Below are 57,671 nucleotides of genomic sequence, written 5' to 3'. Positions count from 1 at the left end.
ATGTCCCGGAACAGCCCTCCGCCCAGCGCCGTGACCTCGGCGAGGACGGCTATGCCGAAGACGTCGAAGTTCTTGCGCACGGCCAGCAGCGCACCGGAGATCGCGAAGACGAAGATGCCGACGACATCCAGGGTGTGCTGGACGGAGGGACTGAAGAGTTGCTCGACCACCCTGACATTCTCACCTGTCAGAGGGTGTGAGCCTTACAAAGCGAGGCTCACAATGCCGGTTTCCCTGTGGTGAACAGCCAGGTCTGGAAGAGATCGTCGAGTTGCTGTCCGCTCACCTTCTCGGCGAGGCGGATGAAGTCGTCAGTGTCGGCGTTGCCGTACCGGTGCAGCTTCGTCCAGGCGGGCAGCAGCTTGAAGAACGCCTTGTCGCCGATCCGTTCCCGCAGGGCCTGGAGGGTCATCGCGCCGCGCTGGTAGACGGCCGAGGCGAACATGGTGTCGCGCTGCGGGTCGGCGACCTTGATCTGCCAGAAGGCGGAGTCGGCGGGGCGCGAGTCGTAGCCGGCCAGGAAGGAGTCGTGCGCGGAGCGGGTGCCCTGGTGCTCCGCCCACAGCCACTGGGCGTAGGTGGCGAAGCCCTCGTTCAGCCAGATGTCCTTCCACTGCGCCACGCTGACCGAGTCGCCGAACCACTGGTGGGCCAGCTCGTGCACGATCGTCGACTCGTTGCGCACGGCCGAGTAGGCGGGCTTGCTCTGCACCTCCAGGGAGAACCCGGCCTGGGGCATGTCGTCGACGATCGCACCCGTCTCCTCGAAGGGGTACGGCCCGAAGACCTGGGACCAGTAGTCCGTGGCGGCGGCGGTGACGGCGTACACGTCGACGCTGTTGCTGTTCTTCAGCACCGGGTCGATGGCGACGTAGATCGGGATGCCGGAGGGCGTCTTCCCCGTCTTCACGTCGAACTTCCCGATGGTGGCGGTCGCGAGGTAGGTCGCCATGGGCCGGTTCTCGCGCCAGTGGGTGTACGTCGAGGCGCCCTTGTCGTACGTCGAGACCAGCCGGCCGTTGGAGACGCCGGTCAGGCCCTTGGGTGCCTTGATACGGATGTCGTACGTGGCCTTGTCGGAGGGGTGGTCGCTGGACGGGAACCAGGTGGAGGCGGCGTTGGGCTCGCAGGCGACGAAGACGCCGTCGTCGGTCTTCATCCAGCCGTAGTTCGAGCCGAAGACGATGGGGCCGCCGAGGGGTTCGGGTACGCCGCCGTAGGTGACGGTGGCGGTGAAGGTCCGGCCCTTGCGCAGGGGGCTGCGCGGGGTGATCCGCAGTTCGTCGCCGTCCCGGGTGAACTGGGCCCGTCTGCCGTTCACTTCGACCCGGGTGACCTCCAGCTTCTGCAGGTCGAGGTCGAAGGAGGAGAGGCTCTGGGTGGCCCGGGCCGTGAGCGTCGTACGGCCGTCGAGGCGATCGGTGCCGGGGTCGTAGGCCACGGACAGGTCGTAGTGGCGGGCGTCGAAGCCGCCGTTGCCGAGCTGCGGGAAGTAGCTGTCGCCGATGCCGTCGGCACCCGGGGTGGGGGCGGAGGCGGCGCCGATGGCGAGAAACGAGGCCGCCGCGGTGGCGACAGCCCCTAAACGTGCCGAACGGGAGAGTGTCATGGTCGTCCCTTCGTGCATGTGCCGGTCAGTAGACGGACACGGACGACTCTGCGCTCTCCCGTTCATGCATGTACATGACTTTACCGAGTTGTCATGTGCTACTTGTCGGTTGACTCCTGAGACTCGTCCTCGGCCGACTCGTCCTCGGCCGACTCGTCCTCGGCCGGCTCGTCTTCCGCCGGCTCGTCGGAGTCGGCCTCGACAGCGGCCTTCTCGGTCGAGGTCTTCGCACCGGGGCCGGTCTTCTCGGCCGGAGCCACGGCGTCGGCAGCCGCCTCGGCGGTCGAGGCCTCCTGGTCGGCCTCGGCGGACCGGGGGGCCGGAACCTTGGCCTCGGCGGCCGGCTTCTCGGCGGGCTCCGCCGAGGCCTCCTTCGCGAGACCGCCGGAGGTCTCCGCCGCGACGGCGGCCGAGGTCTCCGCGGACTCCTCCAGCACCGCGTCCGGAACCAGCTCCGACGCCTGCTTCGCCACCGAGAGCAGCACCGTGTCCTGCGGGGCCTGGTCGGCGAAGTTCTCCGGGTGGTGGCAGGCGACCCGCTGACCGGGCCTCAGCTCCACGAGCTGCGGCTCGGTCGTCTTGCAGACCTGCGTGGCCTTCCAGCAGCGGGTGTGGAAGCGGCAGCCGCTCGGCGGGGCGATCGGGGACGGCACGTCACCCCGGAGCAGGATGCGCTCGCTCTTCGCGCCCCGGCGCTTCGGGTCCGGCACCGGCACCGCCGACATCAGCGCCTTGGTGTACGGGTGCATCGGCGCCTGGTACAGCGAGGCGCGGTCGGCGAGTTCCACGATCTTGCCGAGGTACATCACCGCGATCCGGTCCGAGACGTGCCGGACGACCGAGAGGTCGTGCGCGATGATCACGTAGGTGAGGCCGAGCTCCTGCTGGAGGTCGTCCATCAGGTTCACGACCTGCGCCTGGATCGACACGTCCAGCGCGGACACCGGCTCGTCCGCCACCACCAGCTTCGGCTTCAGGGCGAGCGCGCGGGCGATGCCGATGCGCTGGCGCTGACCGCCGGAGAACTCGTGCGGGTAGCGGTTGTAGTGCTCGGGGCTCAGGCCCACGAGCTCCAGCAGCCGCTGGACCTCCTTCTTCACACCGCCCTCGGGCTCCACGCCCTGGAGCCGGAAGGGCGCCGAGACGATGGAGCCGATGGTGTGACGGGGGTTCAGGGAGCCGTACGGGTCCTGGAAGATCATCTGGATGTCGCGGCGCAGCGGGCGCATCTGCCCGGTGTTCAGCCGCGTGATGTCCTGCCCGCCGAAGGTGATCGTGCCGCCGGTCGGGTCCTGGAGGCGGGTGATGACCCGGCCCATGGTCGACTTGCCGCAGCCCGACTCGCCCACCACGCCCAGGGTCTCGCCCTTGCGCACCTCGAAGTCGATGCCGTCGACGGCCTTCACCGCGCCGACCTGGCGCTGGAGAATGCCCTTCTTGATCGGGAAGTGCTTGGTCAGGCCCTCGACCTTGAGCAGCACCTCGCCGTCGGCGGCGCCGCTCGTCGCCCCGGTCTTCGTCGTCTCACTCACAGCTTCGGCGCAATCTCTTCGGTCCAGATCCGCGTACGGTCCTCCGCCGAGAGGTGGCAGGCGGTGAAGTGCCCGGTGCTCACCTGCTCCAGCTCGGGGCGCACCGTGCGGGTGACGTTCCCCTTGGGGATGTCCGCGTACGGGCAGCGCGGGTGGAAGGCGCAGCCCGAGGGGACGTTGATGAGGCTCGGCGGCTGGCCCTTGACCGGGATGAGCCGGTCGGAGGTCTCGCGGTCGATACGGGGCATCGAGCCGAGCAGACCCCAGGTGTACGGGTGCTGCGGCTGCTCGAAGACCTCGTCGGCCGGGCCGCGCTCCACGCACCGGCCGCCGTACATCACCAGGACGTCGTCGGCGATCTCGGCGACCACGCCGAGGTCGTGGGTGATCATGATGACCGCGGAGCCGAACTCCTTCTGGAGGTCGCGGATCAGGTCGAGGATCTGCGCCTGCACGGTCACGTCGAGGGCGGTGGTCGGTTCGTCCGCGATGAGCAGTTCGGGGTTGTTGACCAGCGCCATGGCGATCATGGCGCGCTGGCGCATACCGCCGGAGAACTCGTGCGGGTAGCCGTCGACACGCTTGGCGGGCTCGGGGATGCCGACCCGGTCGAGCATCTCGATGGCGCGCGTGCGGGCGACCTTCTTGCTGACGTCGTGGTGGACCCGGTACGCCTCGACGATCTGGTCGCCGACCTTGTAGTACGGGTGCATCGCGGACAGCGGGTCCTGGAAGATCATCGCCATCTCACGGCCGCGGAGCTTGCGCACCTCGTCCGGGGAGGCGGAGACCAGTTCCTTGCCGTCCAGCCAGATCTCGCCGGACATCCGCACGTTCTTGCCGCGCGCGCCGAGCCGGTGCAGGCCCATGATGGCCTGTGAGGTGACCGACTTGCCGGAGCCGGACTCGCCGACGACGGCGAGGGTCCGGCCCTTCTCCAGCTTGAAGCTGAGCCCGTCGACGGACTTGACCACACCGTCGTCGGTCGGGAAGTGCACCTTGAGGTCGCGGACCTCGAGGAAGACTTCGGGCGCCTTGCCGGAGGTGGGCTCCCCCACTGCGGCGCCGGTCTTGGAGAGTTCGGTCACGAGAGCCTCACCCGCGGGTCGGCGGCCGCGTAGAGCAGGTCCACCAGGAGATTTGCGATCACGACGAAGAAGGCGGCGAGCAGGGTCACGCCGAGGATGGGGGGCAGGTCGTTGTCGGTGATGCCCTCCACCGCGTACTCACCGATGCCGTGCAGCGAGAACACGGTCTCGGTGATCACCGCGCCGCCGAGCAGCAGACCGAGGTCCATGCCGAAGACGGTGATGATGGGGGTGAGCGCGGCGCGCAGTCCGTGCCGGACGACGACGTTGCGCTCGCGCAGGCCCTTGGCGCGGGCCGTGCGGATGAAGTCCTCGTTCATCGTCTCCAGCATGCCCGAGCGGGTCAGCCGCGCGTAGATGGCGGAGTACAGCAGGGCGAGCGAACACCACGCCGGGAAGAGGGTGTTGGCCCACTGTGCGGGGTTCTCGGTGAGCGGGACGTAGGTGCGGCCGAAGATCGGCCACTGGTAGGTGAAGAGCAGGATCGCCAGGTTGCCCGTGAAGAACATGGGCAGCGAGACACCGGCGAGCGCGACGCCCATGAAGGTGCGGTCGAAGACCGAGCGCGGCTTCAGCGCGGAGATGACGCCGATCACCACACCGGACAGCAGCCACATCACGGCGGCGCCCGCGGCCAGCGACAGGGTCACCGGAAGGCGGTCCACGAGCTTCGGCCAGACGGCCTCGTGGGTCTTGAAGGAGTAGCCGAAGCAGGGCGCGTTGCAGTGCACCGTGCTGGGACCGACGCTGTAGTCGGCGCCGGCCGCGATCCCCTTGATGAAGTGCCAGTACTGGACGTAGACGGGCTGGTCCAGACCGAGGTTGTGCTTGACCGCGGCGATGTCCGCCTTCGACGGGCTCTTGCCGATGTACTGCTGTGCCAGCTGGTCCGCTGTCTGACCGGCCAGTCTCGGCAGCAGGAAGAAGATGGCGAAGGTGACCGCGGAGACGACCAGCAGCAGGATCACTGCCGCTACCGTCCGACGGAGGATGTACGAGATCACGGGGACCGGCGCTGGTGCCCGCGGGCCGCTGAGCCCGCGGGCACCAATGCCTTCACCTGCCTTCCGGGGCTGCTACTTCTTCGTGGTGCCGAGGTTGAGGTAGTCGTACTGACCGCTGAAGGCCGACGTGGAGGTCACGTTGGTCGCGTACGGCGAGCGGTACAGCAGGACCTTGAAGTAGGTCAGCGGGACGATGACCGCCTGGTCCATGGTGGTCTTGTCGATCTCGGCGTACAGCTTGTTGCGGGCCGCCACGTCCGGGTTGGCGATCGCCTGGGCCAGCTTGGCGTCGACGCCCTTGTTCTCGAACTGCGACAGGTTCGTGTTGCCGGACTGGCTGATGGCCTTGCTGTTCAGGATCTGCTGGAGGAAGCCGTAGCCGGACGGCCAGTCGGCACCCCACTGCATCATCATGATGCCGACGTTGTTCTTCTCGGTGAACTTCGGCACGCCCGCGTAGTCGGTGAAGTACTTGCCCTGCGGGAACTGCTTCAGGGTGGCGTTGATGCCGACCTTCTTCAGCGAGCTGATGATCGCCGTGGCCGCGTCGACTTCCTGCTGACGGTCGGAGCGGGCCGTGATGTTGGTCGAGATCGACGTCTTGCCGCAGGCCTTCAGGTGCTCCTTGGCCTTGGCGACGTCGCCCTTGTTGCCGGGCGTCGCGTAGACGTCGGCCTTCTCGTAGCCGGTGATGTCCGGCGGGAGCACGGTGGTGGCGACGTCACCGCGGATCGGGCCGCCCTCGGCGGTCTGCACGGAGACCTTGTCGATGGCGTACTGGACGGCCTTGCGGCACTCGACGTTGTCGAACGGCTTGACCTTGGTGTTGAGCGCCGCGTAGACGAGGCGGCCACCGTAGGCGTTGTCGGTGCTGGCCTTGCCGTCCGCGGAGTTGAGCAGGCTGGCCTGGGTGGAGGCGCCGACACCGATACCGGTGAGCTCCGCCGTGGCGTCGCCGGACTGGACGTCCTTGTCGATCGTCTCGGCGTTGACCTTCAGGTTGACGACGATCTTGTCCGGGTACTGCTTGCGCAGCGGGTCGGTCTTCGCGTCCCAGTTCTTGTTGCGGACCAGGACGACCTGCTTGCCCTCCTGGTAGCTCTGGAACTGGTAGGAGCCGGAGGACACGATGTGCTTGACGTAGTCGACGCCGTCGTCCTTGGCCTGCGGCACCGGAGCCGTCTGCGGGGCCGCGACCAGGTAGTCGAACTCCTGGAAGGAACGGTTCAGGTGGAAGACGATCGTGGTGTCGTCCGGCGTCTCGATCGAGGACAGGCCCTTGGCGCTCTTGTCCTTGTACGGACCCTTGTACTTGTCGCCGTCCTTCATGAACTGCTGGAAGTAGTTCGGGCCGAGCGAGAGCACGTCACGCGCGAAGTTGGACCGCTCGACGGCGTACTTGACGTCCTTCGAGGTGATCGGCGTGCCGTCCTGGTACTTCAGGCCCGAACGCAGCTTGTACGTCCAGGTCTTGCCGCCGTCGCTCGAGACACCCTTGCTCGCGGCGAGGTCCGGGACGAGGGTGTTGCCCTTCTCGCCGGGGCCGGGAGCGAACGTCATCAGCGGGCGCGCCCAGAGCCGGCTGAGGTTGTACATGTACGCGTAGTACGTGTTGCCCGGGTCGAACGAGTCCGGCACGTCCGACATCTCGTAGGTGACCGTGCCACCCTTCTTGGTGGACGCGTTGACGACACCCGTGGTCGCCTTGTTGGCACCGGCCGCCTTCGGTGTGCCGCCGTCCTTGTTGTCATCGGCCTTGCTGCAACCTGCAACGAGCAGGCTGGCGGAGCCGATGGCCGCAATCGCGGCCAGTGCTGACCTTCGCATGATGGTCTGCTTCCCCTCCATGATCGGAAACTTGATGGGCTCTCGGGAGCTGCCTAGCGGCTGCGGGGGTCGAGAGCGTCGCGGAGACCGTCGCCGAGCAGATTGAACGCGAGGACGGTGATGAAGATGGCGAGTCCGGGGACGATCATGTACTGGGGATCGACCTGGTAGTACGTGACGGCTTCCCGGAGCATGCCGCCCCAGGACGCCTGCGGGGGCTGGATGCCGACGCCGAGGAAGCTCAGGGACGCCTCGAAGAGGATGTTGGTCGGGATGAGCAGCGTCGAGTAGACGATGATCGGGCCGACCAGGTTCGGCATCAGCTCGCGGAAGAGGATGTACGGGCCCTTGGCGCCCATGCCGCGGGCGGCGTCCACGAACTCCCGCTCACGCAGGGCGAGGGTCTGGCCTCGCACGATCCGGCCCAGGTAGGGCCAGTTGAAGAAGCCGATGACGAAGATGAGCACGCTCAGGTGGAGCGGCAGTCCGTTGAGGCCGAACGCGCCGCCCTGGAGGGTGGCGGAGATGGCGATGGCGAAGAGCAGGAGGGGGAAGGCGAGGAAGGTGTCCATCAGCCGGCTGATGACCGAGTCGACCCGTCCGCCGTAGAAGCCGGCGACGACACCCATGATGGCGCCGATCACGTTCGACAGGATCGTGGCGCCGAAGGCGACCACCAGCGACACCCAGGAGCCCTCCAGGATGCGGGTGGCGATGTCACGGCCGAACTTCGGGTCGACGCCCAGCGGGTGATCGGCGCTCATGCCGCCCATGCCGCCCTTGGGCAGCGAGGTGTTGGCGTCGATCAGGTCCTGGTGGAAGGCGTTGGGGTCGAGACCGAACATCGCCTGGATCGGGCGCGAGAGGATCGCGACGAGGATCAGCAGGATCACGATGACGCCGCCGACCACGGCGACTCTGTCCTTCTTGAACCGGGTCCAGGCGATCTGCCCCAGGGAACGGCCCTCGATCTGCCCCTTACCGGCACCCGCGAGCACAGCTTCCGGCTGTGCCTCGGCTGCCGCCCCGGTGGTCTCGATCGGTGCGGTCACAGTGACCTGACCCCTCTCGCCGGTGGTGACCGGCCTGCGCCTGCCGCGGATTGCGGCTTTGTCGACTTGCACTCGGACATGCGGCCTTCGACCGCGTGTCCGCGTCGCGAGTCTTCAGCTTCGTCGCGATCACCCGCCAGAGCTGACGGGGAAAGTATGCGCAACCGTGATGCTGTGCGGAGGATTCCGTTATCCGAACAGCGGGTAACAACCCCCGGACGCATGCCAGTTGGTGCAAAAGGGGTATTCCCGGCACTTCGGCGGTTTCGGCGGTGATCTACGCGCGAAGAAGTGCGCCTGGTGTGCGTAAGCCATGTGCGGGCCGTGAAGCCCGATTTGCTCAGTAACCACCCTGCGCCGGCGGGTAACCGTACCCGGCGGCGGGTGCCGTGGGCGGGGCGGGGGCGTGCGCCTCACGGTCGTAGAAGGGGCGGGCGTTGGCCCGCATCCACATGACGACGGGGTCGTACTCGTCGGACATCACGACCGTCGACACCGGCAGCCCGTCCGGGACCGCCCCGACGGACTGCTGCATCATCGCGCGCACCGAGTCCACGGCGGCCGGCGAGGCGTCGTACACGTCCAGACCGATGGCGAGGTACGGCGCCCCGAGCGCGGGCTGCACCCAGGCGCGGCGCAGCGCGCGGACGGCCTGGGTGCGGTGGGCGTTCTGCGCGAGCAGGGCGTAGAACTGCGGGACCTCGACGCCGGGTTCGGACAGGCTCAGCGGGCCGGCGGGCTGGCGGTCCAGGCCGGTGGCGATCCGGCGCAGGTCGAGCCAGGGGATGCCGACGCCGCCGCCCTGGGCGTGCGGGTTGAGCCAGAGGCCGAACTTGTCCGGGTAGAGGGTGCGGGCCACGTCGACCGCGTCGACCACCTCGTACGAGCGGTTCCAGCCGCTGGCCGACAGCTCCTGGGCGGAGGTGACGCAGGGCGCGTAGCCGAAGTCGTCCACCTCCATGTTCCCGTACTGGGCGTCGGGGGAACCGGCCTGGCCGTGCCACAGGAGCATCCAGATCTGGCCGGAGGCGGGGGTCGCGAGCGCCCTGAGGAGTGCCTCGTAGGCGTCGTAACGCCCGGGCGTCACCTGGCGCAGCATGTGCTCGACCTGTCCGGTCGCAGCGGTGCCGCTCGCGCTCACCTGTTACCGCCCCTTCGAGAAGTCGCCCCGCGTCTGGAAACAGCTTAAGCGCCTGCGAGCGCGCGGCTCGGTGTCCGTCGGCGAGTGCGGGTTGTGTGTGGCTTGTCGCTCCGGGCCGTGTGCCGTCACGGCCCCGCGCCCCTCGGGGAGGGCGCTTCAGTTGCCGTGCTGGTAGAAGGGCCGGACGGTCGTCCTCAGCCAGTCGGCCACCGGGTCGTCGGTCACGTCCAGCAGGACCAGGTTGACCGGCCACCGCACCGGGACCGCGCCCAGAGCCCTGCCCAGGGCGTCCAGGGGCAGGGCCCGCAGGTCGCCCTCCCACTGGGAGAGTTCGACGCCTATGAACATGACCGGGTCGTCCGTCTCGATGGCGGCCAGGCAGCGGCGGGCGGTGCGGACGACGCCGGTCAGCTCGAACTCGGCGGAGGCGGCGGCGAGGAAGTCCACCGGGTCCTCCTGCCAGTCGGGTTCGAAGAGGCGGACACGGCCACCGCTCGCGGGCCCGTCGAGCGGGGTACGGCCCGCCCGGCACAGCTCGGCCACGGCCTGCGGCGGGAGCGGGACGCCGACCATGCCGTCCGGGTTGACGACGATGCCGACCTGCGGGGGCAGGCCGCGGGCGAACTCCACGGCCGGGGCGACGGTGTACCCGATGTGGGAACCGACGACCTGGCGGAACTGCTCCTCGGAGCTGAACACCGGCACGTACGCCTGGCCGCCGATCTCCATGGTGGGCAGGTCGAGCGGCCCGCTGCCAGGGCCGCCGCCGTTGGGCAGCGGGACCCACACGTAGCTCCGGCCCAGCACCTCGATGATCCGGCCGCCGGCCGAGGGGATGCCGAACGACGCCGACAGCACCTCCTCCAGCTCGTTGCCGGGCCAACCGCTGTGCGGGTGGGTGTGCGCCTGTGCCGGGAAGTCCGCGGGAAAGTCCGCCGGGAAGTCCATCTGCCTACCGCCTGCTGGGACCAACTGTTGAGGCTGAAAGGCTAGCGGGTACCTGTGCGCGTACAGGCGGGTCTCCTCAGCTCTTCTCAGCGCTCCGCGGCTCTCCGCGGCTCTTCTCAGCTCGCGAAGCCGATCCGGTGCAGTACGTCCGCCGCGTCCCGGTCGAGCAGGACCGCCGAGCCGCAGCCCTGGGGCAGTTCGCCCCGCTCCACCTCGCGCAGCAGCCGGGCGGCCGCCCTGCGGTGGCGCAGGAAGGCGTACCGGGAGACGCCCCGGCCGCGCTCGCGCTGGCCCTCCCGGGCCGTGGCGGGCGGGACGTCGAGGAGCAGCAGGTGCAGCGTGCCGCCCCGGCGGCGGGCCGCGCGGGCCAGCCAGTCGCGCACCCAGGCCTGCGTACCGCAGTCGTGCACGACGACCCCCTCGCCGGAGCGCAGGGCGCGGCGCAGTCCGGCGTAGTGGGCGAGGCGGACCAGGGGGCGGTACACCGCGTACGGCAGGAAGCCGGGCAGGCGGCGCGCCCAGCGGTCGCGGGCGTCCTGGGAGTCGATGCGCGGGCCCTGGACCGCGCGGTGCATCAGCGTCGACTTGCCGCTGCCGGGCAGGCCGGTGACCACCACCAGGTCACGGGGGCCGAAGAGCAGGCCGCGCGGACTGCGCCCCGCGCGGTCCCGCAGATCGCGGACGACCGGTGCCATGGGGGTCCCCCCGCGCGAGCGCAGCCGAGCGTGGGGGAACTCGTCGCACCGCTCGCGGGCCGGGGCCGTCGGCTGCTGGGGCAGGGCGACGGCCGTCGTCGTCGCGTATGCCGTGGTCCTTGTCACCGTGATCGTCCTCCCTGGGGGTTCAGGAAAGGTTCTCCCCTCCGAATGTAAAGAGAAGGTAATGCACGATGTCCAGCGGTTCCGTCCGCTCCGTGCCACAGGCCAGTCACAAAAGACGAGTGGGTCAAGGAGAGGGGGCGGCATGCGATGATGTGCGCGCCAACTGCATACCGGCCGTTTGAATCCGCGCGGGAGAGTCCCCGGCACCGATGGTGCGGGGCGCCGAAGGAGCAAGTCCCTCCCTTGAATCTCTCAGGCCCCGTTACCGCGCGGGCGAGGCACATCTGAAAAGCGGGTCGCTGTGTCAGCGGCCCCACCCAAGGTGCAAGCCATGATCACGCCCTGTGGTCAGGGCGAACCTCTCAGGTTCCGATGACAGATGGGGAGGAACGACCTCGCCTGTCATGCCTTTGGGAGACGACCGACCGATGAGCAGTACCGAACTCCGCCGTACCGCGCTGGATGCCCTGCATCGCTCGCTCGGCGCGACCATGACCGACTTCGCCGGCTGGGACATGCCCCTGCGCTACGGCTCCGAGCGCGACGAGCACCTCGCCGTGCGCACCAGGGCCGGGCTGTTCGACCTCTCCCACATGGGCGAGATCACCGTGACCGGCCCGCAGGCCGCCGAGCTGCTGAACCACGCCCTGGTCGGGAACATCGCCTCGGTCGGTGTCGGGCGCGCCCGCTACACCATGATCTGCCGGGCCGACGGCGGCATCCTGGACGACCTGATCGTCTACCGGCTGGCCGAGGCCACCTACATGGTCGTGGCCAACGCCTCCAACGCCCAGGTGGTCCTCGACGCGCTCGTCGAGCGGTCCGCCGGCTTCGACGCCGAGGTCCGGGACGACCGGGACGCCTACGCCCTGATCGCCGTCCAGGGCCCGGAGTCCCCCGGCATCCTGAAGTCCCTCACCGACGCCGACCTCGACGGCCTGAAGTACTACGCGGGCCTGCCCGGTACCGTCGCCGGCGTCCCGGCGCTCATCGCGCGCACCGGCTACACCGGCGAGGACGGCTTCGAGCTCTTCGTGAAGCCCGAGCACGCCGTCGAGCTGTGGCAGGCACTGAGCAAGGCCGGCGAGGGCGCCGGGCTTGTGCCCTGCGGCCTGTCCTGCCGGGACACGCTCCGCCTGGAGGCGGGCATGCCGCTGTACGGGCACGAGCTCACCACCTCGCTCACCCCCTTCGACGCCGGGCTCGGCCGGGTGGTGAAGTTCGAGAAGGAGGGCGACTTCGTGGGCCGCGAGGCTCTGGCCGAGGCGGCCGCGCGCGCCGAGCAGAACCCGCCGCGCGTCCTGGTCGGCCTGGTCGCCGAGGGCCGCCGGGTCCCGCGCGCCGGGTACGCGGTCGTCGTCGGCGGCACGGTGATCGGCGAGGTCACCTCCGGCGCGCCCTCGCCGACGCTGGGCAAGCCGATCGCCATGGCGTACGTCGACGCGGCACACGCGGCGCCGGGCACGCCGGGTGTCGGCGTGGACATCCGGGGCAGCCACGAACCGTACGAAGTCGTCGCGCTGCCGTTCTACAAGCGGCAGAAGTAGCCGAAGCAGACACTGGGCGCGGGTCCCGGCGTCCGGATGTGACCCCGCACACCTTCCCGCTGAGCACACGCGTTCATTGCGGTCCCTCGCAGTCCCCCCTTCATCAGCGCTCCCGCGCGTACAGGAGAATTCAGGCCATGAGCAACCCCCAGCAGCTGCGCTACAGCAAGGAGCACGAGTGGCTGTCGGCCGCCGAGGACGGCGTCTCGACGGTCGGCATCACCGAGTTCGCGGCCAACGCGCTCGGCGATGTCGTCTACGCCCAGCTCCCCGACGTCGGCTCCACCGTGACCGCGGGTGAGACCTGCGGCGAGCTGGAGTCGACCAAGTCGGTGTCCGACCTGTACTCGCCGGTCACCGGCGAGGTCACCGAGACCAACGAGGACGTCGTCAACGACCCGTCGCTGGTGAACTCCGCCCCCTTCGAGGGTGGCTGGCTGTTCAAGGTCCGTATCACGGAGGAGCCGGCCGACCTGCTCTCCGCCGACGAGTACGTCGCCCACACCGCCGGCTGAGGAGTCGTAGCCGAATGTCCGTCCTGAACACGTCCCTGCACGAGCTCGACCCGGAGATCGCCGCCGCGGTCGACGCCGAGCTCGAGCGCCAGCAGTCCACCCTCGAGATGATCGCCTCGGAGAACTTCGCGCCGCTCGCGGTGATGGAGGCGCAGGGCTCGGTCCTCACCAACAAGTACGCCGAGGGCTACCCGGGCCGCCGCTACTACGGCGGCTGCGAGCACGTCGACGTCGCCGAGCAGATCGCCATCGACCGGATCAAGGAGCTGTTCGGCGCGGAGTACGCCAACGTGCAGCCCCACTCCGGTGCCTCCGCCAACCAGGCCGCCCTGTTCGCGCTGGCCCAGCCCGGCGACACCATCCTCGGCCTGGACCTGGCCCACGGCGGCCACCTGACCCACGGCATGCGGCTGAACTTCTCCGGCAAGCAGTTCGACGTGGTCGCCTACCACGTCGACGACTCCGGCCTGGTCGACATGGCCGAGGTCGAGCGGCTGGCCAAGGAGCACCGGCCGAAGGTGATCATCGCGGGCTGGTCGGCGTACCCGCGGCAGCTGGACTTCGCCGAGTTCCGCCGGATCGCCGACGAGGCCGGGTCGTACCTGTGGGTCGACATGGCGCACTTCGCGGGCCTGGTCGCCGCCGGTCTCCACCCGAACCCGGTCCCGTACGCGGACGTGGTCACCTCCACCACCCACAAGACCCTCGGCGGCCCGCGCGGCGGCATCATCCTGGCGAAGAAGGAGTTCGCGAAGAAGCTGAACTCCTCCGTCTTCCCGGGCTTCCAGGGCGGCCCGCTGGAGCACGTGATCGCGGCCAAGGCGGTCTCCTTCAAGGTCGCGGCGAGCGAGGACTTCAAGGAGCGCCAGCGTCGTACGGTGGAGGGTGCGCGCATCCTCGCCGAGCGGCTGACGGCGGCGGACGCCCGTGAGGCCGGGGTGAACGTCCTCTCCGGCGGTACGGACGTCCACCTGGTCCTCGTCGACCTGCGCGAGTCCGAGCTGGACGGGCAGCAGGCCGAGGACCGCCTCCACGAGGTCGGCATCACGGTCAACCGCAACGCCGTCCCGAACGACCCGCGCCCGCCGATGGTCACCTCGGGTCTGCGGATCGGTACGCCGGCCCTGGCGACCCGCGGCTTCACGGCCGAGGACTTCGCCGAGGTCGCGGACGTGATCGCCCAGACGCTGAAGGCGCCTTCTCCCTTTGGGGCGGCCGACGCCAAGGCGCTGAAGGCCCGGGTCGAGGCGCTTGCCGACAAGCACCCGCTTTACCCCGGTCTGAACAAGTAGTTCCCTGGTGGGGGCACCCGACGGCGTGTGCCCCCGCCCTTTTCCAAGGAGTTCCCGTGGCCATCTCGGTCTTCGACCTGTTCTCGATCGGCATCGGCCCGTCGAGCTCCCACACCGTCGGCCCGATGCGCGCGGCCCGTCTGTTCGCCCTGCGCCTGCGCAACGAGGGGCTGCTGGAGTCCGTCGCGTCCATACGCTCCGAGCTGTACGGCTCCCTCGGCGCGACCGGCCACGGCCACGGCACCCCGAAGGCGGTGCTGCTCGGCCTGGAGGGCGCCTCGCCGCGCACGGTGGATGTCGAGACGGCCGATGAGCGGGTGGAGGACATCAAGCGGTCGGGCCGGCTGAACCTCCTCGGCGAGCACGACATCGCGTTCTCCTTCGACGACGACCTCGTCCTGCACCGCCGCAAGGCCCTCCCCTACCACGCCAACGGCATGACCCTGTGGGCGTACGACGCGCAGGGCGCCGAAGTGCTGGCCAAGACGTACTACTCGGTCGGCGGCGGTTTCGTGGTCGACGAGGACGCGGTCGGCGCGGACCGCATCAAGCTCGACGACACGGTGCTGAAGTACCCCTTCCGCACCGGCGACGAGCTGCTCCGCCTGACGAGCGAGACCGGCCTGTCGATCTCCGCCCTGATGCTGGAGAACGAGCGCGCCTGGCGCACCGAGGAGGAGATCCGCGAGGGCCTGCTCGACATCTGGCGGGTGATGCAGGCCTGTGTGGCGCGCGGCATGTCCCGCGAGGGCATCCTGCCGGGCGGCCTGAGGGTACGGCGCCGGGCCGCCGTCTCCGCCCGGCAACTGCGCGCCGAGGGCGAACCGCTGGCCCGCGCGATGGAGTGGATCACGCTCTACGCGATGGCCGTGAACGAGGAGAACGCGGCCGGGGGCCGGGTGGTCACCGCCCCGACGAACGGAGCGGCCGGCATCATCCCGGCCGTCCTGCACTACTACGTCAACTTCGTCCCCGGTGCCGACGAGGAGGGCGTGGTCCGCTTCCTGCTCGCCGCGGGCGCCATCGGCATGCTCTTCAAGGAGAACGCCTCGATCTCCGGCGCCGAGGTCGGCTGCCAGGGCGAGGTCGGCTCCGCCTGCTCCATGGCGGCCGGCGCCCTCGCCGAGGTCCTCGGCGGCAGCCCCGAGCAGGTGGAGAACGCCGCCGAGATCGGCATGGAGCACAACCTCGGCCTGACCTGCGACCCCGTAGGCGGCCTGGTGCAGATCCCGTGCATCGAGCGCAACGGCATGGCCGCGGTCAAGGCGGTCACGGCCGCCCGCATGGCGATGCGCGGCGACGGCTCCCACAAGGTGTCCCTGGACAAGGTCATCAAGACCATGAAGGACACCGGCGCCGACATGTCCGTCAAGTACAAGGAGACGGCCCGGGGCGGGCTGGCGGTGAACATCATCGAGTGCTGAAGGCTCATCGCCGAGGTCTCAGTGCCGCGGGCAGGGGAAGGTGTGCGGTGGGGTTCCCCAGGTTGCCGGGTTCTGGCGGTTGGGGAGGATGCCGCAGCTGAGCAAGGTGACGGCCGTGCCGGTCGGTTGCGTGATCTCGCGGATGAACATCGCTTTGTCGGGCGGGAACTTGTTCTGGCCGTCCAGCCGGAGCACGCCGGACGCTCCGGGGTACTGGGACACGCCGTGGGCGGTCAGCCAGAGGTAGATGTCGTCGGAGGTGACGTTGCCGTTGCGGGAGGTGGGGATCAGGTTCTCGACGACCTTGGTGACGATGCCGACGGTGTCGAAGCCGCCGGCGGCGTCGGCGTCGGCGCCGCGGTGGCCGAAGACCGTGGCGAAGTCGCGGGTGAACTGGGCGTAGGGGTCCCGGGGGTCCTGTGTGGGCGCGTTCGCCGTTTCGTAGAAGATCGTCATGTACGGGTACGCCTGCGCCGTCCCCACCGGATCGACCTGGAAGCCGATGGGGGCGCTCTCGGCGATCAGCGGGATGGTGCCGTGCGACGGCTGGCACTGGCCGCCGGCCCGCTGCATGGCGTTGAGGAAGCTCGGCAGGACTCCTGAGCGGCCCAGGTAGACGATGACGCCGTGGGCGTCCGTGACCTTGTCGCACACCGCTGTCGCGATGTCCTCCGGTGTCCTCGTCCCCGGCTTCTCGCTGAATTCGACTTCGTCGGTCTTTCCGTACTTGTGGTAGGCGTCGGCGAACAGGTTCCGCAGGTCCGTGCTGAAGTAGGTGTCGGTCGAGTCGTACACCACCACGGGGTGCGGTCTGTCGCTGGCGAGGTCCCGGACCGTCGGTGCGTTGTGGATGAAGTCGGCCAGGACCGAGGCGACCCGCGCGTTGGGCGTGGTGACCTGGAAGTAGCGCGGCGGGGAGCCGGGGCCGACCATGTTGCTGCCGGTCACCCCGTTGGCGATCACCGGGATCCCCTTCTCGTCGAGCTCCCGGGCCGCCCGCAGGGACTCGGGGCGGCTCTGGGTGATCCCGAGGACCGCGACGATGTGCTCCTCCGCCTTGCGGCGGATGATCATCTGGGTGACGTCCGGGCCCTTGCCGATGCTCGAGCCGTACGCGAAGTACTGGCCGGTGTTGGCGATCAGCAGGCGGATCGGCATCTTGTTCTGGCGGTTCTCGCTGTTCAGCTTGTGCTGTTGGGCGATGACGCCGCGCAGGATCTGCAGACCGATCGGCGGGTCGTCGTACACGCCGGTCTGGAGGCTCAGGGGCGCGAGGAAGACGAGTGTCCTGAACCTGCCGCCGGTGATCTTCGCGTTCTCCTTCGCGACCTGCTGTTCCAGCTCCTTGAGCTCCTTCCCGCGCTCTCCCGGGACCGCCAGGTCGCACTGCTTTCCGTCGGTCACGCCGACGCGCTCACCGGTCGAGACCGTCACGCAGGAGGGCGGCGGCGCGTGCGGGCGCGGTGGAGCCGTCCAGAGGAAGTGCTGGGCCACGAGGGCACCGGCGGTGGCGGTGGCCAGGAACGGCAGCGCGGTCGGGCGGAGCCAGTCGACGGACTTGTCCCTGCGGACGGTGACGCACGGGTGGTTGGTCAGCCAGGTCTCCGCCATGCGTTCCTCGTCGTCCTCGGCGTGCAGCGTGATCAGGCGCACGGGTTCCTCGCTGCCCTCGGTGAGGACGGTGAAGACCTGGTCGGCGATGCCGTTCGGACGGTTCATGTCGGCGTCGAGCGGGACGGCGTACTCCGGCGGCTGTCCCGTGCAGGCGGCGAGGATGAGCAGGGGCTGGGTCGGCTGGTCACGGGCGAGTTCCTCGAACGTGCCGAGCAGGGTGCGGCCGGGCCCGTTCACGTCGTGGATCTCGGGGATCATGACGACGACGGCCCACCGGCGCCGGGCCCACAGGTGGCTCAGGCGCGACCTCCACCGGGTGGCCCTGCGCAGGTCGGTGAGCAGCGCGCGCAGCAGGATCCGGCGCACTCGCGGGTCGTCCCGGTCCAGTTGGCCGTCTTGGCAGAACGAGAGCGCGGCGTCCAGGAAGCAGGCCGTGCCGAGTTCTTCGGCGACCCAGCGCAGGCCCCAGTGCCGCAGATGGAACCGGTAGCAGAACCGGGGGAAGCCGACGGTCAACGCCGCTACGAAGCTCTGGAGCCAGCCGGTCAGGAAGTGCTGCCCGAAGGAGCGCGCGAACCTGTCGCCGGCCGCGAGCACCGCCCGCCGGCCCAGCAGCTCGGTGTGCAGTGTGTCGAGGATCGGCTGCTGCTGGGCCCGGACGTCTCCGACGCCGCTCTGCTGGTCCAGCACGGCCCGGCAGGTGTGGAAGTGCGGCAGGCCGAGGTGCCCCGACGGCATGGTCAGCTGGAGCTGCTGCGCCACGCCGTCCATCGCCTCGACGAACCCGCCCCCGCGCCTGCCGTTGGTGACGACGGCGTGCGGCACCCGGCTGTGCTGGTTCCCGTCCCCGTGCGTGAGCCGGTGCCGGTACTCCTGGACCAGATGGGTCGCCGCCGCCGCGTCGCCGCCCTGCCTGGCCAGCACCAGGGCCGGTACCCGGCTCGCCTTGGACCTGCGGGCCACGAAGGCATCGATCTGGCCTATCAGCCGATCGGACCACTTGGGATACGGCACGCGTCGCCTCCATGACGAGAAGGAGAGAAAGGGCAGAGGCGTAACGTGCCAGAGAAGGTGACCGCAACATCCTGGTATTGCGACTAATGGCGCCTGATAGGTGATTCTTGCCGCTCTCGGACCGGATCACGGCGGGACCTGCCCTCCTCAGGGCCCGTCGTCGAGTCGGCGCAGGTCCTCCTCGTCCCACTTCCGGGTGTCGCGGGGCTCGGTGTAGGGCTCCTTGTCCGGAGGCAGGCCGCCGGTGATCGCCCGCTGCCGGACCGTCTCGGCGTCGAACTCCAGGCCGAGCAGGATGGCGAGATTGCTGATCCACAGCCAGACCAGGAAGATGATGACGCCGGCCATGGTGCCGTAGGTCTTGTTGTACGAGCCGAAGTTCGCGACGTAGAACGCGAACCCGGCGGAGGCGGCCATCCAGATCAGCAGGGCGAGGAAGCTGCCCGGGGTGATCCAGCGGAAGCCCTTCACCTTGGCGTTCGGGGCCGCCCAGTACAGGATCGCGATCATGATGGTGACCAGGAGCACCAGGACGGGCCACTTGGCGATCGACCACACCGTCAGCGCGGTGTCGCCGATCCCGAGGGCCTTGCCGGCGTGGCGGGCCAGCCCTCCGCTGAAGACCACGATCAGCGCACTGGCCACCGCGAGCACCATCAGCACGACCGTCAGTCCGACGCGCACCGGAAGGATCTTCCAGATCGGCCGGCCCTCGGGCATGTCGTAGACCCGGTTGGCCGTGCGGATGAACGCCCCGACGTACCCGGACGCCGACCACACCGCCAGCAGGATGCCGACGACGGCCACGATCGAGCCGGTGCCGGAGTTGTTCTGCAGCTGCTCGACGGCGCGGGTGATGATGTCCCGGGCCGAGCCGGGAGTGAGCTGCCTGAGGTTGGCCAGCACCTTGTCGGTGACCGACCTGCCGGTGATCCCCAGCAGGGACACGAGCACCAGCAGGGCGGGGAAGAGCGAGAGGACGCCGTAGTAGGTGAGCGCCGCGGCCCGGTCGGTCAGCTCGTCGTCCTGGAATTCCCGCAGGCTTCCTTTGAGCACCGCCTTCCACGCGTGCCGCGGCAGTTTCGTCGGCGCGTCCGGCGCGCGCCGCTCGACCTCGGGGCCGGGCCCCGCCTCCTCGGGCGAGGGGACCTCGTCGCTGCCGTGGGGATCATTCCGCCCCGGAAGACGCAGCTTCATGCCCTTCCGGGTACCCCCTCAGTCCTTCTTGGCCCACTCCACGAGCGCGGCCTTGCTCGCGAAGGCGGCCACGTCCTTGTCGTGGGGTGCGCTGGTGTACTGGTGGAACCGCCACTTGGCCTTGATCCGGGGCTTGCCCGCGGTGACGTAGTCGGCGATCCACAGACCGTCACCGGCGTACGAGGTCATGTCCACGTTCAGCCAGTAGTTCCGGTTGGCGTAGAGCAGGACCCGGTTGCGTGGCCGCAGCTCCTTCAGCTTCCGGATGAAGCGGTCCTTCTCCGTGTTGCTCGCGTGCGTTCCCTCGCTGGTCGTCTCCCAGTCGACGGCGAGGATGTCGCCCGCCTTCTCGGGGGTGTGCCTGAGGAAGTACTCGGCCTGGGCGGTGAGGTCGCCGGGCCACAGGAAGTGGTAGAAGCCGACGACCAGACCGGCGTCCCGGGCGTGCTTCGTCTGGGCGGAGAGCCTCGGGTTGACGTACGAACGGCCCTCCGTCGCCTTGACGAAGACGAAGGAGAGGCCGCTGGTGTCGTACGAGGAGGACTGGTACGCGCTCACGTCGATGCCGTGCAACATGGGGGGACTCCTGAAGTGCCAGTGGGGTGACACGAGTTGACTGGGTTATGCCCCACCCTGGCACGCTCGATCCGGCGCCACCCCCCGAATTGCCGGATGTGCCCGGTCAGCTGCGGGCCGTCACCGACCCGAGCACCGATGCCGACTTCGCCGACCAGTCCGAGGTGATGATGCTGGCGTGGTCCGCCGCCAGCAGGGACAGCCGGGCCGCGACCTCGGCGTCCGTCGGGGCGGTCGAGGAGATGGCCGGGGACACGTTGTAGGCGTCCGTCATGATCAGGATGTAGTGGTTCGCGGAGTAGAAGGACGTGGCGTAGCCGTTGTTGACGTAGGACGCCGCGTCACCGTCGAAGAACACGAACCACGGCTGGATCGAGGCGTCGTAGCGGCTGGTGCGCGGATCGCCGCCCGCCGCGCCGAGGACCGCGGGGAAGGCCTGGGCGGCGGAGATGTTCCCGGCCGCGTACAGGTCCCGCAGATGGTCGCCGTACTCCTGGTCCGTCCAGTAGTGGTCGAAGGGGTTGGACTCCTCGACCGTGCCGGGGATGAGCTCGAAGAGGAACTTGCCCTTGAGGGCGTCCCGGTTGGGCCAGGCGTTCGCCTTGGCCGCCGCGTCCAGGGTGGAGTACGTGGAGCCCAGCAGGTCGGAGGGCTTGTACACGCTGCTGCCCAGCTTCGCGGCGACCAGCGAGTCGAACTCGTCGGGGCCGAGACCCGCGTCGTTGTTGAAGCCGGCCTTCATCTCGACCTTGAAGACGATCGGCGCGTGGTCGGGGTGGAGCTGGTTCCAGGCGGCGATGTTGTCCAGGCAGCTGCCGAGGTCCTGGTTGCGCTGCTTGCTGTACAGGTCGCTCGGGGTGCTGGCGTATTCGCAGTTGTTGTCGTTGCCCAGCGGGTTGCTGTGGCTGACCCGCCAGCGGTGGTTCACGCTGTCGGCGTAGACGTCGAGTTCGAGCAGCGAGGCTCCCGAGTCCAGCGCCTGGGCGAAATAGGTGTACTTGGACTTGTCGTACGCGTTGTGCGTACCGATCGCGGTCGTCTCGGACAACTTCCCCGAGGCCGCATGGGCGTCGCCGGGTCCCATCAGCACCATCGCGGCCGCACCGAGCAGCGCCGCCAGCCGTCTGACCGTACGCACGTGAAATCTCCTTCGTCGTCACGGAGTTGGCGGCAGCGTAAGGGCAAGCGGTTACTGTTCGGTAGCCCCTGGAGGAACAGGAGGCACGCCGGTGCCGTGCGACCGGCGTGGCCGAGCTCGTCGGCCGGGAAGGTTTCACCCGGAAGCGGCGGGGCCACACCACCTGGTGGTCCTGCTGCACGGCTGGGTGAAGGTGGTCGCCCAGTCGCACGCCGGCTACCGCGCCCTGCTCGCGCTGCGCGGCCCCGGTGAACTCGGCCAGGGTGTACTGGCCCCATGACATCACCGCACGCGGGCTGCCGGTCTTCACCCTGTTGGGCGGCGCCTGACTGGAGGGTGTCGCCGGCGGGCGGGGGTGCCGGCACGGCTGGCCATAGCCGATGTGTTCGCCGATGTTTCCGGCACAACGTCACACGGACGCGTACGATCTCGCGCCGACAGAGCGGAAACCGCCAAGCGAAAACTGTCGTTCCGTCATAATTTGTGCCCCAAGTGGTAGTTCACTGTCAGTGGCACTGGCACTGGCACGGTCAATGGCAATGGCAATGCGCGGACAGACGGTGGAGGGGGCACGGGTGCGCCGGTTCCGAGTCCCGCCGCAACTGTTGCTGGGCTTCGTGCTCGGCCTGGTCGTCGTGGTGTCCGCCCGCGCCTGCGGCGGCCCGGACGGCCCGGCAGGCGCCTCGGCGGCGGCTCCGGCCGCTTCGGCGGGCGGTGGCTCGGCCGTGACGCGCGCGGGCGCCGCCCCGGCGGGCCTGCCCGCCCTGTGGCCCGCGCCGCGGAGTGTGCGCCGCGACGCCGGTTCCGTGCGGATCGGCCGCGGCGTGGCGGTGCGCTCCGACGCCGGTACCGACACCGCCACGCTGGACGCCGTCACCCGGGTGCTGCGCGCGGGCGGCGCCCGTCAGGTCCGCCTCGGGGACGCGCCCAGGTCCGGGGAGCTGCTGGTCACGGTGTCGACGGGCGGTACGCCGAAGGAGCTGTCGGCGCTGGGCGCCGACGGGCCCGGCGAGCTGACCTCCGGCGGATACGTCCTCGCCGTCGGCACCGACCACGGCCGGCCCCGCGCCGTCCTCGCCGGGGCGGACGCGGCCGGCGCCTTCCACGCCGCCCAGACCCTCGCCCAACTGGTCCGCCCGGTCGGCTCGGCGGCGGCCCGCACCGAGCTGCCCGCCCTCCGCGTCCGCGACTGGCCCGCCACCCCGGCCCGCGGGATCGTCGAGGGCTTCTACGGCAAGCCCTGGACCCAGCGGGAGCGCCTGGAGCAGCTGGACTTCGCCGCCCGCTTCAAGCTGGACACCTACGTCTACACCCCCAAGGACGATCCCTACCTGCGCGCCCGCTGGCGCGAGCGCTACCCCGAGGCGCGGCTGGCCGAGCTGCGCACCCTGGCCCGGCGGGCGGAGGCCGACCACGTCTCCTTCGTGTACGCCCTCTCCCCCGGCCAGTCGGTCTGCTACTCCTCCGCCACGGACACCGCCGCGCTGACCGGCAAGTTCCGGCAGCTGTGGGACGCGGGGGTGCGGGCCTTCGCCGTGCCGCTGGACGACATCGACATCGACCGCTGGAACTGCGCACGCGACGCGACCGTGTACGGCAGCGGGCGGGGCGCGGTCGGCCGGGCGCAGGCGGACCTGCTGAACCGGGTGCGGCGCGAGTTCCTCGAGGCCCGTCCGGGTGCCGCCCCGCTGCTCACGGTGCCCACCGAGTACGACGGGTCGGCCGCCGGTCCGTACAAGTCCGCGCTGGCGGACCGGCTGGACCGGGGCGTCTCGGTGATGTGGACCGGGCCGCGGATCGTCTCCCCGCGCATCCGCGCCGACCAGGCCCGCGAGGCCGGGCAGCGGTACGGGCACGCGGTGCTGGTGTGGGACAACTACCCGGTCAACGACTACACCGCGCAGCACCTGCTGCTGGGCCCGTACACCGGTCGTGACGCGGGGCTGCCCGGAGCGGTCGCGGGCCTCTTGGCCAACCCGATGCCCCAGGCCGCCGCCTCCGACCCGGCGCTGTTCTCGATGGCCGCGTACGCCTGGAACCCCACGGCGTACCGCCCCGCCGACGCGCTCGACGCGGGCCTGGCCGTGCTGGCCGGCGGAGACGGGCGGGCCCTCACGGCGCTGCGCGCCTTCGCCGACGTCAACCGGGCCTCACGGCTGGACCCCGGGCAGGCACCGCGACTGGCGGCGCTGACGGCGGCGTACTGGCGGGGCGGCGGCAAGGCCGAGCGGGCCCTGCGTGAGCGGCTCACCGTCCTCGCCTCGGCCCCGGACACGGTCCCGGCCGCGCTGCGCGCCCCGGCCGCCCCCTGGCTGGCCTCCGCCCGGGACTGGGCCCGGGCCGCCCTCGCAGCGCTGGACGTCCGCGACGGCAAGGGCTCCCGGGACCGGGTGCTGTCCCTGCGGACGGCGGCCCGCTCCCACCCGGTCGTGGACTGGCAGGGCCGGGCCCGTCCGGTGGAGGTGGGAGCCGGGGTGCTGGACGCGTTCGTGGCCCGGGTGGTGGGTCGGTAGGTCCGGGCCGGGTCGGCGCAGTCCTACCCCCGGAAGTCCGCCGGGCGCTCCTCGGACGCCTCCGCGAGGGCCTTCCGCACGCCGTCCGCACCTTCCCGCAGGCCGTACACCGGGGTGCCGGGCTGCTGGCGCCAGGACTCGTCGAGGCCGCCCGTGTCGACGGTGTCGAAGCCGAGTTCGTCGATCAGCGCGCGGACCTTCGCCTTGGCCGCCGCGTCGTCGCCGGCCACCGGCAGGGCCATGCGGTCGGGGGCACCGGCCGGGCGCGGGCGGTCGAGGATGTCCTGGGCGTAGGTGCCGTTGAAGGCCTTGATCACGGGGTGCTCGATCTGGCGTTCGGTCCAGCGGCTCTCGGTGAGGCCCTCGTCCTCGATCGCCGCGATACGGCCGTCCCGCTGCTGCGGGTAGTAGTTGCCGGTGTCGATCACGGCCACGCCCTCGGCCGCCCCGTCGAGCAGGCCCTTCGGCAGGGCCGGGACCGCCTTCAGGGGAACCGTGACGACCACGACCTCCGCGCCGTGTGCCGCCTCCTCGGCCGGTACGGGGGTCGCGCCCGTCTCCTCGGCCAGTTCGGTGAGCGTGTGCGGACCGCGCGAGTTGGCGACGGAGACGTCGTGGCCGAGGGCGGTGAGCCGCCGGGTGAGGTTGCCGCCGATGTTGCCCGCGCCGATGATGCCGATCTTCATGACAGGCCCTTCCGGGTTGATGCATGCGCATGCGCTTGTCGTGCGGCGACAACCCCGGGGGCGCGCGGGCTATTCCACGGGTTACGGCAACCGTGGGATCAGTACCGCGTCCACGGAGAGGGCGGTCCGGTAGCCGAAAGGGGGGCGCCCGGCCGGGCGCCCCCCTCTGGCTCGTGTCACTTGCTCAGGTAGGCCCAGAACTCGTCGAAGGACAGGACCTTGTCGCCGTTGAGGTCACGGGTCCTGATGACGGCCTCGGCCACCGTGTCGGTGACGTTCCAGTCGCCTCCCTGGGCGAGGGCGGACTTGAACTCGGCTGCGGTGATGAAACCGTCACCGTCCGCATCGATCCGCTGGAACTGCTTGCGTGCTTCCTCGATGTCCGCCACCGATCCGCCCCTTTTGTCGCGTTGCTTCGGTCTTGCTGTCGTACTGACGCAGGTCAGACTAACGGCCCGGCCAGGCCTTCAGCGCGGCGACCACCCAGGCGAACTCCTCCCGGTACTTCGGGGGCTCCGTCTGCCCCTTGATGACAGCCGCCAACTCCCGGTAACGGGCGACCTCGTTGCCCAGATCGATGCGGCGCAGGACGGCCGCCCGGTCGGTGTCCGCGCCCAGCAGCTCGGCCAGCACGGCGTCCGCCCCCGGGGCGCCGGGCGCCACGCCCCGCGCACGCGCGTCGCCGACCAGCTCGATCAGCCGCTCGAAGAACCGCACCGAGGAGCCGGCCGGAGCGTCGGGTCCGCGGTCGGCGGCGTTGTACTCGATCATCCTGCGCATCGCGGCCCGGAAGTCCGGATTCTGCAGCAGTTCCGCCAGCTCCACCCAGGCGTCGACCTGCGCGGGGCCGGGATCGTCCGGCAGGCTCACGCCGAGGCTCCGCGTCCGCTCCCGGATCCACGGGTCCGCCGTGTCGAGCCCATGGAAGATCTCGTCCACGAACTCGTCCACGATCCGCTGCCGCTCGGCCGCCGACAGCCGCGCCAGTCTGTTCATCAGGGTCGTCTCCTCCGCGCTCGATCCGCGTCGCGCCACCGTGGACAGCACCGCCCGGGTCACCTTCAAAGACCGGATCTGCGCGTCCAGGGCTGCCACGTGCGCCGCCGCCACCTCCGCGACCGTCGTCTCGCCGGCCAGTACCTGGCGCACATGGCCGAGGCCGAGGCCGAGCTCGCGCAACGTGCGGATCAGTTCCAGGCGGGCGACGGACCCGGCGTCGTACAGCCGGTATCCGCCCGAGGAGCGGGCCACCGGGGGCAGGGCGCCCTCGTCGGACCAGTAGCGGATGGTCCGCACGGTGAGGCCGGTGGCCCGGGCCAGTTCGCCGATGGTGAAGAGGGGGGTGCGGTCCGCGGGGGTGCCGTCTGCGCTCACACCGGCGAGTGTGGACCTTCCAGCGGGTGGAGACTCAAGCGGTCCCGGCGTGCGCTAGCGGAAGATGCCGGTGTGGCCGAGCGAGTAGCGGCCCGGCTGCGGGTAGACGGCCAGGCCGTGCGGCCCGCTGCCGACCGGGATGCGGGCCAGCAGGCTGCCGGTGCCGGTGTCGATGGCGTACACCTCGGAGTCGTAACGGCCGGACAGCCACAGGACCTTGCCGTCCGCGGAGACCCCGCCCATGTCGGGGCTGCCACCGCCGGGCAGGTGCCACTTCTTCGTCAGCCGGTCCTGGGTGAAGTCGAAGACGGAGATGGTGCCCTCGCCCCGGTTGGAGATGTACATCTCGCGGGAGTCGCGGCTGACGTACAGCCCGTGGGCGCCCTTGCCGGTGGCGAGGAAGCCGGGCTTGGCGAAGGTGTCGCCGTCCAGGATCCACACGCCGTCCGCCATCATGTCGGCCACGTAGAACCGCTTGCCGTCGGGCGAGATCTTGACGTCCTGCGGCATGGCGCCGGCGAGCGGCAGTTTCTGCTTGCCGATCACCGCCATCCGCTCGGTGTCGACCTTGAGCAGGTCGCCGCTGAACTCGCAGGAGACGATGAAGTACCGGCCGTCGGGGGAGAAGTCGGCGTGGTTGACGCCGGCGCAGGCGACCGGGACGGTCTTCACCTTCTTCATGGTGTGCGCGTCGCGGAAGACCAGTTCGCGGTCGAGGGAGGCCATCACGATGGCGTATCTGCCGTTCGGCGTGAAGTACAGGTTGTAGGGGTCGTGGACGTCGACCCGTTTGCCCGCCTGCCCCGTCCGGGGGTCGATGGGGGTGAGGGTGTTGCCCTTGTCGTCGTTGACCCAGAGCGTCTTCAGGTCCCAGGAGGGCACCACGTGCTGGGGCTGCCGGCCCACCGGGATGGTGTCGACGACCCGGTAGGTCTTCGGGTCGATCACGGAGACGGTGTCGGAGTTGGTGTTGGGCACGTAGACCCGGGACGGGAAGTCCCGCACCACCGGCGAGAGCCGGCCCGGACGGTCGGCGGCGTACACGTCGGCCGGGTCGAGCACGGGAGGCATCCCGGGCAGCGCGTCGGCCTGCGCCTTCTGCACGGACGGCCGGACGGGCGCCGTGCTGCCGGGGATCTCTTCCTTGTGTTGCCCGGTTCCGCCGCCGCACGCGGACAGCAGCGTCAGGGCGGCGAGGGCGCAACCGGCGGCCAGGGCGCGGGCGGCATGGGTGGGATGCATCAGCTCAGCAGCTCCGTGGTGGTGACCGCGCGCAGCCCGCGGTGGACGAGTTCTTGGAGTACGGCGGGGAGGGCGACGACCGTGTCGGGATAACCGAAGTGCAGGCTCACCACGGAGCCCGCGCGGACCTGGTCCAGGACCGTGCGGGTGATGGCGGGGGCGCCGGGCCGGGTGTAGTCCAGCGAGTCGACGTCGTACGACAGCACGTGCGGGTAGCCGGCCTCCTGGGCCAGCCGGGTGACCAGCGCGGAGGCGGTGGGCGCGCGCGAGGGCCGGAACCAGGTGCCGATCGATCCGGTGAGCCGCCTCAGGCGGTCCGCGCACGCGGTGATCTCGGCGCGGGCACCGGCCTCTGACATGGCGTTGACCGCGAGGTGGCGCTGGGTGTGGTTGCCCAGGTCATGGCCGCCGTCCAGGATCCGGCGGGCCAGGTCGGGGTGCTCGTCGAGCCAGTTGCCGACGGCGAGGACGGTGATCCGGGCGCCCTGCCGTTCGGCCTCGGTGAGCAGGCGGCGGGCGAGGCCGGGCTCGCCCTGGCCGTGGAAGGTGAGGGCGACGGCGGCGTCCGTGCGCGGGCCGTGGGTGATCTGGACGGGGTGCCGGGGGAACGCGCGCGGGGACGGGGCCGGCCGGGGCGTGGCCGCCGAACGACCGGAAGCACGCGGCCGCGTGGCGGACGCGGCGGGGTGTGCGGGGCCGCCGGACTCCCCGCAGCCGACGGCGAGCCCGCCCCCGGCGACGAGCCCGGCGCCCGCCCGGAGCACCCCGCGTCGGTTGGTGGTGGTCACCCGCACCATTTAAGGGGCGCATGGTAAGAAATGGGCACATTGGCCCGATCGAGGGACGTTTTCGGGTCGCGGTGACGCTACGCAGCCCGTCCGGCGCTTGCGGGGCACCCGGAACCGGCCGGACCTAGCGGTCGGCGACCCGCATCTCGAACCAGGTCGTCTTGCCGCGCGGCAGCAGGTCAACGCCCCAGCGGTCGGACAGTTTCTCGACCAGGAACAGGCCCCGCCCGCTGATGTCCATCTCCTGAACCGGCATCAGACAGGGCAGCCCCCGGGAGGGGTCGCGGACCTCGACGCGGAGCCAGCCGCGGCGGCGGCGCATGCGGAGGCCGAAGACGCGGGCGCCGGTGTGCCGTACGGCGTTGCCCACGAGTTCGGAGACGAGCAGGACGACGTCCTCCGCCGTCTTCGGGCCGAGCGCCCACTGGCGCAGGACGACGACCTGGGCGAGCCGGCGGGCGGTGGCCGCCGACTCGGGGCGGGACGGGAGCGGAACCTCGGCCTCCGTCGGATTGCCGAACAACTCGATTGCTTTGAGCGCCCGTTCGTCCTCGACCGCAGGCGACCAGCGCGCCGCGGTCGCACGGCCCTGTCCCCGCGGCTGTTCGATGCCCTCCAGCCCCGCCATGCCCCCATCATGGCCGTCCGGGGCACCCTCCGGGGCCGTTCCGGAGGAATACGCCCCCCGTGCGCTCCCGTCACACAGGAGGCGGTCGGCATATGCCGGGGGCATTACGGAGCCGCCGCCGTCCGGGCCGACCTGCGGCGACGACCCGCTCCCGGGCAAGGGCCGGGAACCCCCGACGAGACAGGCTTAAGGCTGCTTTAAGGTTCCTGCAAACCGCCCCATCGGGGGACCCGGAGTAACGGGAAGTGGCGCGCGGCCCAGAGACTCAGAGGCTCAGAGGAACTTCGCCTTGCCCGGCCCCTCCTCCACGAAGCTGCGCATGCCCCGCTCGCGGTCCTCCGTGGCGAACAGCCCCGCGAACCAGTTCCGCTCGACGGCGAGCCCGGTCTCAAGGTCGGTCTCGACGCCGGTGTCGATCGACTCCTTCGCCGCGCGCAGCGCGATGGCCGGGCCCTGCGCCAGCTTCGCGGCCCAGGCGTGCGCCTCGGCGTACACCTCGGCGGCCGGGACCACCCGGTCCACCAGACCGATCGTCAGCGCCTCGTCGGCCTTCACCATGCGGCCGGTGAAGATCAGGTCCTTGGCCTTGGAGGGGCCGACCAGCCGGGGCAGCCGCTGGGTGCCGCCCGCGCCCGGGATCAGACCGAGCAGGATCTCCGGCTGGCCGAGCTTGGCGTTGTCGGCGGCGATGCGGTAGTCGGCGCACAGGGCCAGTTCGCAGCCACCGCCCAGCGCGTATCCGGTGACGGCCGCGACCACCGGCTTGGGAATGCGGGCCACGGCGGTGAAGGAGTCCTGGAGGGCGCGGGCGCGCAGGACCATCGCGGTGTGGTCCATGGCCTGTATCTCCTTGATGTCCGCGCCCGCCGCGAACACCTTCTCGCCTCCGTAGATCACCACGGCGCGCACGTCGTCGCGGCGCGTGGCCTCCTCGGCGAGCTCCTTGAGCCGGTCCTGCGTGGCGACGTCCAGGGCGTTCATGGGCGGGCGGTCGAGACGCAGGGTCCCCACGCCTTCGGCGACTTCGAGATTCACGGTCATGGGCAGCAGGTTAACGGGGGCTAACGGCGTCCGGGCCGGTGCGGTCGCTCACACTCTGCCGGGGGTCTGGGGGTCGCCCCCCAGGCAGACACAGCACGGGGGCTAACGGCGTCCGGGCCGGTGCGGTCGCTCACACTCTGCCGGGGGTCTGGGGGTCGCCCCCCAGGCAGACACAGCACGGGGGCCAACGACGCCCGGGCCGGTGCGGTCGCTCACACTCTGCCGGGGGTCTGGGGGTCGCCCCCCAGGCAGACACAGCACGGGGGCTAACGGCGTCCGGGTCGGTGCGGTCGCTCAGACCACGCGAGCGGGCCCGGTGCTGTTCGTCACAGCGCCGGGCCCGTGCGTCGGTCAGTGGGGGCTCATGCCTTCCACTTGTCCCACGACATGTTCCAGCCGTTGAGCCCGTTGTCCGGGTCCACGGTGCGGTCGTTGGAGTGCTTGACGACCACCACGTCGCCGAGCATCGAGTGGTTGAAGAACCAGGCCGCCGGAACGCCGCTGTCGTAGCCGCCCTTGACGTCGCGCAGGCCCACGCAGCCGTGGCTGGCGTTGTAGTTGCCGAAGGCGCCGCCGCCCCAGTAGTTACCGTGGATGAAGGTGCCGGAGTTGGTCAGGCGGATGGCGTGCGGGACGTCCTTGATGTCGTACTCGCCGCCGTAGCCGACCGTTTCGCCGTTCATGCGGGTCACGGTGAGCTTCTCGCTCATGACCATCTGGCCGTTCCAGGTGTCGTAGCCGGGCTTGCCGGTGGTGACCGGGATGGTCTTGACGACCTTGCCGTCCTGGGTGACCTTCATCGTGTGCTTCTTGGCGTCCACGACGGAGACCTGGTTGCGGCCTATCGTGAACTTCACCGTCTTGGACTGCTTGCCGTAGACGCCGTCGCGGCCCTCGACACCGTCGAGGTTCAGCTTGACGGTGACCTTGGTGCCGGCCTTCCAGTAGTTCTCGGGCCGGAAGTCCAGACGGTCGTTGCCGAACCAGTGGCCCTCGACGTCGACGGCCGGCTCGGTCTTTATCTGGACGGCCTTCTTCACGTCTCCGGGGTTGGTGATGCCCCGGGTGAAGCGTATGGAGAACGGCATGCCGACGCCGACCGTGGACCCGTCCTCGGGGGTGAAGTAGCCGACGAAGGTGTTCTTCGGGGTCAGCGTGGTGAAGCTGGAGTCCTCGGCCGCCTCCCTGCCCTCGGAGTCCTTGGCCACCGCGTGCACCTTGTACCTGGTCGCGGCGGCCAGGTGGGTGGAGGGCTTCCAGCCGGTGCCGTCACCGGTGATGGCGCCCGTGATGGTGGTGCCCTTGTCGTCCTTGACCTCGACCTCGGTCAGCTTGCCCTTCCCGGCGCTGACCTTGAGGGCGCCGCTGGTGTCCACCTCGGTGGCACCGGACTTGGGCAGGATGGTCACCACGGCTTCGGACTGCTTGCTCTGCCCGGAGGAGTCCTTGCCCTTCCCGCCACCGGAGCCGGACCCCGACCCCGAGTCCGAGTCGCCCCCACCGCACGCGGTGACGGACATCAGCAGGACGCCGGCTATGAGCACCGGCCACTTCCTCCGGCCCCGCCGGCCCCCCACCGACGCCCCCGATATCGGCCGCACGTTCAAGTCGTTCTCCCCTCCCCGGGCCTGGCCAGACCCGCACGCCGCACCAATTGCGGGCCTTGGGGCGCCCAAGCCGGCGGCGAGGTGCCGACCGTGCTCAGCCCTTCGGGCCTCCGCGCGCTCGGCACCTCTCCCCCGGCGCGCCCCTGCGGCCCGCGTCGCGCGCCCCACGCACGCATCGGCGCATATTAACCGCCAGGTTTTGGGGATCGTGTCAGCCGAAGGTCACCGTTTCGTAGCAACATCAACTGAGCGGGACACCAACCGAACGGAACGTCAACCGAACGGGACGACAACCGAACGGGACGTCAGTCGACCGCGCCGCCCGCCTTCCACTCCTTCCACCCCATGTTCCACCCTCCGAGACCATTGTCGGGAGCGACCTTTTTGTCATTGCTGTGCACGACTTCGACGACGTCCCCGACCAGGCTGCGGTCGAAGAACCAGCCCGCGGGCGTGTCCGAACCGCCGCCCTTGACGTCCCGCAGACCCACGCAGCCGTGGCTGACGTTGACGTTCCCGAAGGAGTCCGGGGCCCAGTAGTTGCCGTGCAGGAAGGTGCCGGAGTCGGTGAGCCGCATGGCGTGCGGGACGTCGGGGATGTCGTACTCGCCGCCGAAGCCGACCGTGCGGCTGTTCATACGGGTGACGTCGAGCATCTCCATCACCACCATCTTCCCGTTGTAGGTGGTGTGCTCGGGGGCGCCGGCCGTGATGGGCACGGTGGCGAGCAGTGCGCCGTCCCTGCGTACCTCCATGGTGTGCTCGGCCGCGTCCACCACGGAGACCTGGCTGCGGCCGACGGTGAAGTCGACCGTCTTGTACTGCAGCCCGTACACCCCCCGCGCCCCCTCCACATCGCGCAGCCGCAGCCCGACGGTGACCCGGGTGCCGGGCTTCCAGTAGTGCTCGGGGCGGAAGTCCAGGCGGTCCTTGCCGAACCAGTGCGGGCGGATCTCCACGGGGGGCTGGGCGGTGACGTGGACGGCCCGCTCGACGGCGGCCCGGTTCTCGATCTCCCGGTTGAAGGCCAGGGAGACGATCATCCCGGTGCCGACCGTGGCGCGGTTCTCGGGGGTGACGTATCCGATGAACCGCTCGTCGGGGACGTACGTCGTGAAGGTGGTGTGCCGGGCCGAGCGGTGCCCGTCGCCGTCCAGTGCCACCGCGTCGACGGTGTACCTGGCGGCGAGCGCCAGCTTCGGCTCGTCCGGCTCCCAGGTCGTGCCGTCGGCCGTCAGATGGCCGGGCACCGGGGTCTCCTGGGCGTCCTGGGAGCGGCGTACGGTCACCGACTCCAGGCGCCCGTCGGGTACCCGTACCCGCAGCCGCTGGTCCGGGCGGACGTCCTTGCTGCCGTCGTCCGGGAAGACGCCGATGGTGTCCTTGGGGGCCGGGGGTTTGCCGAGAACCCGGTCGATCCCGATGTCGTCCGGGATGTCCGGGCCGCAGCCGGTGGCTCCGGCCAGCAGTCCGGCCCATGTCATTACCGCGGCCAACGCGACGCCCGCGCGCCGTGTGCGTCCTTGTGCATGCCTCACGGGGGGCTCAACGATCGTGACCGCCCTTGGGAAACGTGAGTGCGACGCTAGGGCTGGGCAGAACAGTGGGGAGGACGACGCGACGGGGCACACGGCGGGACCCCGCGTGCCCGTTTCCACGTCGTTCCACGAGCCGCAGGAGGCTGACCCGTGACCAGCTCGGCCGAGCAGCAGGTAGTGGCGGAACAGCGCACCGCAGTGGTGAACGGCACCCGGCGCGCCGCGCCGCCCACCGTGCCGGTCTGGCCGGGCGCGCCGACTCCGCTGGGCGCGCGCTTCCGGGTCGGTCCGGACGGCGTGGCCGGCACCAACTTCGCGCTGTGGGCGGCCGGTGCGGAGGCGGTCCAGCTGTGCCTGTTCGACGAGGGCGGACGGGAGACGCGCGTCCGCCTGACCGAACTGACGCACGAGATCTGGCACGGTTTCGTGCCCGGCGTGATGCCCGGGCAGCGGTACGGCTACCGGGTGGACGGCCGCTGGGACCCGTGGATCGGCGCCCGCTGGAACCCGGCGAAGCTGCTCCTCGACCCGTACGCGCGTGCGGTGGACGGCGAGTTCACTCTGCCGGCGGAGGTGTACGGGCACGTACGGGACTGGCCGGAGCAGCATGTCGCGGACACCGTGCGCGACGACCGGGACTCGGCGCCGCACGTCCCGAAGGGCGTCGTGGTGTACGACGACGAGGACTGGGCCGACGACCGCCGCCCCAAGACCCCGTGGGCGGACTCGGTCATCTACGAGCTGCACGTACGCGGCTTCACCAAGCTGCACCCCGGCATACCGGAGGAGCTGCGCGGCACGTACGCCGGTCTGGCGCACCCCGCCGCGATCGAGCACCTGGTGAAGCTGGGCGTCACCGCCGTCGAGCTGCTGCCCGTCCACCAGTTCGCGCACGAGGACCACCTGCTGCGCCGCGGCCTCAAGAACTACTGGGGCTACAACTCCATCGGCTACTTCGCCCCGCACGCGGCCTACGCGGCCTCCGGTACGACGGGCCAGCAGGTCGGCGAGTTCAAGCGCATGGTCCGGGCGCTGCACGCGGCCGGCATCGAGGTCATCCTCGACGTGGTCTACAACCACACGGCCGAGGCGGGCGAGCTGGGTCCCACGCTCTCCCTCAAGGGCATCGACAACCGCGGCTACTACCGCCTCCAGGACGACGCCCGCCGCTACGCCGACTACACGGGCTGCGGCAACACCCTGCACGTCGTCCAGCCCCAGGTCCTCCGTCTGATCACCGACTCCCTGCGCTACTGGGTGACGGAGATGGGCGTGGACGGCTTCCGCTTCGACCTCGCCGCCGCGCTGGCCCGCTCCATGCACGACGTCGACATGCTCTCCCCGTTCCTCGCCGTGATCTCCCAGGACCCGGTGCTGCGCCGGGTGAAGCTGATCGCCGAGCCGTGGGACATCGGCTCCGGCGGCTACCAGGTGGGCGCCTTCCCCCCGCTGTGGACGGAGTGGAACGACCGCTACCGCGACGCCGTCCGCGACTACTGGCGCGGCGCCCTGCCCGACGTACGCGACCTCGGCTACCGCCTGTCGGGCTCCAGCGACCTGTACGCCTGGGGCGGCCGGCGCCCCTACGCCTCCGTCAACTTCATCACCGCGCACGACGGTTTCACCCTCCGCGACCTCGTGTCCTACGAGCGCAAGCACAACGAGGCGAACGGCGAGGGCAACCGGGACGGCTCGAACGACAACCGCGCCTGGAACTGCGGGGCGGAGGGGGACACGGACGACGAGGGCATACGGGCCCTGCGCCGCCGCCAGCTGCGGAACCTGCTGACCACCCTCCTGCTCTCCACCGGGGTCCCCATGCTGGTGGCGGGCGACGAACTGGGCCGCACCCAGGGCGGCAGCAACAACGCCTACTGCCAGGACAACGAGATCAGCTGGCTCGACTGGTCCCTCCTGGACGACCCCGCCTGGCGCCCTCTGTTCGATCTGGCCTCCCGGCTGATCGCCCTGCGCCACCGCCATCCGGTGCTGCGCCGCCGCGCCTTCTTCTCCGGCAGTTCCCAGTCGGCGGACGGCCTGCGGGACCTGGCCTGGTTCACCTCCCGGGGCACGGAGATGACGGAGGGCGACTGGTACGCGCCCGCAGCCACCCTCGCCATGTACCTCTCCGGACGGGACATACCCGGCCGGGACGAGCGGGGCCTCCCGGTCCTCGACGACAGCTTCCTCGCCGTCCTCCACGCGGGCGACGCCCCCGCCCCCTTCGTCCTGCCCGGCCCGCCGTGGGCGGCGCGGTACGAGGTGGTCGTCGACACCTCACTGGACGACCAGGGCGAGGCCCCGACGGTGGTGCACGAGGCGGGTGCGGAGATCACGGTGCCGGGACGGGCGGTGCTGTTGCTGAGGGTGGCGGGCTGAGGGGGCGTCAGCGCCTGTCGGGGGGAGGCCGGCCGAGGATTCCCCGGTCGTAGGCCGTCGCCACCGCCGCCGCCCGGTCGTTGACGCCGAGTTTGGCGTACAGGTGGGTGAGGTGGGTCTTGACCGTCGCCTCGCTGATGAACAGCTCGCGGGCGATCTCACGGTTCGACGTGCCCTTGGCGACCAGGGCCAGCACTTCGCGTTCGCGCGCGGAGAGCGGCTCGTTGCCGGGAGTCCCGGGGGAACGGACCGCGGAGACCAGGCGGGTGGCGACGGCCGGGGACAGCACCGTACGGCCCTCGGCGGCGGCCCGTACGGCGGTGAACAGCTCGTCGCGCGGGGCGTCCTTGAGCAGATAGCCGGTGGCGCCGGCCTCGATCGCGGGCAGGGTGTCGGAGTCGGTGTCGTACGTGGTCAGCACGAGGACCTTGGCACGGGCGCCGCGCCGGGCCAGTTCGCGGATGGCGTCCACGCCGCCGCCGCCCGGCATGCGCAGGTCCATCAGGATCACGTCCGGGTCGAGGGCGGCGGCCCGCTCCAGCGCCTCGCCGCCGCTCGCGGCCTCGCCCAGGACGGTGAAACCGGGCGCTGACTCGAACATGCCGCGCAGACCGTCGCGTACGACGGGGTGGTCGTCGACGATCAGCAGGGAGATCGTCTTCTCGTACGGCGTGTCACTTGTCATGGCGGACCAACGGTACGCGAGCCGACAGCGCCGTGCCGTGTCCCGGATCGGACTCCACGGTCAGCGTGCCCGCGATGCGTTCGGCTCGGGCTCGCATGCCGTCGAGGCCGAACCCGCCGGCCCGGGTGCGTTCCGGGAGGGCGAGGGGGTCGAAGCCGGTGCCGTCGTCGCGGATGTCGAGGATCACCTCGTCGCCCAGGTAGGAGAGGGTGACGCCGACGCGGGAGGCGCGGGCGTGGCGGGCGGCGTTCGACAGTGCTTCCTGGACGATCCGCAGGAGGGTCGCCGCGACCTCCTCGTGGAGCTGTTCCGCGGTGCCGGTGACGGTGAACTCGGCGGAGACGCACGCGCGTTCGCCCCATTCGGCGACCGTCTTCTTCAGGGCCTCGGGCAGCCCGTCGTGCTCCAGCGCCACCGGCGCCAGGTTGTGCACGGAGCGGCGGGCCTCGCCGAGGCTGTGCCGGGCCAGGTCGGAGGCGCGCTGGAGGTGGGTGCGGGCGATGTGGAGGTCCGGCGCGTTCGCGACGACCTGGAGCTGGGCGATGATGCCGGTCAGGCCCTGGGCGAGCGTGTCGTGGATCTCGGCGGCCAGGCGCCGGCGTTCGTCGGCGACCCCGGCTTCCCGTGCCTGGACGAGGAGTTGGGCGTGCAGGGCGGCGTTCTCGTCGAGGGCCTGCTGCAACGCCGTGTTGGTGCGGCCCAGTTCGGCGATGGTGTCGGCCTGGATGCGGGCCTGGTCCTGCTCCTGCTGGTTGAACCGGGTGAACACGCTGACCAGGACCATGTTGAAGCCGAGGATGAGGAAGAAGCCGGCCCAGCGGGTCGGCCCGTGCGGCGGCATGCCGCCCACCTCGCTGCCGGCCATGGTGATCGCGGTCAGGAAGAGACCGGGCATCACCAGGCGACGGGGCAGTTCCCGGCCGGCGGTGTAGTAGCCCGTCACCGCGTAGAGGGCGAAGAACGGGTTGAGCCAGGTGAGTACGAACCCGAGGGCCCAGCGCAGGAAGTAGAGGCACGTACCGGTCCGGCTCGGGCCCGGCCGCCTCCGCTTCACCCTGCCCCACCACACCTGGAGCGCGGCACCCGCGGCGACGAGTACCGCCGAGGCGATGATCGCCGAGCGGCCCATGCCGACCAGGCGGGCGGAGAGGGCCGCCGCGACGACACCGGCGGCCAGCAGCGCGTACGGCCCCCGACGGTCGAAGGAGGCCCTGGGCTCCGGTGGCGCGGGCTTCGTCATGGTCCCAGTGTCCGGCACGCTCCGCTCATTCCCAGCGGAACCAGCGAGCCGCCGCGGCCGTCGACAGCCCTGTCCACAGAGCGAGTACGCCCAGGTGCCCCCAGCCGGGCCAGTCTCCGGCGGCCGCCTCGTTCAGGGCGCGGGCAGCGGCCCCGAACGGCGTCAGCTGAACCACGCGCGCCATCGTGTGCGGCATCTCCTGCACCGGCAGCCACAGGCCCGCGCAGAACATCATCGGGAAGAACACCGCCGAGCCGATCGCACCGGCGATCTTCGTGGTGCGGGACACCGCGGAGACGACGGAGCCGAGGGCGAGGGCCGCCCCGGTCGCGAGGAACAGCGCCAGCAGGTATCCGGCCGGCTGTCCGGGCAGCTCGACGTCGAAGGCGAGCCGGCCGACGGCGAGCGCGAGCAGCGCCGAGCCCAGCGCCACCGTGCCCTGCACGGCCATCTGCGCGGTCAGCAGCGCGGAGGGCCGTACGGGAGTGAGCCGCATCCGGCGCAGCACGCCCCGTTCCCGGTGGCCGGTCAGGGCCTGGGGCAGCGACTGCACCCCGGACATGATCAGGGCGATCAGTACGGCGATGGGCACGTAGGCGTCGACCGGCCGGAGCCCGCCCAGGGACTTGTCGGCCTCCCGGAACGACGGGATCGAGCCGAGGATCACCAGCAGCAGCGTCGGGAACAGGGCGATCCAGAAAACGGCGCCGGGCTCGCGGCGGAACAGCCGGAACTCGGTGCGCAGGACGGCGGTGTTCATGCCGCGGCCTCCTTCGTCAGGTCGAGGAACGCGTCGTCGAGCGTGGCGTCGACGACACGGAGCTGATGGGCGGTGATGCGGTGGCGGGCAAGGAGGGTGATGACGGCGTTGACGGTCTCGTCCGTGCCGGACAGCGTGATCCGGCCGTCCTTGCGGGCGACGGAGGCGAGCGCGGGCAGGGCGTTCAGCTCGCCGTCGTCCAGGGGGGCGGACGGGGTGAAGCTGATGACGGTGGCGCCCGCCGAGCGCCGGATGAGGCCGGCCGGGGTGTCCAGGGCGGACACCCGTCCCTTGTCGATCACGGCGATGCGGTCGCAGAGGCGCTGGGCCTCCTCCATGAAGTGGGTGACCAGAAGGACGGTGACGCCGCCGGCCCGCACGTCCTCGATGAGCTGCCAGGTGTCCCGGCGGGCGCGCGGGTCCAGGCCGGTCGTCAGCTCGTCGAGGACGACGATCCGGGGATCGCCGATCAACGCCAACGCGATGAACAGGCGCTGCTTCTGACCGCCGGACAGCTTGGCGAACCGTGTACCGAGCTTCGAGGCCAGCCCGAGCCGCTCGGCGAGCGGCGCCCAGTCCAGCGGGCCCGGGTAGAAGGAGGCGTACAGCTCCAGCGCCTCGCGGACGGTGAGCTTGGGCTGGAGCTCGCTCTGCTGGAGCTGGGCGCCGAGCAGGCGGGACACGCGCGCGTGGTCGGCGACGGGGTCGAGGCCGGTGACCCGGACCCGGCCCCCGTCCGGGACGCGCAGGCCCTCGACGCACTCGACGGTGGTGGTCTTGCCGGCGCCGTTCGGGCCGAGGATCCCGAAGATCTCGCCCTCCTCGACGGTGAAGGACACTCCGTCGACGACGGGCCGGCCGCCGTAGGACTTGCGCAGGTCGCTGACTTCGATGACGGATGGCATGCGTCGAGCGTCCCGGGAGAGGGCACCCGACCGCATCGGCCGTCGCGCTCGACCCCGCATCAGCCGATCGGTTGATGCGACGGTACGACCCCCATCGTGACGGCGTGATCGTGACGGCGTGACGGTACGACCCACCGAACACGCAGGTAGTAGGACCATCGGACGACGCCGGCCCGGCCAAAACTCGGTGGGCGTTGTCAGTGGCGGTCCGTAGGCTCGCGGTGATGCCCTCGACACGTACAACCACCGCCCAAGACCGCTCCGCCGTCCGTGTTCTCCTGCGCCTGTGGCCGTACGTGCGGCCCGCGCGGGCACGGTGGTCCGCCGCCGCGTTCGTCGCGATCGTGGCCTCCTGTACGGGGCTGGTGATCCCGCTCGTCCTGAAGTGGCTGGTGGACGGGCCGGTGGCCGACCGGGACCCGCAGGGGGTGTGGCTGGGCGCGCTGTACCTGCTGCTGCTCGGCTTCGCGGAGGCGTTGCTGTTCGGGCTGCGGCGATGGCTGGTGGCGCGGCCGTTGTCGCACGTGGAGGCGGAGTTGCGGGCGGGGCTGTACCGGCATCTGCAGCGGCTGCCGGTGGCCTTCCACGACCGCTGGGCCTCCGGCCAGCTGCTCTCGCGGGCCACCACCGATCTGATGCTGGTGCGCCAGTTCCTGGCCTTCCCGCTGACCTTCCTGCTGGTCAACTCGGTGACGATCCTCGTCGGCGTGATCATCATGCTGATGCAGGACTGGATGCTGGGACTGGTGATCCTGGGCCCGGCCCTGCCCGTGATGGTGGGCTGCTTCGTCTTCGAACGGCGGTACGCCCACGTGGCGCGGCGCGCCCAGGACCAGGTCGGCGATCTGACGACGGTCGTGGAGGAGAGCGTCCTCGGGATCCGGATCATCAAGGGCTTCGGGCGGCACCGCAGCCAGGCGCGGGTGTTCCGGGAGCTGTCGGGCACGCTGCGCGGGACGGAGCTGCGCAAGGCCCGGCTGCTGGCGACGATCCTGAGTGTGATCGTCACCCTTCCGGAGCTGGCGATCGGGGTGACGCTGGTGTGGGGGGCCGTACGGGTGGCGGACGGTCAGCTGTCGGCGGGGACGCTGGTGGCGTTCCTGTCGACGGCTCTCGCACTGCGCTGGCCCGTGGACTCGATCGGCTTCCTGCTGGCGATGAGCCAGGAGGCGGCGACCGCCACGGAACGGTACTTCGAGGTGCTGGACGCGGAGCCGGAGTCCGAGGACGCCGACGTCGCCGTGCCGGCAGCCGACGCGGCCGACGCGGCCGACGGCATCCGCTTCCACGACGTCCGCTTCCGCTACCCCGACGCCCCGCCCGGCTCCCCGCCGGTCCTGGACCGCATCGACCTGCACATCCGCCCCGGCGAGTCCATGGCCCTGGTCGGAGCGACCGGCAGCGGGAAGACCACCCTCACCGCGCTGATCCCCCGGCTGCACGAGGTCACCTCCGGCCGGATCACGCTGGACGGCGCGGACATCACCGCGATGTCCCGCGACCGGCTGCGCTCCCAGGTCGCCGTCGCCTTCGAGGAACCCACGCTGTTCTCGGCGAGTGTCGGCGACAACGTTCTCATGGGCGCGGGCGACGAGGCCGGGGCCCCGGGGCTGGAGCGGGCGCTCGCCGTCGCCCAGGCCGAGTTCGCGCACGCGCTGCCGCAGGGCACCGGCACCCAGGTCGGCGAGCAGGGCCTGAGCCTGTCCGGCGGGCAGCGCCAGCGGCTGGCGCTGGCCCGGGCCGTGGTCGGCGAGCCCCGGTTCCTGGTCCTCGACGACCCGCTGTCCGCGCTCGACGTGCACACCGAGGCCGCCGTGGAGGCCGCGCTGCGCCGGGTCCTCGCCGACACCACCGCGCTGATCGTGGCCCACCGCCCCTCCACGGTGCTGCTCGCCGACCGGGTCGCCCTGCTCTCGGGCGGCCGTATCACCGCCGTCGGCACCCACCAGGAACTCCTGCGTTCCAACGCCGAGTACGCCCACCTGATGTCCGGAGCGGAGCCCGGGGAAAAGTCCAGGGAAAGACCCGTGGAAACGTCCGGGGAAGAGTCCGGGGAAATGTCCGGGGAAATGTCCGGGGAAGAGTCCGGGGAAGAGGAGGACGAACGATGACCGCCGCCCCCACCAAGTCGGCCCCCGCCCCCGACAAGGAGGAGGAGCTCCCCGGACCGGCCTCCGCCGACGACCTCTTCGACCGCGACGTCCTGCCCACCCCGCCCGGTGCCACGGCCGCCCTGCTGCGGTCGCTGCTCGCCCCGATGCGGGCCCGGGTGGCGGTCACCACGCTGTTGCTGCTGCTCCAGCAGGCGGCGGTGCAGGCCGGCCCGCTGCTGGTGGCGTACGCCCTGGACAGGGCCGTACCGGCGCTGCGTGAGCACGGCGACCACGGACCGCTGATCGCGGTGGGCGCCGGCTATCTGCTGTGCGCGCTGGTCTCCGGGATGCTCCAGTTCGCGTTCATCGAGGCCTCCGCCCGGGTCAACCAGGACGCGCTGCTGGATCTGCGCGGCCGTATCTTCCGGCACGCGCAGGCGCTGAGCGTCGACTTCCACGAGCGGTACACCTCCGGGCGGCTCATCTCCCGTTCCACCACGGACGTCGAGTCGCTGCGGGAGCTGCTCAGCGAGGGCCTCCAGGAACTCGTCACGGTCGTCCTGTCCTTCGTGTACATCGCGGCGCTGCTGCTCTGGCTGGACCTGGGCCTGGGCGCGGTCGCGGTGGCCTCCTTCGTGCCGCTGTACCTGCTGATCCGGCTGTACCAGCGGCGCGCCGGGCGGGTGTACCGGGCCCGGTCCACGGCGATCGCGGCGGTGATCGTGAAGTTCGTGGAGACGATGAACGGCATCCGGCCGGTGCGCGCGTTCCGCCGCGAGGCCGTCAACGACGCCGGCTTCCGCGTACTGAACCGGCGGCACGAGCGGACCAACGGCGACGCCCTGCTGGAGATGGCCCGCTATGTGGTCGGCTCCCGGCTGGTGGCCAACACGGCCGTCGCGGGGATCGTACTGTGGGGCGCCTACCGGGTGGCCTCCGGCTCGCTGGCGCTGGGCGTGCTGGCGGCGGCGGTGCTGTATCTGCGGCGGCTGTACGACCCCATCGACCGCCTCGGCATGTTCCTGAACTCCTACCAGTCCGCGGCGGCCTCCCTGGAGAAGATCGCGGGGCTGCTCGCGCAGACGCCGTCCGTGCCGGAGCCCTCGCAGCCCCGGGAACTTCCGGTCCTCGAGGGTGAACACCCCGGCCGCGAGGTCGTCTTCGACGGCGTCCGGTTCGCGTACCGCACCGGCGGTGAGGTACTGCCCCGCTTCGGTCTGACGATCCCCGCCGGGCAGACGGTCGCGGTCGTCGGCTCCACCGGCGCGGGCAAGTCGACGCTGGCCAAACTGCTGGCCCGGTTCTACGACCCCAGCGACGGCCGGGTCCTGCTGGACGGCGTGGACCTGCGCGAGCTGGCCGTGCCCGAACTGCGGCGCGGGGTGGTCATGGTGACGCAGGAGGCGTTCCTGTTCTCCGGCACGGTCGCCGAGAACATCGCCGTCGGGCGGCCGGACGCGACCCGGGAGGAGATCGAGCGGGCGGCGAAGGCGATCGGCGCGCACGAGTTCATCAGCGCGCTGCCCGACGGGTACGACACGGACGTCCGCAAGCGGGGTGGGCGCATTTCGGCCGGGCAGCGCCAACTGGTTGCGTTCGCACGTGCGTTGCTCGCCGATCCGGCGGTACTGATCCTGGACGAGGCGACCAGCTCGCTGGACGTCCCGGGTGAACGGGCGGTGCAGCGCGCCATGTCGACGGTGCTCAGGGGCCGTACGGCGGTGGTGATCGCGCACCGGCTGTCCACGGTGGAGATCGCCGACCGGGTACTGGTCATGGAGCACGGCCGGATCGTCGAGGACGGCGAGCCTGCCGAACTGATCGCGGGCACGGGCAGGTTCGCGGACCTGCACCGGGCGTGGCGGGACAGCCTGGCGTAGCGGAGCCCTGAGTACGGAGCCGAGAGGACGGGGGACGGATGATCGACGCCTACGAGGATCCCGGGGCGCCCGACCGTCGTGGCGGCTGGTGGTACCTGTGGTGGCTGGTGCGCTGCCAGCCCGGCCGTTCGCTCGCCGGGGCGCTGCTGGGCAGCGTCTGGATGGTGCTGCTGGCCGCGGCGCCGTATCTGATGTCCCGGGCGATCGACGACGGGCTGGTGCCGGGCGATCTGGGCGCGCTCGCCCGGTGGACGGTGGTGCTGTTCGTGGTCGGGGCGTTCAACGCCTGGCTGAGCATCATGCGGCACCGGACGATGACGCGGGTGCGGATGGACGCCAACTTCCGGACGGTCAAGGTCGTCGTGGGGCACGCGGTCCGGCTCGGGGCCGCGCTGCCCCGCCGGGCCGGGGCCGGGGAGGTCGTCACGATCGGCGTGGGGGACGTGCAGACGATCTCGCAGGCGCTGACCTTCGTCGGGCCCGGTGTGGGTGCGGTGGTCGTGTACGCGGTGGTCGCCGGGCTGCTGCTGTCGGTGTCGGCGGTGCTCGCCGCGGTGGTGCTGCTCGGCGTTCCGCTGATCGTGCTGGTCGCGGGTCCGCTGACGGTGCGGTTGCAGCACAGGGAGACCGAGTACCGGGAACGGCAGGGCGTCCTGACCGCGCGGATCGGCGATCTCGCGGGCGGGCTGCGGGTCCTCAACGGGCTGGGCGGAAAGGGGCTGTTCGCGGACGGGTTCCGGCGGGACTCCGAGCGGCTGCGGGAGCAGGGCTACCGGGTGGGTGCGGTGGCCAGCTGGGTGCAGGCGCTGGGCGTGGGGCTGCCGACCCTGTTCCTGGCCGTGGTGACCTGGCTCGCGGCCCGGCTGGCCGCGCAGGGCGAGATCACCATCGGCGAGCTGGTGTCGGTGTACGGCTACGCCGCCGTCCTGGTGGGGCCGGTGGCGTTCTTCCTGGAGATGGGCTACCAGCTCAGCCGGGGCGTGGTGGCCGCGCGCCGGGTGGTGGGGCTGCTGCGGCTGGAGCCGGAGCCGGACGACGGCACGCTGGCCCCGCCCGCGGAACCCGCCCCGCTGCACGACCCGGAGTCGGGGGTGCGGATACCGCCCGGGCGGCTGACGGCGCTGGTCGGCGCGCGGCCCGCCGAAACGGCCGCCGTGGTGGACCGCCTGGGCCGGTACGTCCCGTCGGACGTCACCTGGGGCGGGATACGGCTGGACGAGGTGCCGCTGGCGGAGGTGCGGGCGCGGATCCTGGTCGCGGACAACGAGGCCGACCTGTTCGCGGGGCCGCTCGGGTCGGTGGTCTCCGGGCGCCTGGAGCACGACGAGGCGACCGTCGCCCGGGCGGTGCGCGCGGCGGCGGCCGAGGACATCGTGCAGGGCCTGCCGGACGGGCTGGACTCGGCGGTGGCGGCGCAGGGCCGCAGCCTCTCGGGCGGGCAGCGGCAGCGGGTCCGGCTGGTCCGGGCGCTGCTCGCCGATCCCGAGGTGCTGCTCGCCGTGGAGCCGACCTCGGCGCTGGACGCCCATACGGAGGCCATGGTCGCCCACCGTGTGCGGGAGGCGCGGCAGGGCCGTACGACGGTGGTGACCACGACCTCCCCGCTGGTGCTGGACCGCGCGGACACCGTGCACTACCTGGTCGACGGAAAGGTGTCGGCCACCGGCACCCACCGCCGGCTGCTGGAGGAGGAACCCGGTTACCGGGCGCTGGTGGCCCGGGACGCGGACGTCGAGGAGGCAGTACGGTGACGGCTGGTCAACTGCCTGTCGCGGGACGTGTGGAGGTCCGCCGGGCGGCCGGGCGGCTGGTGCGGGCCGACGGGCGGGCCTTCGCCGCCGTGCTGGCGCTGAACGGGCTGGCGGCCGGGGCGGGCCTGGCCGGGCCGTGGCTGCTCGGGCGGATCGTGGACGAGGTGCGGGCCGGTCGCGGGGCCGGGGCGGTGGACCGGCTGGCGCTGTGGATCCTGGTGGGTTCGCTGGCCCAGATGCTGCTGGCGCGCTCGGCGCGGTACGTCGGGCACCGGTTCGGCGAGCGCACGCTGGCCCGGGTCCGCGAGGAGTTCGTCGACCGGGCGCTGGCACTGCCCGCGTCGGAGGTGGAGCGGGCCGGCACCGGTGACCTGACCGCGCGGGGCACCGCGGACGTGGGCGTGGTCGGGACCACGCTGCGGGACGTGGGACCGGAGCTGCTGGTCTGCACGGTGCAGGCGCTGTTCACGCTCGGCGCGGTGTTCGTCCTGGACCCGCTGCTCGGGCTGTTCGGGGTGCTCGGGCTGACGCCGATCTGGTTCGCGCTGCGCTGGTATCTGCGCCGGGCCCGGGACGGATACCTCGCCGAGGGCGCGGCCACCTCCGAGGTCGCGGAGATCCTCGCGGCGACCGCGTCGGGGGCGCGGACCGTGGAGGCGTTCCGGCTTCAGGAGCAGCGGATCGCGGCGAGCCGGGACGCGCTGGACGCCTCCCGGCGGACCCGGCTGTACACGCTGTTCCTGCGGTCCGTGTTCTTCCCGGCGGTCGAGGTCTCGTACACCGTGCCGGTGGCGGGCGTACTGCTGGTCGGCGGTGTGCTGCACGCCCACGGCATGGTGGGGGTGGGCGCGGTGGTGGCTGCCGCGCTGTATCTGCGGCAGTTCACGGAACCGCTGGACCAGATCCTCATGCGGGTGGAGCAACTCCAGAGCAGCAGCGCCTCGTTCGCCCGGGTGGAGGGGCTGGCGCAGGCTCCCCGGACGGCGGCGGAGGGCGCCAGCCGGGAGCCGGCGGACGACCGGATCGACGTGCGGGCGGTGCGGTACGCGTACGAGCGCGGCGGCGAGGTGCTGCGCGGGGTGGACCTGACGGTGCGGCCCGGGGAGCGGCTGGCGGTGGTCGGTCCGTCCGGTGCGGGCAAGACGACGCTGAGCAGGCTGCTCGCGGGCGTCGACGCGCCGGGTTCGGGCACGGTGACGGTGGGCGGGGTGCCGGTCGCCGGGCTGGAGCCGGAGCGGCTGCGCCGCCAGGTAGTCCTGGTCACCCAGGAGCACCATGTCTTCCTCGGCACGGTCCGGGAGAACCTGCTCATCGCCGAACCGGCCGCGACCGACGACGAGTTGTGGTCGGCGCTTGCCGCGGTCGGCGCCGACGGCTGGGTGCGTGAGCTGCCGGACGGCCTGGACACCCGCCTGGGTGCGGGCGACCGCGTCACGGACGGTTCGCAGGCGCAGCAGCTCGCGCTGGCCCGGGTGGTGCTGGCCGACCCGCACACGCTGATCCTGGACGAGGCCACCGCCCTGCTGGATCCGGCCACCGCCCGGCACGCCGAGCGCGCTCTGGCCGCCGTACTCCAGGACCGTACGGTCATCGCCATCGCGCACCGCCTGCACACCGCGCACGACGCCGACCGGGTGGCGGTGATGGAGGACGGCCGCCTCACCGAACTCGGTACGCACGAGGAACTGGTGACGGCCGACGGGGCGTACGCGGCGCTGTGGCGCACGTGGCACGGGGGACAGGCGTAAAGAGTCCATATATCGAACGTGAATATCCGGACAACGAACCGATTCCGGCCAAATTCCTGACGCGCTCCTGACAGATGCGCGGCACCGCTGCCACCCTTCCCACAGTCGCTTCACAGCAACCCCACAGTGTCACCGCTGTGATCTCCCCTGGCCGCGTGACCCGCGGCCACGCAGAAGGAGTCCGTGTTGAGAAGCAATACCTCGCGCAGACGCACCTCCCACACCCCCTTCACCCCCTCCCACTCCCGGACCGCCGCGCGCCGTACCGCCGCCGTCGCCCTCGCCGGCGTCACCGCGCTGATCGCTGCGGCCGTGCAGTCCGGCGCCGCCAGTGCCGTCCCGGCCAAGTCCGCCTCGGGCAAGGCGAATTCGGCCCACGCGGCGGTCAGGCTCAGCCCCTCGCAGCGTGCCGAGCTGCTCCGTGACGCCAGTTCCGCCCAGGCCGGCACGGCCCGGGCGATAGGCCTCGGCGCCAAGGAGAAGCTGATCGTCAAGGACGTCGTCAAGGACGGCGACGGCACGCTCCACACCCGCTACGAGCGCACCTACGCCGGCCTGCCCGTCCTCGGCGGCGACCTCGTCGTCGAGACCGCGAAGTCCGGCGCCACCAGGTCCGTCGTCAAGGCGACGAACGCCACGCTCAAGGTCGCCGGGCTCACCCCGGCCGTGAGCGCCACGAGCGCCGAGAAGCAGGCCGTCCAGCGCGCCAAGGCCCTCGGCGCCGTCAAACCCGCCGCCAGCACCGCCCCGCGCAAGGTGATCTGGGCGGCGAGCGGCAAGCCCGTCCTCGCCTACGAGACGGTCGTCGGCGGCCTCCAGGACGACGGCACCCCGAACCAGCTGCACGTCATCACCGACGCGAGCACCGGCAAGAAGCTCTACGAGTACCAGGGCATCGAGACCGGCGTGGGCAACACCCAGTACAGCGGCCAGGTCACGCTGACCACCACCCAGTCGGGCTCGAACTACACCCTCACCGACGGGGCGCGCGGCGGCCACAAGACGTACAACCTCAACCACGGCAGTTCCGGCACCGGCACGCTGTTCTCCCAGACCAGCGACACCTGGGGCAACGGCACCACGTCGAACGCCGCCACCGCGGGCGCGGACGCGCACTACGGCGCCGCGCTCACCTGGGACTTCTACAAGAACACCTTCGGCCGCAACGGCATCAAGAACAACGGCGTCGGCGCCTACTCCCGCGTCCACTACGGCAACTCGTACGTGAACGCGTTCTGGGACGACAGCTGCTTCTGCATGACCTACGGCGACGGGTCGGGCAACAACGACCCGCTGACGGCCATCGACGTGGCCGGCCACGAGATGAGCCACGGCGTCACCTCCGCCACCGCCGACCTGGTCTACAGCGGCGAGTCCGGCGGCCTGAACGAGGCGACCTCCGACATCTTCGCCGCCGGTGTGGAGTTCTACGCGAACAACTCCTCGGACCCCGGTGACTACCTCGTCGGCGAGAAGATCGACATCAACGGCGACGGCACCCCGCTGCGCTACATGGACAAGCCCAGCAAGGACGGCTCGTCCAAGGACAGCTGGTACTCGGGCCTCGGCAACAACGACGTCCACTACTCCTCCGGCCCCGCCAACCACTTCTTCTACCTGCTGAGCGAGGGCAGCGGCGCCAAGGTCATCAACGGCGTCAGCTACAACTCACCCACGGCGGACGGACTTCCGGTCACCGGCATCGGCCGGGACAAGGCGCTGCAGATCTGGTACCGGGCGCTGAGCACCAAGTTCACCTCCACCACCAACTACGCGAGCGCCCGCACCGGCACCCTCGCGGCGGCCGGTGAGCTGTACGGCACCACGAGCACCGAGTACAAGGCGGTGCAGGACGCCTGGGCGGCCATCGCGGTCGGCTCGCGCTCGGGTGGCGGCGGCGGGGGCGGGGGCACCTCGTACGAGAACTCCACACCGGTGTCGATTCCGGACAACGGGCCCGCGGTCACCTCGAACATCACCGTCTCGGGCAGGAGCGGAAACGCGCCAAGCAACCTTCAGGTGACGGTGGATATCAGCCACACCTGGCGGGGTGACCTGGTGGTCGATCTGGTCGGCCCGTCGGGCACCTCGTACCGCCTGAAGAACTTCAGCTCCTCCGACTCGGCGGACAACGTGAACGCCACGTTCACAGTGAACGCCGCTTCCGAATCGGCCAATGGGACTTGGAAGTTGAAGGTCCAGGACCAGGCCGCGCAGGACGTCGGAACGATCAACAGCTGGAAGCTGACCTTCCCGTAAGCCCAGCACAGGGCACCACGCGCAGGGCGCCGTCCGGGAGGTTCGACTCCCCCGGGCGGCGCCCGTTTACATGGCCGCAACAGTGGGCTGACAGCCGCATTTCAGCCAACATCACTTCAGGGTCATGACATGTACGCGCCCCTGGTGTCACTCTTCCTTCACCCGCCGCACAGCACAGCTACTTCACAACGCCACACTCCGGCAGTATCCCCACGCTGCCCGGACTCCCCCACGAGAAGGAGCTTTAGTGAGCCCCCTCTACGCGCGTCACAAGCGCACCACTCTGGCCATCGCCACCGCCGTCGCGGCCGGAGCCCTGCTCTCCACCGGGTTGACCACCAGCGCCTCCGCGCAGACCCCGACCGGGTCCGCCGCCAAGTCCCTGGCCGCAGCCCCGACTTCGCTGTCCGCCGCCGCCAGAACCAGCCTGGTCCAGAAGGCACAGGCCGGCGCCGGCAAGACGGCGCAGAACATAGGCCTCGGCGCCAAGGAGAAGCTGGTCGTCAAGGACGTCGTCAAGGACGCCGACGGCACGCTGCACACCCGCTACGAGCGCACCTACGCGGGCCTGCCCGTCCTCGGCGGCGACCTGGTCGTCCACACCTCCAAGGCGGGCAAGACCGAGGGCGTCACCAAGGCGACGAAGTCGGCCATCAAGGTGGCCTCGCTCAAGCCGCAGATCGCCGCCTCCAAGGCCGAGAAGCAGGCGCTGACCGCCGCCAAGACCCTCGGCTCCGCCAAGACCTCGGCCGACGGCGCGCGCAAGGTGATCTGGGCCGGCTCCGGCAAGCCCGTGCTCGCCTACGAGACGGTCGTCGGCGGCCTCCAGGACGACGGCACCCCGAACAAGCTGCACGTCATCACCGACGCGGCCACGGGCAAGAAGCTCTTCGAGTACCAGGGCATCGAGAACGCGACCGGCACCGGCAAGACGCTGTACTCGGGCACCGTCAGCCTCACCACCTCGCTGTCGGGCTCGACGTACTCGCTGACCGACGCCTCGCGCGGCGGCCACAAGACGTACAACCTGAAGCACGGCACCAGCTCGGGCACCGGCACGCTGTTCACCAACACCACCAACACGTGGGGCACCGGCACCGCCTCCAGCTCCTCCACCGACGTGACGGCGGCGGCCGACGCCGCCTACGGCGCGCAGGAGACCTGGGACTTCTACAAGTCCACCTTCGGCCGCAGCGGCATCAAGAACGACGGTGTCGGCGCCTACTCCCGCGTCCACTACGGCAGCTCGTACGTCAACGCGTTCTGGGACGACGACTGCTTCTGCATGACCTACGGCGACGGCGAGAGCAACCTCGACCCGCTGACCTCGCTGGACGTGGCCGGCCACGAGATGAGCCACGGCGTCACCGCCAACACCGCGGGCCTGAACTACTCGGGCGAGTCCGGCGGCCTGAACGAGGCCACCTCGGACATCTTCGGCACGGGCGTGGAGTTCTACGCGAACAACTCCTCCGACGTCGGCGACTACCTCATCGGCGAGAAGATCGACATCAACGGCGACGGCACCCCGCTGCGCTACATGGACAAGCCCAGCAAGGACGGCGGCTCGGCGGACAACTGGTCCTCCAGCGTCGGCAACAAGGACGTGCACTACTCGTCCGGCGTCGCGAACCACTTCTTCTACCTCCTCTCGGAGGGCAGCGGCGCGAAGACGATCAACGGGGTCTCGTACAACTCCCCGACGTACAACGGCTCCACGGTCACCGGCATCGGCCGCGCCAAGGCGCTGCAGATCTGGTACAAGGCGCTGACGACGTACATGACGTCGACGACGAACTACAAGGCCGCCCGCACGGCGACCCTGAGCGCGGCGTCCGCCCTGTACGGCTCCACCAGCACCGAGTACAAGACGGTGGCAGCGGCCTGGTCGGCGGTCAACGTCAGCTGAAACTGGCTGATTTGACGATGACGGCCCCCGGGACGAACTCGCTCCCGGGGGCCGCCTTACGCTTGGGTCCCATGTCTTCGGCGTCCTTCACCTACGAGCCGGTCGGCGCGACCCGCGAGGACCTCTCCGCCTGCCCGCCCGGCTTCCACCCCCTCCACGTGCGCACGCGCATAGGCGAGGGCGAGCCGGTCTTCCGCCGCGCCGCCGAGGCGGTCCTCACCTGGGAGATGCACCGCGCGATAGGCGTAGGCCTAGACGCCACCGCCGACCGCGCGGCCCCCGACGTGGACGTCACGGTCACCCTGGCCGGGGTGATAAGGGCCCCCTGCCGCATCGTCTGGACCGTCGAGGACCCCCGCCGCGCGGGCTGGGCCTACGGCACGCTGCCCGGTCACCCGGAGTGCGGCGAGGAAGCCTTCGTGGTCGACCGCACGGGGGACGGCACGGTGTGGCTGACGGTGGCGGCCTTCAGCCGCGCGGCGAAGTGGTACGCGCGGGCGGGCGGGGCGGCTACGCGGGGCTTGCAGCACGCGTACGCCCGCCGCTGCGGGGCGGCCTTGCGGAGGCTGTGCGCGGACCCGTCGGACAACTGACCGGCGCTACGCGGGCGTGCGACTGGCAGACATGTATCACCGGCACTCAAGAAAACCGCAGGTCACATCTCTCGGCCGTTGAGACATTTCTACCAGTCGCCGCGCCCTGAACCAGTACGCCCCAGCACACGCGGCGGTCAGGAGGTAGCCCGCAGAGGCCACCCGGACCTGACCGGCGCACCGGAGACACACCGCTCACCGCCCACCTCGAACCACAGCAACTTCCCCGCACCCCGCCGCCCGAGCAGATCATCGCCGAACGGCCAGCCGCCCCAGGCCGTAGCGAGCTCCTGCACCAGCCGCAGCCCCCGCCCACTGTCGGCGCCGACCGGGACGGCCGGGACCCGGTCCTCAGGCTGCCGGCCGAAGGGAGCGGGGATGTACGGATGGCTGTCCCACACCCCGACCCGCAACCGCCCCTCCCCCAGCCCGGTGAGCCGCAGCGAGGCGGGCCCCGCGGTGTGCAGGTAGGCGTTGGTGACCAGCTCCGAGGTCAACAACTCGACCACGTCGACGACGTCACGCATGCCATGCCCGCCCAGAACCGCCCGCACGGTCATACGTGCGACCCGTGCGGCGCGGGGGTCATGCGGCAGGCGAAGGGCGTACACCCAGGTGTCGGGCACTCGTGTGAGGGAGAGGAGCCCTGTACTGCGGCCTGGAAGGAGACGCCGTGCCGCCCACCAACAGCCCCACACTCCGACAGCGGAGGCTGGGCGCAGAGCTGCGCAAACTCCGGGAACGCGCAGGCCTCACCACCGTCGGCGCCGCCGACCTGCTCGGCGTCAACCAGGCGCGCATCAGCATGATCGAAACAGGCCGCACGCCGATCAGCGCCGACCGACTCCGCGGCATGGCTGGCGCTTATGACTGCTCGGACGACCGCCTCATCGACGCGCTCGCCGCCATGACAGGCCGAAGGGTTCGCGGCTGGTGGGAGGAGTACCGCGACCACGTGCCCGTGACGTTGGTGGACTTGGCCGAACTGGAGCACCACGCCACCGCGCTACGCGTAGCCCTCGTGATCCACATCCCGGCGCTGCTCCAGACCACGGATCACGCCCGCGCCCTGTTCCAGGAAGTGGTGCCGCCGATGCGGCAGTACGAGATCGAGCACCGGCTCACACACCGCATGAAGCGGCAAGCCATCCTGCACCGGGACGAGCCACCCCCATACACGGCGATCATCCATGAAACAGCGCTCCGCATGGCCTTCGGCGGCCCGGCCGTCGCCCGCGGCCAGCTCAAGCACCTGATCGACATGAGCGAACTGCCCCACGTCACGGTACGCGTGATCCCCTTCGGCACGGACCACTTCCCGACCACCGGCCAGTCCTTCGACTACGTCGAGGGCCCGGTCCCCCAACTCGACACGGTCCAACTGGACTCCGCGCACGGCGCCTGCGAGTTCCTGGACGCGGAGGCCCAGCTGACCAAGTACCGAGCCGTGCTGGATCACATGGAGAAGTGCGCGCTGAGCGCTGACAAGTCACGAGACTTGATTCACAACCTCATCCGGGACACTTGAGAGGAAGCACCACCGTGCAAGCCGAGCATTGGCAAAAGTCCTCGTTCAGCGGCGACAGCTCGAACTGCATCTACGTCGCCGCCGCCCCTACCGGGACCATCCACCTTCGCGAAAGCGAAGAGCCGGATATCATCCTCACCACGACACAGAACCGCCTGAGGACCCTCATACGCCACCTGAAGGACACATCGGATCCTTCGCCTACTCTGATAAAGGCTGACTGACCAGTAGCATTCCACCCCGACGAGCAGATCGCGCTCGCCCGCTGACAAGGGGCCGGGCCCGTCAGAGGGAAGCGACGGGCCCGGCCAGGCTTGCACTAGTGTCCTGAGTCGTTAATTCGTGTGCAGTACGCGGCGAGGGTGTCGAGGATGTCGTCGGCGGTCTTCGTCCAGGCGAACGGCTTGGGGTTCTTGTTCCACTCGTTGATCCAGCCGCGGATGTCCCGTTCCAGTTCGACGACGCTGCGGTGTGCCGAGCGGCGGAGTTTGCGGGAGGTCAGCTCGGCGAACCAGCGCTCGACGAGGTTGAGCCAGGACGCCGAGGTAGGGGTGAAGTGGAGATGGAAGCGGGGGTGCCGGAGCAGCCACTTCTTGACCGGCTCGGTCTTGTGGGTGGCGTAGTTGTCCAGGACCAGGTGGAGTTCGAGGTCCTTGGGGACGGCGGCGTCGATGACCTTCAGGAAGCGGAGGAACTCCTGGTGGCGGTGGCGGCGGTAGTGCTGGGCTATGACGGATCCGGAGGCGATGTCCAGGGCGGCGAACAGGCTGGTCGTGCCGTGCCGGACGTAGTCGTGGGTCATCTTCGCCGGTGTGGCCGGCGTCATCGGCAGCACTGGCTGGGTCCGGTCCAGGGCCTTTATCTGCGACTTCTCGTCCACCGCCAGCACCAGGGCGTTCTCCGGCGGGGAAAGGTAGATGCCCACGACGTCGCGGACCTTGGTCACGAACTGCGGGTCGGTCGACAGCTTCCAGGTCTCCACGATGTGCGGTTTGAGGCCGAACGCCCGCCAGATCCGCGAGACAGCCGACTGCGACATGCCCGCCGCCCCGGCCATCGAACATGTCGACCAGTGCGAATCACCCGTTGGCGGCGCCTCGCCGAGCGTCCTGGCGACCAGGGCTTCGACCTGCTCGTCCGTGATCTTCCGCGGGGCTCCCGAACGCGGCCGGTCCACCAGGCCCTCCAGGCGGTCCGCGGCGAACCGGGCCCGCCACTTGCGCACCGTCTCCCGCGAGACCCCCAGGTCATCCGCGACCTGCGCGTTCGGCAGGCCCTCCGCGCACGCCAGCACGATCCTCGACCGCAGCACCAGCGCCTGCGAGGCGGTCTGCTTGCGCAACCAGCCTCGCAGCACCCGGCGTTCGTGATCGGACAACTCCAGCGGCAACGGCTTCGGACCAGGCACCGCCCTACCCCACAACCGCAAGCGAACTAACGACTCAGGACACAAGGGGAAAAGGGAACGCCAAAGGGCGGGCGAACAATCGCCCGCCCCCAGGCCCCACGGGACCCTCGATCAGCGCAGCAGCACCCCCGCCCCCTCCACCCCCTCCTCCGAAGGCACCGCCACCAACCCCAACTCCGCACCGGAGGCGAGGAGTCGGTGGGCGGGAAGGACCCGGACCGTGTAGCCGTAGGGGCCGGTGCGGTCGAGGGAGAGGGGGCCCTCGTAGAGCCAGCGGGCGTCCGCGTCCTGGCCGCCCGCCGCCTTCAGCGCGATCGTGTCGGCATCCGTGATGCGGTCCTCCGAGTCGACGCGGCCGGAGACGACCTGGACCTCCACGTCGTCGGGCGAGAGGTCGCCGAGGCCTACGCGGACGCGGAGGCCGAGGGTGGTGCCCAGTTCGGCGGTGGCCGTGGTGGTCGTCGTCTCGACGTGGTCGACGGTCACGCCGTGCCAGGCGGTGCGCACCCGGGCCTTCCATGCGGCCAGTTCCTCCGCCGCGGACGGGGTGAGGGCGCGGCCCGCCTGCGCGGCCGGGGTGTAGAGGCGTTCCACGTACTCGCGGACCATGCGGCCGGCCAGCACCTTGGGGCCGAGCAGGGTCAGGGTCTGGCGGACCATCTCGATCCAGCGGTCGGGGAGACCGGACTGGCCGCGTTCGTAGAAGCGGGGGGTCACGCGTTGTTCGAGGAGGTCGTAGAGGGCCGCGGCCTCGATGTCGTCCCGGCGGCCGGGGTCGGGGTCGGTGCCGTCCGCCGTGGGGATGGCCCAGCCGAAGTCGGGCTTGAACCACTCGTCCCACCAGCCGTCGAGGACGGAGAGGTTGAGGCAGCCGTTGAGGGCCGCCTTCATGCCGGACGTGCCGCAGGCCTCCAGGGGGCGCAGGGGGTTGTTCAGCCAGATGTCGCAGCCCGGGTAGAGCTTCTGCGCCATCCCCATGCCGTAGTCGGGGAGGAAGACGATGCGGTGGCGGACGCGCGGGTCGTCGGTGAAGCGGACCAGTTCCTGGACCAGGCGCTTGCCGCCGTCGTCCGCGGGGTGGGCTTTGCCCGCCACCACGATCTGGATCGGGCGCTGCGGGTGGAGGAGCAGTTCCATCAGGCGGTCGCGGTCGCGGAGCATGAGGGTGAGGCGTTTGTAGGACGGGACCCGGCGGGCGAAGCCGATGGTCAGGACGTCGGGGTCGAGGACGCCGTCGATCCAGCCGAGTTCCGCCGTGCCCGCGCCGCGCTGCCGCCACGAGGCCCGCAGCCGCTCCCGCACCTCCGCCACCAGCTGCTCGCGCAGGGTGCGCCGCAGCTCCCAGATGTCCTGGTCCGCGATGCCCGCGACCGCGTCCCAGCGGTCGGTGCCGTCGACGGTGAGCGCGTCCTCGGTGCGCTGGGCGCCGACCTGGCGGGCCCCGAGCCGGAAGACCTCGGGGGCGACCCAGGTCGGGGCGTGCACCCCGTTGGTCACGGAGGTGATCGGCACCTCCTCGGGGTCGAATCCCGGCCATAGTCCGGCGAACATCTCCCGGCTGACCTGGCCGTGCAGCAACGACACGCCGTTGGCGCGCTGGGCCAGGCGCAGACCCATCACGGCCATGTTGAACAGGTTGGGCTCCCCGCCCGGGTAGGTCTCCATGCCCAGCCGCAGGATCCGCTCGACGTCCATGCGGGGCAGCTCGGCGTCGGGGCCGAAGTGGCGGGCGACCAGCTCCCGGTCGAAACGGTCGATGCCGGCCGGGACGGGGGTGTGGGTGGTGAAGACGGTGCCCGACCGGACCGCTTCCAGCCCGGCGTCGAAGTCCAGGCCCTGGTCGCGGAGTTCGGCGATGCGTTCCAGGCCCAGGAAGCCGGCGTGCCCCTCGTTGGTGTGGAAGACCTCGGGCTCGGGGTGGCCGGTGAGCCTGCAGTACGTCCGTACCGCCCGCACCCCGCCTATGCCGAGCAGCATCTCCTGGAGCAGCCTGTGCTCGCTGCCGCCGCCGTACAGCCGGTCGGTGACGCCGCGTTCGCCATGGTCGTTCTCCTCGACGTCGGAGTCGAGCATCAGCAGCGGCACCCGGCCGACCCGGGCCAGCCAGATCCGGGCGCGCAGCCGCTTTCCGCCGGGCAGCGCGAGGGAGACCTGGGCGGGGGTGCCGTCGGGCTCGTCGAGCAGGGTGAGCGGCAGCTCGTGCGGGTCGAGGACGGGGTAGTGCTCCTGCTGCCAGCCGTCCCGGGAGAGGGTCTGGCGGAAGTACCCGTGCCGGTAGAGGAGTCCTACGCCGATCAGCGGTACGCCCAGGTCACTGGCCGCCTTCAGATGGTCGCCGGCCAGGATGCCGAGGCCGCCGGAGTACTGGGGCAGCGCGGCCGTGATGCCGAACTCCGGGGAGAAGTAGGCGACGGCGGCGGGCAGGCCGGCGGGCTGCGTCTGGTACCAGCGGTCGCCGGTCAGGTAGTCGGTGAGGTCGTCCGCGGTCGCGGCCAGCCGGCGCAGGAAGCGGCGGTCCTCGGCGAGTTCGGCCAGGCGCCCGGGGCGCACACCGCCGAGGAGCCGGACCGGGTCGCCCTCGGAGGCCGCCCAGCGTTCGGGATCGATGAACTGGAACAGGTCGCGCGTCTCCGCATGCCAGGACCAGCGCAGGTTGCGCGCCAGGCCGGCCAGCGGCCGGAGGGGTTCGGGGAGAACGGGACGGACGGTGAACCGACGGATCGCCTTCACACTTCCACCTCGGACGCAGTGCGTATGAGACACACTTCGTTGTGCGTCTCGTCGTCGACTTCGACGGTACCGGGGGTACCCGTCTCTTCGAGGCCGGACTTGTGTGTAGACATACGCGTGAGTAGTTAACAAAGTGCCGGATTGCGTACCTGAATAGGGTGGGAAGGCTCCTCCGGTACGCTCCCCAGGCGCATCACAGGTAGCCCCGCAGGACCCACCTCCCCACAGTCATCCGCCCACACCCTCGTTGACGCGGACAGGAGCGGTCATGCCCGCCACGCACCACTCGTCACCACCCCCGACAAACGGCAAGACCAACGGCAAGTCCAACGGCAAGACGACCAGCAGAACTTCCGGCGAGAAGAACACCGAGCCGAGGACTCCGGCCGGTGCTGACGCCGGCACCGTCGTCGGCCGCATCCCCGTCCTCGACGTCCGCCCGGTCGTCCAGCGCGGCCACAGGCCCGCCAAGGCGGTGACTGGAGAAACGTTCGAGATCTCCGCGACCGTGTTCCGCGAGGGGCACGACGCCGTGGCCGCGAACGTGGTCCTGCGGGACCCCGAGGGCCGCCCGGGGCCCTGGACGCCGATGCGTGAACTCGCCCCGGGCACCGACCGGTGGGGCGCCGAGGTCACCCCGGACGTGCCCGGGCTCTGGTCGTACACCGTGGAGGCCTGGAGCCACCCCGTGGCCACCTGGTGGCACCACGCGCGGATCAAGATACCGGCGGGGATCGACACCGGCATGGTGCTCGAGGAGGGCGCCCGGCTGTACGAGCGGGCCGCCGCCGGGGTGCCGAAACGCGAGGGGCGCGAGGTCGTGCTCGCCGCGGCGGCGGCCCTGCGCGACGAGGACCGGCCGGCGGCCTGGCGGCTGGCGGCGGCGTTGGCGCCGGAGGTGGGCCAGGTCCTGGCCCGGTATCCGCTGCGGGAACTGGTCACCACCTCCGAGTCCCTGCCGCTGCTGGTGGAACGCGAACGGGCCCTGTACGGCTCCTGGTACGAGTTCTTCCCCCGCTCCGAAGGCACCCGAGAGCACCCCCACGG

Annotated in this window: 46 protein-coding genes and 1 riboswitch (1 of these 47 running past the window's edge); of the genes, 16 read left to right on the top strand and 30 right to left on the bottom strand. The window is 70.8% G+C overall.

Annotated elements, in window-relative coordinates; genetic code table 11:
• The 10 genes from ACH45E_RS38295 to ACH45E_RS38250 form a co-directional block, all read right to left on the bottom strand.
• Nucleotides 1-170, bottom strand: the 5' portion of a protein-coding gene (locus tag ACH45E_RS38295; RefSeq protein ID WP_361452143.1) for a trimeric intracellular cation channel family protein. 487 nt of this gene lie to the left of the window's left edge; the window shows 170 of its 657 coding nt (coding positions 1-170); its start codon is at nt 168-170; its stop codon lies beyond the left edge, outside the window.
• A gap of 47 nt (nt 171-217) precedes the next feature.
• Nucleotides 218-1,609, bottom strand: a complete 1,392-nt coding sequence (locus ACH45E_RS38290; RefSeq protein ID WP_361452146.1) for a M1 family metallopeptidase — start codon at nt 1,607-1,609, stop codon at nt 218-220.
• A 98-nt stretch (nt 1,610-1,707) separates the two neighbouring features.
• Nucleotides 1,708-3,141, bottom strand: a complete 1,434-nt coding sequence (locus ACH45E_RS38285; protein WP_361452149.1) for a dipeptide ABC transporter ATP-binding protein — start codon at nt 3,139-3,141, stop codon at nt 1,708-1,710.
• Nucleotides 3,138-4,229, bottom strand: a complete 1,092-nt coding sequence (locus ACH45E_RS38280; RefSeq protein WP_361452152.1) for an ABC transporter ATP-binding protein — start codon at nt 4,227-4,229, stop codon at nt 3,138-3,140. Before ACH45E_RS38280 ends, ACH45E_RS38285 begins: the two co-directional genes overlap by 4 nt.
• Entirely contained in the window at nt 4,226-5,233 is a 1,008-nt protein-coding gene (locus ACH45E_RS38275) for an ABC transporter permease (protein ID WP_361452155.1), read from the bottom strand. Before ACH45E_RS38275 ends, ACH45E_RS38280 begins: the two co-directional genes overlap by 4 nt.
• A gap of 72 nt (nt 5,234-5,305) precedes the next feature.
• A complete protein-coding gene (locus tag ACH45E_RS38270; protein WP_361452158.1) occupies nt 5,306-7,081 on the bottom strand; it encodes an ABC transporter substrate-binding protein in 1,776 nt (591 codons plus the stop codon).
• A 32-nt stretch (nt 7,082-7,113) separates the two neighbouring features.
• Nucleotides 7,114-8,112: an ABC transporter permease gene (locus tag ACH45E_RS38265; protein WP_361452161.1), complete on the bottom strand. Its 999-nt coding sequence runs from the start codon at nt 8,110-8,112 to the stop codon at nt 7,114-7,116.
• A 340-nt stretch (nt 8,113-8,452) separates the two neighbouring features.
• Nucleotides 8,453-9,253, bottom strand: coding sequence for an enhanced serine sensitivity protein SseB C-terminal domain-containing protein (locus ACH45E_RS38260; RefSeq protein ID WP_361452164.1), 801 nt, complete (start codon nt 9,251-9,253; stop codon nt 8,453-8,455).
• Nucleotides 9,254-9,409: 156 nt separating this feature from the next.
• Entirely contained in the window at nt 9,410-10,201 is a 792-nt protein-coding gene (locus tag ACH45E_RS38255) for an enhanced serine sensitivity protein SseB (RefSeq protein WP_361452167.1), read from the bottom strand.
• A gap of 116 nt (nt 10,202-10,317) precedes the next feature.
• Complete coding sequence (locus ACH45E_RS38250; RefSeq protein ID WP_361452274.1) at nt 10,318-11,028, bottom strand: AAA family ATPase; 711 nt, start codon at nt 11,026-11,028, stop codon at nt 10,318-10,320.
• Nucleotides 11,029-11,201: 173 nt separating this feature from the next.
• Nucleotides 11,202-11,300, top strand: a riboswitch (glycine riboswitch).
• A gap of 150 nt (nt 11,301-11,450) precedes the next feature.
• On the opposite strand from ACH45E_RS38250, the gene gcvT reads away from it, so the two are divergent.
• The 4 genes from gcvT to ACH45E_RS38230 all read left to right on the top strand — a co-directional run bounded on the left by gcvT (nt 11,451) and on the right by ACH45E_RS38230 (nt 15,800).
• Nucleotides 11,451-12,569 carry a glycine cleavage system aminomethyltransferase GcvT gene (gene gcvT, locus ACH45E_RS38245; RefSeq protein ID WP_361452170.1) on the top strand — a complete coding sequence of 373 codons (1,119 nt, stop codon included), beginning with the start codon at nt 11,451-11,453 and terminating at the stop codon, nt 12,567-12,569.
• Between the two features lie 137 nt (nt 12,570-12,706).
• The gene (gene gcvH, locus ACH45E_RS38240; protein WP_361452173.1) at nt 12,707-13,084 is read left to right on the top strand and encodes a glycine cleavage system protein GcvH; all 378 of its coding nucleotides are present in this window, start codon (nt 12,707-12,709) and stop codon (nt 13,082-13,084) included.
• A gap of 14 nt (nt 13,085-13,098) precedes the next feature.
• Nucleotides 13,099-14,376 carry a serine hydroxymethyltransferase gene (glyA, locus tag ACH45E_RS38235; RefSeq protein WP_361452176.1) on the top strand — a complete coding sequence of 426 codons (1,278 nt, stop codon included), beginning with the start codon at nt 13,099-13,101 and terminating at the stop codon, nt 14,374-14,376.
• Nucleotides 14,377-14,432: 56 nt separating this feature from the next.
• The gene (locus ACH45E_RS38230) at nt 14,433-15,800 is read left to right on the top strand and encodes an L-serine ammonia-lyase (protein WP_361452179.1); all 1,368 of its coding nucleotides are present in this window, start codon (nt 14,433-14,435) and stop codon (nt 15,798-15,800) included.
• An 18-nt stretch (nt 15,801-15,818) separates the two neighbouring features.
• Here the strand turns inward: ACH45E_RS38230 and ACH45E_RS38225 are convergent, their stop codons facing one another.
• The 4 genes from ACH45E_RS38225 to ACH45E_RS38210 form a co-directional block, all read right to left on the bottom strand.
• A complete protein-coding gene (locus tag ACH45E_RS38225; protein ID WP_361452182.1) occupies nt 15,819-18,428 on the bottom strand; it encodes an ABC transporter substrate-binding protein in 2,610 nt (869 codons plus the stop codon).
• Between the two features lie 147 nt (nt 18,429-18,575).
• Entirely contained in the window at nt 18,576-19,625 is a 1,050-nt protein-coding gene (locus ACH45E_RS38220; protein WP_361452185.1) for a YihY/virulence factor BrkB family protein, read from the bottom strand.
• Between the two features lie 18 nt (nt 19,626-19,643).
• Nucleotides 19,644-20,201, bottom strand: a complete 558-nt coding sequence (locus ACH45E_RS38215; protein ID WP_361452188.1) for a GH25 family lysozyme — start codon at nt 20,199-20,201, stop codon at nt 19,644-19,646.
• Between the two features lie 106 nt (nt 20,202-20,307).
• A complete protein-coding gene (locus tag ACH45E_RS38210) occupies nt 20,308-21,339 on the bottom strand; it encodes a phosphatidylinositol-specific phospholipase C domain-containing protein (protein WP_361452191.1) in 1,032 nt (343 codons plus the stop codon).
• Nucleotides 21,340-21,914: 575 nt separating this feature from the next.
• Between ACH45E_RS38210 and ACH45E_RS38205 the strand changes: the two genes are divergently transcribed.
• Nucleotides 21,915-23,852 (top strand): beta-N-acetylglucosaminidase domain-containing protein, encoded by a 1,938-nt coding sequence (locus ACH45E_RS38205; protein ID WP_399042410.1) that lies wholly within the window; start codon nt 21,915-21,917, stop codon nt 23,850-23,852.
• Between the two features lie 23 nt (nt 23,853-23,875).
• Here ACH45E_RS38205 and ACH45E_RS38200 read toward each other — a convergent pair whose 3' ends face one another.
• The 9 genes from ACH45E_RS38200 to ACH45E_RS38160 form a co-directional block, all read right to left on the bottom strand.
• On the bottom strand, nt 23,876-24,538 hold the full coding sequence (locus ACH45E_RS38200; RefSeq protein WP_361452197.1) for an NAD(P)-binding domain-containing protein: 663 nt from the start codon (nt 24,536-24,538) through the stop codon (nt 23,876-23,878).
• A gap of 176 nt (nt 24,539-24,714) precedes the next feature.
• On the bottom strand, nt 24,715-24,927 hold the full coding sequence (locus tag ACH45E_RS38195; protein ID WP_199213668.1) for an EF-hand domain-containing protein: 213 nt from the start codon (nt 24,925-24,927) through the stop codon (nt 24,715-24,717).
• 58 nt (nt 24,928-24,985) lie between these two features.
• Complete coding sequence (locus tag ACH45E_RS38190) at nt 24,986-25,912, bottom strand: MerR family transcriptional regulator (protein ID WP_361452200.1); 927 nt, start codon at nt 25,910-25,912, stop codon at nt 24,986-24,988.
• A 54-nt stretch (nt 25,913-25,966) separates the two neighbouring features.
• The gene (locus ACH45E_RS38185) at nt 25,967-27,154 is read right to left on the bottom strand and encodes a hypothetical protein (protein ID WP_361452203.1); all 1,188 of its coding nucleotides are present in this window, start codon (nt 27,152-27,154) and stop codon (nt 25,967-25,969) included.
• Nucleotides 27,154-27,951, bottom strand: coding sequence for a polysaccharide deacetylase family protein (locus ACH45E_RS38180; protein ID WP_361452206.1), 798 nt, complete (start codon nt 27,949-27,951; stop codon nt 27,154-27,156). The genes ACH45E_RS38185 and ACH45E_RS38180 overlap by 1 nt, the downstream gene beginning before the upstream one ends.
• Before the next feature lie 115 nt (nt 27,952-28,066).
• A complete protein-coding gene (locus ACH45E_RS38175; protein WP_361452209.1) occupies nt 28,067-28,570 on the bottom strand; it encodes an ATP-binding protein in 504 nt (167 codons plus the stop codon).
• Nucleotides 28,571-28,843: 273 nt separating this feature from the next.
• A complete protein-coding gene (locus ACH45E_RS38170) occupies nt 28,844-29,611 on the bottom strand; it encodes an enoyl-CoA hydratase-related protein (RefSeq protein WP_361452212.1) in 768 nt (255 codons plus the stop codon).
• A gap of 362 nt (nt 29,612-29,973) precedes the next feature.
• Complete coding sequence (locus ACH45E_RS38165) at nt 29,974-31,218, bottom strand: Ig-like domain-containing protein (RefSeq protein WP_361452215.1); 1,245 nt, start codon at nt 31,216-31,218, stop codon at nt 29,974-29,976.
• Between the two features lie 305 nt (nt 31,219-31,523).
• A complete protein-coding gene (locus tag ACH45E_RS38160; RefSeq protein WP_361452218.1) occupies nt 31,524-32,702 on the bottom strand; it encodes an Ig-like domain-containing protein in 1,179 nt (392 codons plus the stop codon).
• 204 nt (nt 32,703-32,906) lie between these two features.
• On the opposite strand from ACH45E_RS38160, the gene glgX reads away from it, so the two are divergent.
• The gene (gene glgX / locus ACH45E_RS38155) at nt 32,907-35,135 is read left to right on the top strand and encodes a glycogen debranching protein GlgX (RefSeq protein ID WP_361452221.1); all 2,229 of its coding nucleotides are present in this window, start codon (nt 32,907-32,909) and stop codon (nt 35,133-35,135) included.
• Between the two features lie 7 nt (nt 35,136-35,142).
• Here the strand turns inward: glgX and ACH45E_RS38150 are convergent, their stop codons facing one another.
• From ACH45E_RS38150 to ACH45E_RS38135, 4 genes are read right to left on the bottom strand one after another with little or no spacing between them, the layout of a single operon-like run.
• A complete protein-coding gene (locus ACH45E_RS38150; protein WP_361452224.1) occupies nt 35,143-35,820 on the bottom strand; it encodes a response regulator transcription factor in 678 nt (225 codons plus the stop codon).
• A complete protein-coding gene (locus ACH45E_RS38145) occupies nt 35,810-37,060 on the bottom strand; it encodes a sensor histidine kinase (RefSeq protein WP_361452227.1) in 1,251 nt (416 codons plus the stop codon). Before ACH45E_RS38145 ends, ACH45E_RS38150 begins: the two co-directional genes overlap by 11 nt.
• Nucleotides 37,061-37,085: 25 nt before the next feature.
• Nucleotides 37,086-37,820, bottom strand: coding sequence for an ABC transporter permease (locus ACH45E_RS38140; protein ID WP_361452230.1), 735 nt, complete (start codon nt 37,818-37,820; stop codon nt 37,086-37,088).
• Nucleotides 37,817-38,725, bottom strand: coding sequence for an ABC transporter ATP-binding protein (locus ACH45E_RS38135; RefSeq protein WP_361452233.1), 909 nt, complete (start codon nt 38,723-38,725; stop codon nt 37,817-37,819). The genes ACH45E_RS38140 and ACH45E_RS38135 overlap by 4 nt, the downstream gene beginning before the upstream one ends.
• 224 nt (nt 38,726-38,949) lie before the next feature.
• Between ACH45E_RS38135 and ACH45E_RS38130 the strand changes: the two genes are divergently transcribed.
• The 7 genes from ACH45E_RS38130 to ACH45E_RS38100 all read left to right on the top strand — a co-directional run bounded on the left by ACH45E_RS38130 (nt 38,950) and on the right by ACH45E_RS38100 (nt 50,958).
• Nucleotides 38,950-40,836 carry an ABC transporter ATP-binding protein gene (locus ACH45E_RS38130; RefSeq protein ID WP_361452236.1) on the top strand — a complete coding sequence of 629 codons (1,887 nt, stop codon included), beginning with the start codon at nt 38,950-38,952 and terminating at the stop codon, nt 40,834-40,836.
• Nucleotides 40,833-42,698, top strand: a complete 1,866-nt coding sequence (locus ACH45E_RS38125; protein ID WP_361452239.1) for an ABC transporter ATP-binding protein — start codon at nt 40,833-40,835, stop codon at nt 42,696-42,698. The genes ACH45E_RS38130 and ACH45E_RS38125 overlap by 4 nt, the downstream gene beginning before the upstream one ends.
• A gap of 38 nt (nt 42,699-42,736) precedes the next feature.
• Nucleotides 42,737-44,449 (top strand): ABC transporter ATP-binding protein, encoded by a 1,713-nt coding sequence (locus tag ACH45E_RS38120; RefSeq protein ID WP_361452242.1) that lies wholly within the window; start codon nt 42,737-42,739, stop codon nt 44,447-44,449.
• The gene (locus ACH45E_RS38115; protein ID WP_361452245.1) at nt 44,446-46,197 is read left to right on the top strand and encodes an ABC transporter ATP-binding protein; all 1,752 of its coding nucleotides are present in this window, start codon (nt 44,446-44,448) and stop codon (nt 46,195-46,197) included. Before ACH45E_RS38120 ends, ACH45E_RS38115 begins: the two co-directional genes overlap by 4 nt.
• Before the next feature lie 186 nt (nt 46,198-46,383).
• Nucleotides 46,384-48,456 carry a M4 family metallopeptidase gene (locus tag ACH45E_RS38110; protein ID WP_361452248.1) on the top strand — a complete coding sequence of 691 codons (2,073 nt, stop codon included), beginning with the start codon at nt 46,384-46,386 and terminating at the stop codon, nt 48,454-48,456.
• A 247-nt stretch (nt 48,457-48,703) separates the two neighbouring features.
• On the top strand, nt 48,704-50,365 hold the full coding sequence (locus tag ACH45E_RS38105; protein WP_361452251.1) for a M4 family metallopeptidase: 1,662 nt from the start codon (nt 48,704-48,706) through the stop codon (nt 50,363-50,365).
• A gap of 71 nt (nt 50,366-50,436) precedes the next feature.
• Nucleotides 50,437-50,958, top strand: a complete 522-nt coding sequence (locus ACH45E_RS38100) for a DUF1990 domain-containing protein (protein ID WP_361452253.1) — start codon at nt 50,437-50,439, stop codon at nt 50,956-50,958.
• A gap of 137 nt (nt 50,959-51,095) precedes the next feature.
• Here the strand turns inward: ACH45E_RS38100 and ACH45E_RS38095 are convergent, their stop codons facing one another.
• Nucleotides 51,096-51,569 (bottom strand): ATP-binding protein, encoded by a 474-nt coding sequence (locus ACH45E_RS38095; RefSeq protein ID WP_399042441.1) that lies wholly within the window; start codon nt 51,567-51,569, stop codon nt 51,096-51,098.
• Nucleotides 51,570-51,631: 62 nt separating this feature from the next.
• Between ACH45E_RS38095 and ACH45E_RS38090 the strand changes: the two genes are divergently transcribed.
• Entirely contained in the window at nt 51,632-52,486 is an 855-nt protein-coding gene (locus ACH45E_RS38090; protein ID WP_361452259.1) for a helix-turn-helix transcriptional regulator, read from the top strand.
• A 14-nt stretch (nt 52,487-52,500) separates the two neighbouring features.
• Nucleotides 52,501-52,710, top strand: coding sequence for a DUF397 domain-containing protein (locus ACH45E_RS38085; RefSeq protein WP_361452262.1), 210 nt, complete (start codon nt 52,501-52,503; stop codon nt 52,708-52,710).
• Nucleotides 52,711-52,805: 95 nt separating this feature from the next.
• Here the strand turns inward: ACH45E_RS38085 and ACH45E_RS38080 are convergent, their stop codons facing one another.
• Nucleotides 52,806-53,894 carry an IS630 family transposase gene (locus ACH45E_RS38080; RefSeq protein ID WP_361452265.1) on the bottom strand — a complete coding sequence of 363 codons (1,089 nt, stop codon included), beginning with the start codon at nt 53,892-53,894 and terminating at the stop codon, nt 52,806-52,808.
• Between the two features lie 111 nt (nt 53,895-54,005).
• Nucleotides 54,006-56,624, bottom strand: coding sequence for an alpha-glucan family phosphorylase (gene glgP / locus ACH45E_RS38075; RefSeq protein ID WP_361452268.1), 2,619 nt, complete (start codon nt 56,622-56,624; stop codon nt 54,006-54,008).
• 268 nt (nt 56,625-56,892) lie between these two features.
• Between glgP and ACH45E_RS38070 the strand changes: the two genes are divergently transcribed.
• On the top strand, nt 56,893-57,671 hold a 779-nt coding region (locus ACH45E_RS38070; RefSeq protein WP_361452271.1), incomplete at its 3' end, for a maltotransferase domain-containing protein.

The sequence above is a fragment of the Streptomyces sp. NPDC020299 genome, assembly GCF_044387825.1.
In the GTDB taxonomy this organism is placed as follows: Bacteria; Actinomycetota; Actinomycetes; order Streptomycetales; family Streptomycetaceae; genus Streptomyces.
The sequence above is the reverse complement of the archived record's forward strand: the minus strand, read 5'-3'. Positions and strand labels throughout refer to the sequence as shown.

Coding starts and splice junctions, on each gene's coding strand:
- ACH45E_RS38290 (WP_361452146.1), bottom strand. CDS start 1,609: ATGACACTCTCCCGTTCGGCACGTTTAGGGGCTGTCGCCACCGCGGCG.
- ACH45E_RS38270 (WP_361452158.1), bottom strand. CDS start 7,081: ATGGAGGGGAAGCAGACCATCATGCGAAGGTCAGCACTGGCCGCGATT.
- ACH45E_RS38255 (WP_361452167.1), bottom strand. CDS start 10,201: ATGGACTTCCCGGCGGACTTTCCCGCGGACTTCCCGGCACAGGCGCAC.
- gcvT (WP_361452170.1), top strand. CDS start 11,451: ATGAGCAGTACCGAACTCCGCCGTACCGCGCTGGATGCCCTGCATCGC.
- gcvH (WP_361452173.1), top strand. CDS start 12,707: ATGAGCAACCCCCAGCAGCTGCGCTACAGCAAGGAGCACGAGTGGCTG.
- glyA (WP_361452176.1), top strand. CDS start 13,099: ATGTCCGTCCTGAACACGTCCCTGCACGAGCTCGACCCGGAGATCGCC.
- ACH45E_RS38220 (WP_361452185.1), bottom strand. CDS start 19,625: ATGAAGCTGCGTCTTCCGGGGCGGAATGATCCCCACGGCAGCGACGAG.
- ACH45E_RS38215 (WP_361452188.1), bottom strand. CDS start 20,201: ATGTTGCACGGCATCGACGTGAGCGCGTACCAGTCCTCCTCGTACGAC.
- ACH45E_RS38200 (WP_361452197.1), bottom strand. CDS start 24,538: ATGAAGATCGGCATCATCGGCGCGGGCAACATCGGCGGCAACCTCACC.
- ACH45E_RS38185 (WP_361452203.1), bottom strand. CDS start 27,154: ATGCATCCCACCCATGCCGCCCGCGCCCTGGCCGCCGGTTGCGCCCTC.
- ACH45E_RS38180 (WP_361452206.1), bottom strand. CDS start 27,951: ATGGTGCGGGTGACCACCACCAACCGACGCGGGGTGCTCCGGGCGGGC.
- ACH45E_RS38175 (WP_361452209.1), bottom strand. CDS start 28,570: ATGGCGGGGCTGGAGGGCATCGAACAGCCGCGGGGACAGGGCCGTGCG.
- ACH45E_RS38170 (WP_361452212.1), bottom strand. CDS start 29,611: ATGACCGTGAATCTCGAAGTCGCCGAAGGCGTGGGGACCCTGCGTCTC.
- ACH45E_RS38160 (WP_361452218.1), bottom strand. CDS start 32,702: ATGACATGGGCCGGACTGCTGGCCGGAGCCACCGGCTGCGGCCCGGAC.
- ACH45E_RS38150 (WP_361452224.1), bottom strand. CDS start 35,820: ATGACAAGTGACACGCCGTACGAGAAGACGATCTCCCTGCTGATCGTC.
- ACH45E_RS38145 (WP_361452227.1), bottom strand. CDS start 37,060: ATGACGAAGCCCGCGCCACCGGAGCCCAGGGCCTCCTTCGACCGTCGG.
- ACH45E_RS38140 (WP_361452230.1), bottom strand. CDS start 37,820: ATGAACACCGCCGTCCTGCGCACCGAGTTCCGGCTGTTCCGCCGCGAG.
- ACH45E_RS38135 (WP_361452233.1), bottom strand. CDS start 38,725: ATGCCATCCGTCATCGAAGTCAGCGACCTGCGCAAGTCCTACGGCGGC.
- ACH45E_RS38130 (WP_361452236.1), top strand. CDS start 38,950: ATGCCCTCGACACGTACAACCACCGCCCAAGACCGCTCCGCCGTCCGT.
- ACH45E_RS38125 (WP_361452239.1), top strand. CDS start 40,833: ATGACCGCCGCCCCCACCAAGTCGGCCCCCGCCCCCGACAAGGAGGAG.
- ACH45E_RS38120 (WP_361452242.1), top strand. CDS start 42,737: ATGATCGACGCCTACGAGGATCCCGGGGCGCCCGACCGTCGTGGCGGC.
- ACH45E_RS38100 (WP_361452253.1), top strand. CDS start 50,437: ATGTCTTCGGCGTCCTTCACCTACGAGCCGGTCGGCGCGACCCGCGAG.